At 52.8% G+C, this 57,671-nt stretch carries 50 protein-coding genes, 1 tRNA gene and 2 pseudogenes (1 of these 53 running past the window's edge); 14 read left to right on the top strand and 39 right to left on the bottom strand.

Going from position 1 to position 57,671, the window contains the following annotated elements; all coding sequences use genetic code 11:
* The 4 genes from NFS35_RS11820 to NFS35_RS11805 all read right to left on the bottom strand — a co-directional run.
* On the bottom strand, positions 1-1,487 hold the 5' portion of the coding sequence (locus NFS35_RS11820; RefSeq protein WP_251207336.1) for an NAD-dependent DNA ligase LigA. 676 nt of this gene lie to the left of the window's left edge; only the first 1,487 of its 2,163 coding nucleotides appear in the window; it begins with the start codon at positions 1,485-1,487; its stop codon lies beyond the left edge, outside the window.
* A gap of 137 nt (positions 1,488-1,624) precedes the next feature.
* Positions 1,625-2,329, bottom strand: coding sequence for a pseudouridine synthase (locus NFS35_RS11815; protein WP_251207335.1), 705 nt, complete (start codon positions 2,327-2,329; stop codon positions 1,625-1,627).
* A gap of 182 nt (positions 2,330-2,511) precedes the next feature.
* Positions 2,512-3,270 carry a ribonuclease H1 domain-containing protein gene (locus NFS35_RS11810; RefSeq protein WP_251207334.1) on the bottom strand — a complete coding sequence of 253 codons (759 nt, stop codon included), beginning with the start codon at positions 3,268-3,270 and terminating at the stop codon, positions 2,512-2,514.
* Positions 3,243-4,646 carry a Na+/H+ antiporter NhaC family protein gene (locus NFS35_RS11805; protein ID WP_251207333.1) on the bottom strand — a complete coding sequence of 468 codons (1,404 nt, stop codon included), beginning with the start codon at positions 4,644-4,646 and terminating at the stop codon, positions 3,243-3,245. The genes NFS35_RS11810 and NFS35_RS11805 overlap by 28 nt, the downstream gene beginning before the upstream one ends.
* Positions 4,647-4,797: 151 nt before the next feature.
* Here NFS35_RS11805 and NFS35_RS11800 point away from each other — a divergent pair, with 151 nt between their 5' ends.
* Entirely contained in the window at positions 4,798-6,153 is a 1,356-nt protein-coding gene (locus tag NFS35_RS11800; protein ID WP_251207332.1) for a methyl-accepting chemotaxis protein, read from the top strand.
* Positions 6,154-6,245: 92 nt separating this feature from the next.
* Here the strand turns inward: NFS35_RS11800 and gdhA are convergent, their stop codons facing one another.
* The 10 genes and pseudogenes from gdhA to NFS35_RS11750 form a co-directional block, all read right to left on the bottom strand.
* Entirely contained in the window at positions 6,246-7,589 is a 1,344-nt protein-coding gene (gene gdhA, locus NFS35_RS11795; RefSeq protein ID WP_251207331.1) for an NADP-specific glutamate dehydrogenase, read from the bottom strand.
* A 194-nt stretch (positions 7,590-7,783) separates the two neighbouring features.
* Positions 7,784-8,215 (bottom strand): hypothetical protein, encoded by a 432-nt coding sequence (locus NFS35_RS11790; RefSeq protein WP_251207330.1) that lies wholly within the window; start codon positions 8,213-8,215, stop codon positions 7,784-7,786.
* 92 nt (positions 8,216-8,307) lie between these two features.
* Positions 8,308-9,549, bottom strand: coding sequence for an SH3 domain-containing protein (locus NFS35_RS11785; RefSeq protein ID WP_251207329.1), 1,242 nt, complete (start codon positions 9,547-9,549; stop codon positions 8,308-8,310).
* Between the two features lie 123 nt (positions 9,550-9,672).
* Positions 9,673-9,744, bottom strand: a tRNA-Arg gene (locus tag NFS35_RS11780).
* 81 nt (positions 9,745-9,825) lie between these two features.
* Positions 9,826-10,737: a DUF5688 family protein gene (locus NFS35_RS11775; RefSeq protein ID WP_251207328.1), complete on the bottom strand. Its 912-nt coding sequence runs from the start codon at positions 10,735-10,737 to the stop codon at positions 9,826-9,828.
* 99 nt (positions 10,738-10,836) lie between these two features.
* A complete protein-coding gene (gene efp / locus NFS35_RS11770; protein ID WP_251207327.1) occupies positions 10,837-11,394 on the bottom strand; it encodes an elongation factor P in 558 nt (185 codons plus the stop codon).
* A gap of 99 nt (positions 11,395-11,493) precedes the next feature.
* Positions 11,494-11,928: a type II 3-dehydroquinate dehydratase gene (gene aroQ / locus NFS35_RS29675; RefSeq protein WP_251207433.1), complete on the bottom strand. Its 435-nt coding sequence runs from the start codon at positions 11,926-11,928 to the stop codon at positions 11,494-11,496.
* 69 nt (positions 11,929-11,997) lie between these two features.
* Positions 11,998-12,408: pseudogene (locus tag NFS35_RS29670) on the bottom strand (shikimate kinase); the annotation flags it as partial.
* A gap of 94 nt (positions 12,409-12,502) precedes the next feature.
* Positions 12,503-13,372 (bottom strand): shikimate dehydrogenase, encoded by an 870-nt coding sequence (gene aroE / locus NFS35_RS11755; RefSeq protein WP_251207326.1) that lies wholly within the window; start codon positions 13,370-13,372, stop codon positions 12,503-12,505.
* Between the two features lie 58 nt (positions 13,373-13,430).
* Entirely contained in the window at positions 13,431-13,940 is a 510-nt protein-coding gene (locus NFS35_RS11750) for a YqeG family HAD IIIA-type phosphatase (RefSeq protein ID WP_251207325.1), read from the bottom strand.
* Positions 13,941-14,247: 307 nt separating this feature from the next.
* Here NFS35_RS11750 and NFS35_RS11745 point away from each other — a divergent pair, with 307 nt between their 5' ends.
* Together NFS35_RS11745 and NFS35_RS11740 are read left to right on the top strand one after the other, a co-directional pair.
* A complete protein-coding gene (locus NFS35_RS11745) occupies positions 14,248-15,144 on the top strand; it encodes an RNA polymerase sigma factor (RefSeq protein ID WP_251207324.1) in 897 nt (298 codons plus the stop codon).
* A 73-nt stretch (positions 15,145-15,217) separates the two neighbouring features.
* Positions 15,218-15,904 carry a DUF2461 domain-containing protein gene (locus NFS35_RS11740; protein ID WP_251207323.1) on the top strand — a complete coding sequence of 229 codons (687 nt, stop codon included), beginning with the start codon at positions 15,218-15,220 and terminating at the stop codon, positions 15,902-15,904.
* A gap of 93 nt (positions 15,905-15,997) precedes the next feature.
* Here NFS35_RS11740 and NFS35_RS11735 read toward each other — a convergent pair whose 3' ends face one another.
* The 3 genes from NFS35_RS11735 to NFS35_RS11725 form a co-directional block, all read right to left on the bottom strand.
* Positions 15,998-17,251, bottom strand: a complete 1,254-nt coding sequence (locus NFS35_RS11735; protein WP_251207322.1) for an MFS transporter — start codon at positions 17,249-17,251, stop codon at positions 15,998-16,000.
* Complete coding sequence (locus NFS35_RS11730; protein ID WP_251207321.1) at positions 17,248-17,481, bottom strand: hypothetical protein; 234 nt, start codon at positions 17,479-17,481, stop codon at positions 17,248-17,250. Before NFS35_RS11730 ends, NFS35_RS11735 begins: the two co-directional genes overlap by 4 nt.
* A gap of 154 nt (positions 17,482-17,635) precedes the next feature.
* Entirely contained in the window at positions 17,636-18,316 is a 681-nt protein-coding gene (locus tag NFS35_RS11725; RefSeq protein WP_251207320.1) for a TetR/AcrR family transcriptional regulator, read from the bottom strand.
* Between the two features lie 206 nt (positions 18,317-18,522).
* On the opposite strand from NFS35_RS11725, the gene NFS35_RS11720 reads away from it, so the two are divergent.
* Both NFS35_RS11720 and NFS35_RS11715 read left to right on the top strand, forming a co-directional pair.
* Positions 18,523-18,933 carry a hypothetical protein gene (locus NFS35_RS11720; RefSeq protein ID WP_251207319.1) on the top strand — a complete coding sequence of 137 codons (411 nt, stop codon included), beginning with the start codon at positions 18,523-18,525 and terminating at the stop codon, positions 18,931-18,933.
* A 122-nt stretch (positions 18,934-19,055) separates the two neighbouring features.
* Positions 19,056-19,550 (top strand): hypothetical protein, encoded by a 495-nt coding sequence (locus tag NFS35_RS11715; RefSeq protein ID WP_251207318.1) that lies wholly within the window; start codon positions 19,056-19,058, stop codon positions 19,548-19,550.
* A gap of 178 nt (positions 19,551-19,728) precedes the next feature.
* Here the strand turns inward: NFS35_RS11715 and NFS35_RS11710 are convergent, their stop codons facing one another.
* From NFS35_RS11710 to NFS35_RS11685, 6 genes are all read right to left on the bottom strand, one after another.
* Positions 19,729-23,499 (bottom strand): response regulator, encoded by a 3,771-nt coding sequence (locus tag NFS35_RS11710; RefSeq protein ID WP_251207317.1) that lies wholly within the window; start codon positions 23,497-23,499, stop codon positions 19,729-19,731.
* A gap of 312 nt (positions 23,500-23,811) precedes the next feature.
* The gene (locus tag NFS35_RS11705; RefSeq protein WP_251207316.1) at positions 23,812-25,479 is read right to left on the bottom strand and encodes a methyl-accepting chemotaxis protein; all 1,668 of its coding nucleotides are present in this window, start codon (positions 25,477-25,479) and stop codon (positions 23,812-23,814) included.
* A gap of 499 nt (positions 25,480-25,978) precedes the next feature.
* Positions 25,979-26,803, bottom strand: coding sequence for a DNA-formamidopyrimidine glycosylase family protein (locus tag NFS35_RS11700; RefSeq protein ID WP_251207315.1), 825 nt, complete (start codon positions 26,801-26,803; stop codon positions 25,979-25,981).
* A 293-nt stretch (positions 26,804-27,096) separates the two neighbouring features.
* On the bottom strand, positions 27,097-27,372 hold the full coding sequence (locus tag NFS35_RS11695) for a zinc ribbon domain-containing protein (RefSeq protein ID WP_251207314.1): 276 nt from the start codon (positions 27,370-27,372) through the stop codon (positions 27,097-27,099).
* 331 nt (positions 27,373-27,703) lie between these two features.
* Positions 27,704-28,060, bottom strand: coding sequence for a cupin domain-containing protein (locus NFS35_RS11690; RefSeq protein WP_251207313.1), 357 nt, complete (start codon positions 28,058-28,060; stop codon positions 27,704-27,706).
* A gap of 148 nt (positions 28,061-28,208) precedes the next feature.
* Positions 28,209-29,672, bottom strand: coding sequence for a helix-turn-helix domain-containing protein (locus tag NFS35_RS11685; RefSeq protein ID WP_251207312.1), 1,464 nt, complete (start codon positions 29,670-29,672; stop codon positions 28,209-28,211).
* A gap of 776 nt (positions 29,673-30,448) precedes the next feature.
* Between NFS35_RS11685 and NFS35_RS11680 the strand changes: the two genes are divergently transcribed.
* Entirely contained in the window at positions 30,449-30,907 is a 459-nt protein-coding gene (locus tag NFS35_RS11680; protein WP_251207311.1) for a hypothetical protein, read from the top strand.
* A 45-nt stretch (positions 30,908-30,952) separates the two neighbouring features.
* Here NFS35_RS11680 and NFS35_RS11675 read toward each other — a convergent pair whose 3' ends face one another.
* Entirely contained in the window at positions 30,953-32,947 is a 1,995-nt protein-coding gene (locus NFS35_RS11675; protein WP_251207310.1) for a M56 family metallopeptidase, read from the bottom strand.
* Positions 32,948-32,949: 2 nt separating this feature from the next.
* On the bottom strand, positions 32,950-33,312 hold the full coding sequence (locus NFS35_RS11670) for a BlaI/MecI/CopY family transcriptional regulator (RefSeq protein WP_251207309.1): 363 nt from the start codon (positions 33,310-33,312) through the stop codon (positions 32,950-32,952).
* A gap of 246 nt (positions 33,313-33,558) precedes the next feature.
* Between NFS35_RS11670 and NFS35_RS11665 the strand changes: the two genes are divergently transcribed.
* Positions 33,559-33,990, top strand: coding sequence for a helix-turn-helix transcriptional regulator (locus NFS35_RS11665; protein ID WP_251207308.1), 432 nt, complete (start codon positions 33,559-33,561; stop codon positions 33,988-33,990).
* A gap of 27 nt (positions 33,991-34,017) precedes the next feature.
* Here NFS35_RS11665 and NFS35_RS11660 read toward each other — a convergent pair whose 3' ends face one another.
* Positions 34,018-34,473, bottom strand: coding sequence for a hypothetical protein (locus NFS35_RS11660; RefSeq protein WP_251207307.1), 456 nt, complete (start codon positions 34,471-34,473; stop codon positions 34,018-34,020).
* 448 nt (positions 34,474-34,921) lie between these two features.
* Between NFS35_RS11660 and NFS35_RS11655 the strand changes: the two genes are divergently transcribed.
* Positions 34,922-36,157, top strand: a complete 1,236-nt coding sequence (locus NFS35_RS11655; protein WP_251207306.1) for an IS110 family RNA-guided transposase — start codon at positions 34,922-34,924, stop codon at positions 36,155-36,157.
* A 277-nt stretch (positions 36,158-36,434) separates the two neighbouring features.
* On the opposite strand, the gene NFS35_RS11650 is transcribed toward NFS35_RS11655, so the two are convergent.
* The 4 genes from NFS35_RS11650 to NFS35_RS11635 form a co-directional block, all read right to left on the bottom strand.
* Positions 36,435-36,959 (bottom strand): GNAT family N-acetyltransferase, encoded by a 525-nt coding sequence (locus tag NFS35_RS11650; RefSeq protein ID WP_251207305.1) that lies wholly within the window; start codon positions 36,957-36,959, stop codon positions 36,435-36,437.
* Positions 36,960-37,067: 108 nt separating this feature from the next.
* The gene (locus NFS35_RS11645; protein WP_251207304.1) at positions 37,068-37,628 is read right to left on the bottom strand and encodes a histidine phosphatase family protein; all 561 of its coding nucleotides are present in this window, start codon (positions 37,626-37,628) and stop codon (positions 37,068-37,070) included.
* Position 37,629: 1 nt separating this feature from the next.
* Positions 37,630-38,322, bottom strand: a complete 693-nt coding sequence (locus NFS35_RS11640; protein WP_251207303.1) for a class I SAM-dependent methyltransferase — start codon at positions 38,320-38,322, stop codon at positions 37,630-37,632.
* Between the two features lie 302 nt (positions 38,323-38,624).
* Positions 38,625-38,768: a hypothetical protein gene (locus NFS35_RS11635; RefSeq protein WP_251207302.1), complete on the bottom strand. Its 144-nt coding sequence runs from the start codon at positions 38,766-38,768 to the stop codon at positions 38,625-38,627.
* 184 nt (positions 38,769-38,952) lie between these two features.
* On the opposite strand from NFS35_RS11635, the gene NFS35_RS11630 reads away from it, so the two are divergent.
* The 4 genes from NFS35_RS11630 (at position 38,953) to NFS35_RS11615 (ending at position 42,706) form a co-directional block, all read left to right on the top strand.
* Positions 38,953-39,456 (top strand): RNA polymerase sigma factor, encoded by a 504-nt coding sequence (locus NFS35_RS11630; RefSeq protein ID WP_251207301.1) that lies wholly within the window; start codon positions 38,953-38,955, stop codon positions 39,454-39,456.
* A complete protein-coding gene (locus NFS35_RS11625) occupies positions 39,446-40,363 on the top strand; it encodes a zf-HC2 domain-containing protein (protein ID WP_251207300.1) in 918 nt (305 codons plus the stop codon). Before NFS35_RS11630 ends, NFS35_RS11625 begins: the two co-directional genes overlap by 11 nt.
* A 454-nt stretch (positions 40,364-40,817) precedes the next feature.
* Positions 40,818-42,035 carry an ABC transporter permease family protein gene (locus NFS35_RS11620; protein WP_251207299.1) on the top strand — a complete coding sequence of 406 codons (1,218 nt, stop codon included), beginning with the start codon at positions 40,818-40,820 and terminating at the stop codon, positions 42,033-42,035.
* A complete protein-coding gene (locus NFS35_RS11615) occupies positions 42,032-42,706 on the top strand; it encodes an ABC transporter ATP-binding protein (RefSeq protein ID WP_251207298.1) in 675 nt (224 codons plus the stop codon). Before NFS35_RS11620 ends, NFS35_RS11615 begins: the two co-directional genes overlap by 4 nt.
* Before the next feature lie 647 nt (positions 42,707-43,353).
* On the opposite strand, the gene NFS35_RS11610 is transcribed toward NFS35_RS11615, so the two are convergent.
* The 6 genes from NFS35_RS11610 to NFS35_RS11585 all read right to left on the bottom strand — a co-directional run bounded on the left by NFS35_RS11610 (position 43,354) and on the right by NFS35_RS11585 (position 52,981).
* On the bottom strand, positions 43,354-44,937 hold the full coding sequence (locus tag NFS35_RS11610; RefSeq protein WP_251207297.1) for a mannitol dehydrogenase family protein: 1,584 nt from the start codon (positions 44,935-44,937) through the stop codon (positions 43,354-43,356).
* Between the two features lie 198 nt (positions 44,938-45,135).
* Positions 45,136-46,212, bottom strand: coding sequence for a mannonate dehydratase (gene uxuA / locus NFS35_RS11605; protein ID WP_334303554.1), 1,077 nt, complete (start codon positions 46,210-46,212; stop codon positions 45,136-45,138).
* 268 nt (positions 46,213-46,480) lie between these two features.
* Entirely contained in the window at positions 46,481-48,256 is a 1,776-nt protein-coding gene (locus NFS35_RS11600; RefSeq protein WP_251207295.1) for a glycoside hydrolase family 3 protein, read from the bottom strand.
* 339 nt (positions 48,257-48,595) lie between these two features.
* Positions 48,596-48,988, bottom strand: coding sequence for a TM2 domain-containing protein (locus NFS35_RS11595; RefSeq protein ID WP_251207294.1), 393 nt, complete (start codon positions 48,986-48,988; stop codon positions 48,596-48,598).
* Between the two features lie 93 nt (positions 48,989-49,081).
* Positions 49,082-50,584: an MFS transporter gene (locus NFS35_RS11590; RefSeq protein ID WP_251207293.1), complete on the bottom strand. Its 1,503-nt coding sequence runs from the start codon at positions 50,582-50,584 to the stop codon at positions 49,082-49,084.
* A gap of 129 nt (positions 50,585-50,713) precedes the next feature.
* Positions 50,714-52,981, bottom strand: coding sequence for a glycoside hydrolase family 2 protein (locus NFS35_RS11585; RefSeq protein WP_251207292.1), 2,268 nt, complete (start codon positions 52,979-52,981; stop codon positions 50,714-50,716).
* Between the two features lie 208 nt (positions 52,982-53,189).
* Between NFS35_RS11585 and NFS35_RS11580 the strand changes: the two genes are divergently transcribed.
* The gene (locus NFS35_RS11580) at positions 53,190-54,431 is read left to right on the top strand and encodes an AraC family transcriptional regulator (protein ID WP_251207291.1); all 1,242 of its coding nucleotides are present in this window, start codon (positions 53,190-53,192) and stop codon (positions 54,429-54,431) included.
* 142 nt (positions 54,432-54,573) lie between these two features.
* Positions 54,574-55,422 (top strand): HAD family hydrolase, encoded by an 849-nt coding sequence (locus tag NFS35_RS11575; protein WP_251207290.1) that lies wholly within the window; start codon positions 54,574-54,576, stop codon positions 55,420-55,422.
* Positions 55,423-55,446: 24 nt separating this feature from the next.
* On the opposite strand, the gene NFS35_RS11570 is transcribed toward NFS35_RS11575, so the two are convergent.
* The 3 genes and pseudogenes from NFS35_RS11570 to NFS35_RS11560 form a co-directional block, all read right to left on the bottom strand.
* Positions 55,447-56,964, bottom strand: coding sequence for a flotillin family protein (locus NFS35_RS11570; protein WP_251207289.1), 1,518 nt, complete (start codon positions 56,962-56,964; stop codon positions 55,447-55,449).
* Between the two features lie 206 nt (positions 56,965-57,170).
* Positions 57,171-57,392 (bottom strand): annotated as a pseudogene (locus NFS35_RS29665) (Uma2 family endonuclease); the annotation flags it as partial.
* Entirely contained in the window at positions 57,343-57,630 is a 288-nt protein-coding gene (locus NFS35_RS11560) for a hypothetical protein (RefSeq protein ID WP_251207288.1), read from the bottom strand. The pseudogene NFS35_RS29665 and the gene NFS35_RS11560, both read right to left, overlap by 50 nt.
* Positions 57,631-57,671: the final 41 nt, after the last annotated feature.

The raw sequence follows: 57,671 nt of genomic DNA, 5'->3' as shown, positions 1-57,671 counted from the left end.
ATGTTCATGGCATCGCGGCTGACGAAGAGGGTGAATGCCTTGATCTGCTTGGCGGCACATTTCTCGTTGGTGCAGTAGAGTGACTGGACGTCATTTACCTGACGGATTTCCGTCTCTCCGCCGCATACCGGACATTTTTTCGGGATTTCTACCAGTTTCCATTCCGGCCGGGACAGCGCCGCTTCTCCGGAATCGCTTTCTTCCGGGCGTTCGTCCGCAGCGGCCTCTCCGTCCTCTTCCAAAGGCTCCTCCATACCAATCGCCTCCCCGGAGACACCGGCTTCCATGCGCAGCCTTTCCAGTTCCTCCCCGGCCGTCAGGTTCTCCGCAATCTGCGGAATGATCATGTTCGCCTTATATACCGTAATGCGGTCCCCGATTCCCAGCTGGAGCCCCCGCAGGATGCTGATGTTGTGGACAGAGGCCCGGCTCACTGTGGTGCCCTCCAGCTCCACCGGCTCGAAAATCGCCACCGGATTGATCAGCCCTGTCCGGCTGGCGCTCCATTCAATTTCCCGCAGCGTGGTCTCCCGCAGCTCATCCGCCCATTTGAAAGCGATGGAATGCCTGGGGAACTTTGCCGTCCGGCCCAGCGACTGCCCGTATGCGATATTGTCGTATGTCAGCACCAACCCGTCTGAAGGGATGTCGTAGTCTTCTATCTTTTTCTCGAAAAGGTCCACGGTGTCCAGGATATTTTCCTCCGTCACCAGATAATGCTCCACCACCTCAAAGCCCTGCTCTTTCAGGAAACGGAACTGCTCCGCCACGGAATTGCGGAAATCCGCCGTTTCCATGCCAGCCCCTGGCCCATCGGATTTTATGGTTTCCCCCGCTGCGTCCACCAGCGTGAACGCAAAGAATCTGACGTTCCTCTGCGCCGTAATCTCACTGTTCAGCTGGCGCACGGAACCGCTGCAGAGGTTCCTGGGATTCTTGTACTTCGCCTCTGCATCTTCTATCCCCGCATTGATTTTCTCGAAATCCGAATAACTGATTACCGCCTCCCCCCGCAGAATCAGCTCTCCTTCGAAAGGAATCTTAAGGGGCAGATTCACAAAAGTCCGCGCGTTGTTGGTGATGACCTCGCCTGTCTCCCCGTTCCCTCTGGTGACTGCCTTTTCCAGCTTCCCGCCGCGGTATGTCAGCACTATCGTCAGACCGTCCAGCTTCCAACTCAAAACCGACTCATGTCCCTCCAGCCAGTCCCGGAGCGCCTCTCTGCTCTTGGTCTTATCCAGAGAAAGCATCGGGCTTTCGTGCCTCTCTTTCGGCAGCTCTTCCACGGCCTCATAGCCCACGTTCACCGTAGGGCTGTTCGCCAGCACCATGCCTGTCTCCCGCTCCAGAGACGCAAGCTCATCATAAAGGGCATCGTAGTCCCGGTTGCTCATGATTTCTCTGTCTTCCGCATAGTAAGCTCTGGAGGCCTCGTTCAGAGTCGCCACCAGATATTTGATCCGTTCCACTTTTTCAGACTGCGCCATTTGCTCCCAACCATCCTTATTTCATCATCTTTACTCTTCTAATTCTATTATCCCGCTCACATCAGACCGTTTACGGCGCTTCCCGCCAGCAGAAAAGCGCCAATCCTCCGTCGGCGGCCATGCCCGCTTATCGCCCGTCACCGCAAACCGCAGTCCCGGTACAGCCTCTCTATATCCCCGGAGCCAAGCTCCCTGTACTCTCCCGGCCTCAAATCCCCCAGCGTCACATGCATGACCCGTACCCGCTTCAGGCTCCTCACCCGATAGCCGCAGGCAGCGCACATGCGCTTGATCTGCCGGTTCACTCCCTGCGTCAGCACCATGCGGAACACGAACTTATTCTCCTGCTCCACCCGGCACTCCCTGGTGGTGATATCCAGCTCCTCCAGATAGACCCCTTTCGACATTTTCCCCAAAAATTCCGGCGTAATCTCATGATTGACCCTAACCAGGTATTCTTTCTCATGACGGTTCGCGCCTTTCATCATGGCCTGAATCAAATCTCCGTCATTGGACAGCAGCAGGAGCCCCTCCGAGTCCTTATCCAATCGCCCCGCGTAAGTGACCCGGATCGGATAATCCACCACATCGGACACAATTCGCTCCGCGTGTGAATCCCTTTCCGTACAGGTCACCCCGAAAGGCTTGTAGAAAGCCAGCACCACCGTCTCCCGCACGCCCTGCACCCGCCTGCCGGACACGAGAATCTCGTCCTCTCCGCTCACAAGCTGTCCCGCCTGCCCGGACTGGCCGTTCACCAGCACGCCTCCTCGCTCTATGAGTTTGTCCGCGTCCCGTCTGGAACAGACGCCGCAGCGGGCCAGATATTTGTTCAACCTCATTTGTTCCATATTCTTACCTTATTCTCAACTTTCCAAAACGACGTCCTGAGCGGATACCCGCTGACAGACTTACACGGCAAACCCGAACGCCGCCGTAAACCAAAATCCTTTCCCACACGCAGACCGCCCGGTGAAACCCGGAAAAGTCCGCCGATACGGAACACTGCGCAATAGCCGCTGTATCAAACCAGACTGCGCACCTTAGGGATTCCCCCTCCTTCCCGCAGCCCTGTCTTCGCCATCTTATCCGCCAGTTCATTATAATACACATTCGTGTGGGCCGCCACCTTTCGGAATGAAATCGTGATATTTTTCTTCCATTCCCGCATGGCCGCGGCGTATTTCGCCGTCAGCTCCGTCTTGGAGCGCCATGCGCCGGTGACCCACTTCTCAATGCCCTCGTAGTCATAGCACAGCTCCACTTTGGAAAAACCGCTCATCATGGCAGTCTTCACTGCATACATGGCCCCCAGCATCTCGCCTGTCACATTCCTGTGCCGCAGGGACTGGGCATTGTCCCCATTACCATATTCCGTATATATTCTGCCGTCAGGCAGTATAAAGGCGCAGCCAAAGGCATATTTTTTCAGAGAATTGTCATAGCTGCCGTCCACGTAGGCCAGAAGCGTCCCGGCGGCGGGGATTTCGTCTCCGTCCCTGACGAATCCCTGCTCCCCTCTGCCGGCGTCCGCCGTTCCCGGCCCGGAAGCCCGCTCCGCTGCATTCCCTGTATCCTCCCTGTCTTCCGTTTCTCCGGCCTCTATTTTTTCAGGCGCCGTACGCTGCCCGCCGCCCAGATACGCCTCAGCCTCCTCCAGCCCCGCAAACCCCTTGTACTCCGCGCCGGAGCATCCCTCCACGGAAGCCCTGCACTCTTCCCATGTTTGAAAGATACCTGTGGTCTTTCCCTTTTTTACCGCATAGTATTTCTTTGCCGCCATCTGTCCGCCCCCGTCTGTCGCTTTCTGCCGTATCCTGTGATAATCGCCGCTGCCAGAATCACCAGCATGCAGATAGAATAATAGTTCACAAAAGGCACGGATGCCGGAGCCACGGAGAAGCCCTCTCCGAAAGCGGCCGTCTGCTGGGCCGGAATCACGCAGTGCACCGTCCACGGCGCCAGGAAGCAGAACACACAGCCTGTACAATCCAGCAGGTTCGCCCGGCGGTACCTGTCCACCCCGGCCTTTTCCCCGATATCATTCACCAAATCGCCCAGCGCCACGATGGCCACGGAAATCACCCCTGTCACCATGCTCAGGATTCCTGTGGACAGGACAATCGTGGCTTCCGCGCTGCGCTCACTTTTCGCGAAGCGGGACAGCAGCGCCCCCACATCCTCGAACAGACCGCTGCGCTCCAGCACCCCCAACAGGGAAAACACCGCAATCAGCATGGCCACCGTCCCCGCCGTTCCCGTGACGGAAGAGATAATCAGCCCGTCTACGGAAAAACCCCCGGGGAATGACACAATATCGCTCACCTTATAGATGCCAGAAATCAGCCCTGCCGCAATCCCCGCAAGGATTCCGTAAGACAGTGCCGTAATCAGATGTCTCCTCATCAGACATGCCGCGATAATGACCACCGGCACGATGAGCATCACAAGGCTCACAGGCTTCGCCACTGCTTCGGCCCCACCCAGCGCCTCCCCTGCCTCCGTATCCCTGGCGAATATCAGAAACAGAATCAGCGCGCCCGCTGCCGCCGGCAGACTGTAGCGCATCCTGGTCCTGACTACCGTCCCCAAATCCGCCCGCTGGGTGGTAGAAGACGCAATCGTCGTATCCGAAATCGGTCCCAGATTATCGCCGAACGCCGCTCCGGACACAATGGCTCCGATCATGAATTCCGGCGCCGCCCCGGCCATCACGCCCACCGGGAACAGAATGGGAATCACCACAAAATAAGTCCCCACCGAGGTGCCCGTGGCAAAGGCCAGCAGGCAGGTGATAAGGAAAGTGGCCGCCACGAAAAATCTGCCCGTAAGACCGGCCGCCACCACATAGGCCGCAATGGTCTGTACCGCGCCGCTGGAGGAAATCAGCTTGCCGGAGATTGCCGCCAGCATCACCGACAGCACGATGACCGCGAACATGGGCTTGCCCAGCCCGTACACCAGCGCCTCCCCATAGGCTTTCTCGTCTTTAGCAAACAGGACGCCTGCCACCAGCGCCGCGAAGAAAGCCAGCACATATCCGTTCACATTGGACTGGCTGAAAGCCGCCCAGGCGATCATAGCCGCCGCTGTCAGAAGCGGAACCGCCTTTCCGAAGCCGCCCAGATGAAATTCCAATCGTTTTGGTCTGTTCTCCATAATCCTGCCCCCCTTATGTTCTATGTTTACCATTTTAACCACCCTGCCCGCAGCTGTCAAATAATTCTTTTCACGAAAAATAGTTTGCAAAAAGCATAAACTACTGTATAATAAAAGGAGGTGATTGATTCTAAAGAAAGAAGGTAACGCCATGGCAATTGGAAATAAGAAAAAAGTCCTCATGCAGGCTGTCTCACAACTGAAAGCCGCCGATTATTCCGCCGAACCGGAATTGAGCGGAATCTACCAGAGACTGTCCACCGGACGCAAGCAGTTCGCGGAGCTGTTCGAAAAGAATATCAATGCAGTGATGCAGATTAGCTCCCTTGACCTTACGATGCAGCACCAGACAGAGAAGATAATCGACATCTCCCAGAAAGTGACAAGCGCCACAGAGACAATTTTTGGCACATCAATGGGCCAGGCCAGCAACCAGCATGAGGAACTGGCCAATACGATTGTCAGCGTATCCGGCGAGACGGACGATGTATATCAGAAAATCGAGACCGGCCAGCAGGAGCTGACTGCGATCAAGAATCTCTCCGAGCAGACCATCGAAGCATCCCGGGAGATGCAGAAGAATATGGATGAGCTATTCAATATCACCAACCATATCAGCAGCATCATCTCCGGCATCGGCAACATCTCCATGCAGACCAACCTGCTGGCGCTCAACGCCTCCGTGGAAGCCGCCAGAGCAGGTGAAGCGGGGAAAGGCTTCGCCGTAGTGGCCAACGAGATCAGAGAGCTTTCAGAGGAGACTCAGAAGCTTACATCCGGCATGGAGGATTTTGTAAAAAGCATGAAAGATGCTTCTAAGAGAAGTGTCGAAAGCGCTAACAGCACCATTGACTCTCTGGCATCCGTGTCCGACAGAATCAGAAATGTCTGGGCCCTGAATGATGAAAACCAGGCTGCCGTCTCCAGAATCAACGATTCCGTCAGCTCTCTCGCCGCTCTCAGCCAGGAGATCAGCAGCTCCATGACAGAGATGCAGAGCCAGCTGAGGGAGAGTTCGGATTTCATGCGCACAGTGGGGGAGGATCTGCATAAAGCCACGGAGCCGGTAGTGGAAATCGAAAAGACGTTAGACGAGACTGTCCGGCAGATGGGCGGCATGACAAAGGACGCTTTCTACCACCTGAAGAACCAGGAATTCGCCCAGTATATGCGCTCGGCCATCTCCTCGCACAATACCTGGCTGGGCAACCTGAAGAAGATGGTCTTTGCCCAGAAAATCATGCCTCTGCAGCTGGATTCCTCCAAATGCGGCTTCGGCCATTTCTATTATGCCATAACCCCGGATATCCCCGATATCCTGCCCATCTGGGAAGGTTTAGGCCCGAAGCACCAGAAGTTCCACAAATACGGCGCCTCTGTCATCAATGCGCTGAACAACGGCAGATTCTCTGAAGCGGAACAGATTTACCGGGAGGCGGAAACCTATTCGAGAGACCTGATTGCCGATATGAACCGGATTCTGAGCGCCGTCGGTTCTGCCGAATAATGGATTTACACATATGTGAATGTACGAAAAAATACCGGCATCAGGCCATCTCTGGCCCTGCCGGTATTTCCATTCATTCCTTATCGCCGCGCCTACACGATACCCTGCGCCGTCATGGCATCTGCCACTTTCAGGAAGCCCGCGATATTGGCTCCTGCCACATAGTTCCCGTCCATCCCGTACTTCTTCGCCGCATCATCCAGGTTATGGAAGATATTCACCATGATGCCCTTCAGCTTGGAATCCACTTCCTCGAAAGTCCAGCTGAGGCGCTCGCTGTTCTGGCTCATTTCCAGAGCGGAGGTGGCCACGCCGCCTGCGTTCGCTGCCTTTCCGGGGCAGAACAGGACCTTGTTCTCCTGGAAATACTCTGTGGCTTCCATGGTGGCAGGCATGTTCGCGCCCTCTGCCACCGCAAAGCAGCCGTTTGCCACCAGGGTCTTCGCATCCTCCAGGTTCAGTTCATTCTGTGTAGCGCAGGGAAGAGCGATGTCGCACTTCACGGTCCACACATTGCTGCCCGGAGCGCACTCATGGTACTGGGCGCCGGGTCTTGAAGCCGCATATTCGGTGAGCCTTGCGCGCTTCACCTCCTTCACTTCTTTCAGAAGCGCCACGTCAATCCCTTCAGGATCGTAAATCCATCCGGTGGAGTCAGAGCAGGTCACAGGCTTAGCGCCCAGCTGCTGTGCTTTCTGGATAGCGTAAATCGCCACGTTTCCAGCTCCGGATACTGCCACGGTCTTGCCTGCGATGTCCTTACCGTTGCACTTGAGCATCTCCTCCGTCAGATACAGCAGGCCATAGCCGGTAGCCTCAGTCCTGGCCAGAGAGCCGCCGTAGCTTAAGCCCTTGCCCGTGAGCACGCCCTCGTAGAGGCCTGTCAGCCTCTTGTACTGGCCGTACATATAGCCGATTTCCCTTGCACCTGTGCCGATGTCGCCTGCGGGCACATCCGTGTCAGCGCCGATGTACTTGTGGAGCTCTGTCATGAAGCTCTGGCAGAAAGCCATCACTTCTCTGTCCGATTTGCCCTTGGGGTCGAAATCGCAGCCGCCCTTGCCGCCGCCGATGGGAAGGCCGGTGAGGGAATTCTTGAAGATCTGCTCAAAGCCAAGAAACTTGATGATGCCAAGGTTCACACTGGGATGCAGCCTCAGTCCGCCCTTGTAGGGCCCGATGGCCGAGTTGAACTGTACGCGGAAAGCGTTGTTCACATGCACCTGTCCCTTGTCGTCCACCCAGGGCACACGGAAGAGCAGCTGGCGCTCAGGCGTCACGATTCTCTCCAGCAGCGCATCCTTGCGGTACTTTTCCTCATTTGCCTCGATCACCACGCGAAGGGACTCCAGAACTTCCTTCACAGCCTGATGGAACTCCGGCTGGGCAGGATTCTTGGCCACTACATAGTCAAAAACCTCATCAACATATGACATTTTAATATCCTCCTCTTACTTTTATATGAAAAAAGCATAGGACTCCTCCTATGCTTTCTTATCACTATAGCCCTGTCCTTATTATAACCTGTGAATGTAAAATGCACAACACTTTAATTCACTAAATCGAAAAAGTTTTCGGGATTTTTTTAATCAATTTGCACAACTTTTCCAATTCCGCCCCTGCGCCTGCACTACAGATAATCTTTCAGGCGTTTGATATTGCTCTGCTCGAAGTCGATCAGCTGCTTCGCCAGAGCCGTAGGGCGCTCCCCCGCGTTCTCATTGTGCTTCAGCACCTTCTCCATCTCCAGTATGCCTTCGTTGCTCCCCTTGATCATCATCTCCGCGATATGCCCCGTGCTGGTGTTCAGCATGGTATTGTAGTGGATGCCCGTCTTGAGCATGGCATCGGTAAGGGCATTGCTCTGGTAGCACTCCGCCTTTCCCTCCATCAGCTGTTTTGATGCCTCATTGTAAAGTTCCGCATATTTTAAGGATTGTCTGGAAATCTGCAGCGCAAGGTCATCATCGTACACCTTTCCCGAAATCGTGTCGATTGCCTTCATCGCCATCTCTGTATTTCTCTGTATCTCCCTGTATACCGTCGCCTCCTGTGATTTCATCGCAAATGTATCTCCTTCCTGTCTGAAAAAGCCTCTTATAAAGAACTGTCCGTTCTCCATAAAAGGCTTTCCTTATTTCAGGATTTTATACATTACTGAGTGACAAATTCAGCTTTCACATAACCTGCCTTGCCGTCAAACTTTATCTTGCACCAGTCGCCTTCCGTTCCCAGAAGCTCCGCTGTGTCCCCGCCTACCAGGATTCCCAGCTGCTCGGCAGTCTCGCTCGCGGCGGCGCGCACATTGACATTGGTGTTCGCGGTCACAGTGCCGACCACTTCCTGGCCCTCGGCACTCTCCTCCATCTGCAGGAACTCTGTTTTGATATAGCCGTCTGCACCATCGTAGACAATCTTCGTCCAGCCGTTGGCGCGAACCTCCTGCACCTGGACCCTGGTGCCGCCCTCTACCTGTCCCAGCCTGTCAGCCTGTTCGCTGTCGGAACTTCTGACATTGACAGTGGTAGTCGCCAGGGCGCTCTGAGGCGTACTCTCCGCCGGAGCTGCAGCATCCGGAGTCTCTGTGCCGGCCGGTGCCTCCGTGCCCTCGGCTTGTCCATCGCCCTCTGCCGGTACCGCATTCTGTTCAGCCAGACGCACGCCCACGGCCGCATTCACCTGCGTGCCCAGCTCTCCAAGATAGGTCAGCATCTGAGGATTGGCTTCCATCAGCGCATTGTATTCCACAGTCACGCGGTTATGGAACTCTATCACATCATCCTGCCCTGACATGTCACTGATATACTGCTTCTCTTCCTCTGTGAAGTTCTTCTCGTTTTTGATATGGTAAGCGCCCTGCCCATCGTCGCGGACATAGAACATCTGCCAGCCGGGAACCTCCTCCTCATGGTTCAGGAAACTGATCCGGTAATAAGCGTAAACCAATATCGCTCCCGTCTCAGGACCGTCTTTCGTATAAACCTCCACATTCGAGATATGGTCCACGTACTTGGCCATTTCCTCGCAGCGCAGCTGTTCATTCTCCGTCAGCTCATCATACAGGGCCGTCATGGCAGCGCTGTCCCCGGAAGCCATAGTGTCATAATAAGAGGCAATCAGCGCCTGGATACCGGCATCCTCGCTGAGTATCAGCGGCGTCTCCTTGGGCGCGTCCTCCTCCGGCTGTTCATCGCTCCCCTCTCCTTCCAGGCTCACCGGCGCCACAGTCTCTTCCGCGGGCGGCGCAGACTCCTCTGGCTGCTCTGTCTTCCTGCTGTTGGCCCCCAGCGCATAGGAGACCGTACATGCCGCTACCAGAATCACGATGGCAGGGAACAGGAATTTGGAATATTTTACAATAGAATCACGAATTGACATCTTATTATCATTTGACATATCTTCACACCTTCCTTACAGACAATACAACGGCCCGCCATGCGCCGCATAACTGTGCCGTGACACAAGGAGCCGCTTGCGGCTCCTTTCTGATATGGTAAATAAAAGCCAAAGCGATGTAAATGCATCCGACAGGAATCGAACCTGCATTAAAGGCGTCGGAGGCCTTCGTTCTATCCATTAGACTACGGATGCAAATATTACAAAATTGTTACATCGCTTTGACTATAATATCACAAAATGTTTGATATGTCTACTATAAATTCAAGGAAATTCTTAGAAAATAATTTTGACCCTTTTATCGGTGGAATCGAAATAGTAAAGACTGTCAGAAAGGACTTCTTCCGGAGCGACCTGTGTACTGTTCACCTCTGCGACCATTTTCCTGAGTTCTCCCGCCGAGCCGGCACCTGTGTCCGCCAGCAGAATCACCTCATGGATGGAGCTGGGCAGGATGTAGAAATTCCGCCCCTCCTTTGCGGCAAGCGCCTCCAGCACGCCCGGATACAGCATGCAGATGGCTCCGTGGGTCCTCTTTACATTGCTCAGGACCTGCAGAGGCATCTCCTGCAGGAACTCCTCCTGCACCGTGGCCTCTTCCGGGCTGATTTCCTGTCCCGCCATCTCTCCCAGCACCTCTGTGAGAGAGCTGCACACCCAGGGGAACAGCTTCTGAGTATTGCGCTTCGCCAGACCGAACAGCTCTGCCGTACAAGTCTCCCAGAGATCCAGATGGGAGTTATGGATGAGAATCGTCCCGTCTCCCAGGGCATCTCCATGGTAGGCATAGTAAAAACAGATTGCCAAATCCAGAAATTCAATATATGGTATATCTTCCAACAGTTCTTCATTTCCTTTCCTGCCGATCAGGCGGTAACAGATTCTGTCCCGCACCTGCTCAAAGGACCGGAAAAATTCCATGTCAACGGTTCCTTTCGCCATATCTTCCCGGCAGATTTCCAACAGCCGTTGTAAGATAGACTTGAACGCAGCTCCCGCTTCATACGCCTCCAGAAAAGTATCCAGATAAATCGTCGGCGCCACATTCCTGTCCTCACCCAGAACCAGAAGTCCGTGGAGGATGACCCCGTTGTTCTTTCGTACCTCCTTGCATTCCACCCGGTAACCTGCACCGAGTTCTTTCTTCACCGCACTGCAGATTTTTTCTGCGAATTCGTTTATATTCATACTCTTCCTCTTTCTGCGCTGTCCTTACCATTTCTCATCAACATGCGCAACAGCGCCCGCGCTCTGGCAGACACTAGAAAGAGCAGCATAAACCTGAAATCAGACGCGGGACAGATACTCTCCTGTCCTGGTGTCAATCTTAATCTTGTCTCCCTGATTCACGAACAGAGGAACTGCCACCTGCGCACCTGTCTCCACGGTGGCGGGCTTAGATGCTCCTGTGGCGGTATCTCCCTTGAACCCGGGCTCGGTATCCGTAATCTCCAGCTCCACGAACAGAGGAGGCTCCACAGAGTATACGCTTCCGTTATGGGAGCAGATCTTGCACATCTCATTTTCTTTTACGAACTTCAGCGCATCGCCCACGGTCTCGCTGTTGAGGGCAATCTGCTCATAGCTCTCTGTATCCATAAAATAGTACAGGTCTCCGTCCGCATACAGATACTGCAGATCTTTCCTGTCAATACGGGCCTGGGGGAATTTCTCAGTAGGGCGGAAAGACTTCTCAATCACGCCGCTGCTCTTGATGTTCTTCAGCTTCGTCCTGACGAAAGCAGCTCCCTTTCCGGGCTTCACATGCTGGAATTCAATAATCTGATACACATTGTTATCATACTCAATGGTAATACCGTTTCGGAAATCACCTGCAGAAATCATATCATATTCCTCCTAATTTTACTCACAAATATAATCCTAGACTAGTTTAATATAAACAAGTACAAATTTCAACTGTTTTTGAAAAAAACTTGGAAAAAATTATGTTGCTTTCTGGAGGATATACTCGATGGCTTTCAGATACCCCTCCAGGCCCAGTCCGTAAATCTGTCTGTCACAGACAGGAGCGGTCACGGACACTTTCCTGAATTCCTCCCGCTTCGTGATGTCCGAGATATGGATTTCCACCTTGGGCACCGTGATGCTGGCAAGGGCGTCCCGGATGGCGTAGCTGTAATGAGTGTAGGCTCCGGGATTGATAACGATACCCTCCGTTCCGTCAAAGTAAGCCTCCTGAATCCTGTCGATGATGGCTCCCTCGTGGTTGCTCTGGTATACTTCAATGTCGTTCCCGGTGTCCTGCGCCTTTTTCTGAATCAGGTTCAGCAGGTATTGGTAATCCTGCGCGCCGTATATGCTCTTCTCCCGGATTCCCAGGAAATTGATATTGGGTCCGTTGATCACTAAAAGCTTCATTCGGTTCATCTCCTTTTCTATCTCTCCTATGATATCCTCCATCTCCATGTCGTCGACGTCCAGGATGACATCGGCGCAGGACTCGTAGGCTTCTTTCCGGCTCTCCATCAGCTCCCGTATCCGCTTCAGGGGATCCCCGCACTGCAAAAGCGGCCTTGTGGTATCTTCTTTCAGCCTTTCGTACACTGTCTCAGGCTTTATCCGCAGCAGTACCACTTTCCCCAGCTGCCTTAAAAGCTTCCTGTTCTCCGGCCGGACCGGGGTGCCGCCTCCCACGGAATAGATAGCGGTGTAGCTCCTTTCCGCCAGCTCCGCCAGCAGCGCGGTCTCCAGCTGCCGGAAATGAGCCTCTCCCTCTTTCGCGAATATCTCGCTGATGCTGCGCCCCTCTCTGCGCTCTATCAGCTTGTCCGTATCCTCCACGGGCCTGCGCAGCCTGTAGGAGAGCCTCAGACCTACAGAGGTCTTGCCGCTCCCCATGAAGCCGGTCAAAATCACATTTTTCTTCCCCATCTTCTGTCTCCCTGCTTCTGTTTTTCCGTCTTTTTCATCTGTCTGCGGACAGCAGGATGCATCATTCAATCTTCATGGCTTTCCGCATCTCCCCATAGGCTTTCCCTGCCAGTTCGGAGTCAATCTCCGCCCCTGTCCAGAGCTCATAAGCTATGATTCCCTGATACAGCAGCATCTTCAGGCCTCCGAAAGCCCTGCCCCCGCTTTCCCGCACCAGGGACATGAACCTGGTCCGGGCCGGATTGAAGACAAGGTCGTAGCCGGTGTGGATTTTTTCATAGAAAGCGGCATCTTCGATGACCGCTTTCTCCACCTTGGGGAACATCCCTACATTGGTAGCCTGTATGGCCAGATACTTTTCCGCCGGCAGCGAAGCGTATTCCTCCAGCGCTTTCGCCTCCGCCAGCCGTCTGCCAGCCAGGAGGTTCACTTCTTCTGCTATTTTCTGCGCTTTCTCCTGCGTGCGGTTCAGGATGACGATCCGGCCCGCTCCCTTTTCCGCCGCCAGGATGGCCACGGCCCTTGCCACGCCCCCGGCTCCCAGAATCAGCACCTTTTCTCCCGCTATCTCCACACCGTCCTCGCACATGGCCCGGTACAGGCCGGGCATGTCCGTATTGTATCCCTTGAAGCCGCCCTCTGTGCGAACCAGGGTGTTCACGGCGCCAATCGTCTCCGCCAGAGAATCTATTTCCTTTAAAAAGGGAATCACTTCACTTTTATAGGGCACGGTCACGTTCACCCCTAAAAGGTTCAATGCGAAAGCCCCTTTCACCGCATCCCCCGCGTGTCCGGCCGGGACGCGGAACGGCACATATACCAGGTTCTCGCCCAGGCTCTCCGCCAAAGTGTTATGTATGGCCGGCGACATGGTATGTTCCACCGGGCATCCCATCACGCCGCAGACGCGGGTGTATCCGTCTATCTTCATCGTGCTGTTTTCCTCCTGTTCCGATGCTGTTACCTTACTGCAGAATTCCAGATTTCCCTCAGCCTTTCCCAGCCTGTTTCTTCCTATGATAAAAGAACAGGACAATCCATTCCAGCCTGCGCTTGATGACTATCTGAATCTCCTCTTTGGGATTGATTGGCTTCACGAGATACGTGACGATTCCTGCTTTTTTTGCCCCCCACACGTCCGTAAAAAGCTGGTCGCCCACGAACAGGGTGGTTTTGGAATCGGTTCCCATCAGCTCCATGGCTTTCTCATATCCCGCCTGCCCGGGCTTTCCGGCTTTGAAAATATATTTTGACGGCATATCGTCTGCAAAGGGCTTTACCCGAGGCTCCTTGTTATTAGACAGGAGCACTGTATCGAATCCCATTTCCCGCAGCTTTCGGAAAAGCTCTTTCGATCTCCAGTCGGCAGGCGCGCCATGGGGCACCAGAGTATTGTCTATGTCGAAGATGATGCCCCGATATCCTCTCGCATACAGCCCTCCGTAATCGATGCCATAGGCGCTTTCCACTTCATTATCCGGATAAAATCGCTTTAACATGCCTGTTCTTCCTACCTCCGAAAAGCACAATCCACATATTGACCTGCCTTTCAATATAACATGCCTGACGCCTTTCTTTCAAGGTATTTGGCAAAAAAAGATTTTCCCATGCTGCATTTGGCTGATTACCCGGTTCCGGGCGCGGCTTCCGGGGGGGCGCGGCGGGCGGTCCCTACAGTGCGGACAAACAGGCTCTTGACACACGGCCTGAAAACAGGATAAAAAAGAGATAGATTCTCTGTCACAAAGACAGGAATGCCCTGTCTAATATAACAGGGATTAAAAAACAGCACAAGGAGACAAATCTATGAGCCAGAAAACTAAGGAAGAACTGCAGTCTTTAATCGAAAAAGCCACTGCCGGGGAGAAAGAAGCCCTGGAGACGCTGGTCACGGGCATACAGGATATGGTGTTCAACCTGTCTCTGCGGATGCTGGGCACCTTTCCGGACGCGGAGGACGCCGCCCAGGATATCCTGCTCAAAGTGATTACCCATCTCTCCTCTTTCAGAGGGGAGAGCGCCTTTGCCACATGGGTCTTCCGCATTGCCGTGAATCATCTGAAGGACTACAGGAAACATATGTTCGCACAGCATCCGCTGAGCTTCGAATACTATGGGGACGACATCGTGAACGCGAGGATACAGGATGTGCCGGACATGACCCAGGACGTGGAGAAATCGGTTCTGGCGGAAGAGCTGAAGCTGTCCTGTACCAATGTGATGCTGCAGTGCCTTGATCCGGACAGCAGATGCATCTTCATCCTGGGAACCATGTTCCGGCTGGACAGCCGCATGGCTGGGGAGATTCTGGACATGACCCCGGAGGCTTACCGCCAGAAGCTCTCCCGGATCCGCAAAAAGATGGCGGATTTCCTGGGAACCTACTGCGGCGAATACGGAAGCGGCAGATGCCGGTGCAGGGACAGGATCAATTACGCGATTTCCAGCCACAGGCTTGATCCCCTGCGGCTGGATTACACCAGCGCCGGGAAGATTCCCCTCGGCACTATGCTCGACGTGAAATGCGCCATGGAGGAGATTGACAATCTGTCCCAGGACTTTTCCTTCTGCAGGCCTTACCGGGCGCCCGAGCGCACCAGGAGCCTTATCCGGGAATTCCTGGATTCCACGCAGCTTTCGGTGGTGAAAAACACATCGGCTGTGCAGCGCATATTTGTTGTGCAGAGTACGTCTGTTAGGTAAAGTGCATCTGTTGTGCAGAGTGCATCTGTTATGTAAAATTTGTCGCGCAAATTGATTCAGGAAAGGAGCGTTTATGAATATTCAAATTATCATGGATTATTTAACGGAGTTAAGTTTAAACAACAATCGCGAATGGTACCATGCCAACAAGGAGTTCTTCCGGAGGGCCAATGCCGCCTTCGAGGAATTCCTGCAGGAGCTGATGCTGGAAATCGGCAGGTTCGACGGCGGCGTCCTGCAGCACCAGCCCAAAGACCTTACCTTCAAGCTGGTGCGGGACACCCGGTTCAGCCATGACAAATCGCCTTATAACCCGGCTTTCCGGGCCCATATCTCCTCCGGCGGGAAACTGCCGGTGCCTGTGGGGTATTATCTGATGCTGAAGCCCGGCGATCAGTCCTTTTTGGGCGGCGGGCTGTTCGCGGATATGTTCAAGGAAGCCACCAAAATGGTGCGGGATCATATCGCCCAAAACGGGGATGAATGGGAGGGGATTCTCCGGGAGCCCGCGTTCCGGGAACTTTTCACCGTAAAAGGGAATGCGCTGAAAAACGTCCCCGCCGGATACGAAAAGGAGCACCCCCAGGCGGAATATCTGAAGTACAAGAGCTGGTATCTGGAGTATCCGCTCCGGGACGCGGAGCTGCGGGACGGGGAGGCGCTCCTCGCAAAAGCGGCGGGGCTTTTCCGAACCATGAAGCCCTTCAACGACTACCTCAACAGGGCACTGGCGGGCTTCCGGATGCCGGAATCCCGGTAGGTTCCTCATACATCCCTCACACGAAGAAAGCGCTGCTTTCCGCCAAAGCACGCGCTTTCTCAAGACATCCTCGTCAATCTCTAATGCAGTCCATCATTCCGTTTCCGCCCCAAAGCCCCGGAAAATCCTGACCGCCCCCAGGGCAATCCCTAGGGACGTCACTCCGGAAAATAAGACGACTGCGTATTCAAGCCCCCTGCAGACCTCAAACAGAACCCCGTACAGCGCATTGCCCAGGGGCTGCGCGCACATGGAGACGGTGAGGACCACCGCTATCACCTTTCCGATCAACTGCTGAGGTGTCTCCGTCTGGATGAAAGACATCATCTGCACGCTGAACATAGTGGAGAACACCATGATGACAAAGCAGCACAGCGTCAGAATCACATAATTCACCATGCCGGAGGGGCACAGCAGCAGAGCCGCACCCATGGGAAACACGCAGACCGCCGCGGCTGCCACAAGACTGCCGGCCCGCCGGATTTTCAGCCTGTCCGCGAAGATACCGGCACCGATCCCCCCGGCCAGCCCGCCCGCCGCCAGCGCCCCTTCCGCGAAGCCGTAGAGCCTGTTGGCCAGAGAAGCCTCCAGGTCAAGCACCTCCGTCACCAGATAGGGCAGCGCCACCACAATCATCGCGGACAGGAACAGATTAATCCCGCAGACCATCACAACCCCTTTCCCGATTATGGGCTTCTCCTTCCGGATGAAACGGACGCTCTCCCCGAAATCGGCCCTGACCGTCCGGAAGACGCCGCCCCCGGAAGCCTGTCTCTGAAACGGAATCCGGATGAAAATCTCCATCACCGCCGACAGCACAAAGCACACCATGCAGACCAGCAAAACCGGCTCCAGCCCATAAGCGCTGTACAGAATGCCCCCGAGCACAGGACCGATCAAAGAGGCGAAAGAACTCACCGTATTGATGACGGAATTCGCCGCCATGAAATGCTCCTGGCGCACCAGGGCGGGGATGCTGGCCTGTACCGCTGGCTGATAGGCCCCCGCGATGCCGTACAGGAGCATCATGGTCACCGTCAGCAGAAGCACCATTTGGCCGCCCTCCCGCAGCAGGGAAAAGCCCAGGATCACAGCCGCCGTGAAGAAGTCCAGCGCCACCATGATATTCCTTTTATTCACCCTGTCCGCCACAATGCCGCCTATGGGAGACAGCAAAATGGCCGGGACAAAGGCGCAGGCCGTGACGGTTCCGTACAGGGCCGACGACCCCGTCAGATTCAGCAGGTACAGGGGCAGCGCGAACCGGATGGTGGCATTGCCGAACAGGGAGACAATCTGGCCGATCACCACCAGCGTAAAATCTTTGGAAAACAGTTTTTCATTCATTCTCTAAACCTCCATCGCATTAATTCCGCCTGCCAGAACCTGACAGGCCCCACCGGCAGCCCCGGCCAGGACAGCCCCAGCCCACACATGACCAGGTTCAGATTGCCGGGAGCCATCCTGGGCTCAATCCGGAACAGATGGGCTGTCGCATACATCATGGCCACCAGGCAGGAAACCATCCCGGCGATTGCCCACAGGTAAGCGGATGGCCGTAGTTTCATCCATTCCAATTTGTATCTTTCCGCAGTTATTGATACCGCCGGTTGGTATGTATCAAGTTTAAAAGATATCTGCCCCTTTCACAGGACAGATTTTCAGTACCCAATGGTATCAGCTCCCTATACAGCAGGTTCCCGCGGTACAAAATTTGCCATGTAACCCGGCTCACCCCTGCCCGGCAGAGCCGCTGTCCCCGTGGGAGTTCTGATAGATTGCCGTGAGCTCCCGCAGCTTCTCCAGCATCTCCCCATCCACGATATCCAGCCCGAACCCTTGCAGCATCTGGCCCAGTACCATGAATTTGCGGCAGGATTCCTCCACGGAGCTGTCAAATATCATGGGATTCATCCAGATATTGGCCGCCAGCAGAATCAGTTCCGCCAGCTGCTCCGGGTACGCCGTCCCAATGGAGCCGTCCGAAATCCCCTGCCGGAGGATGGGCAGGATATAGTGCGGCGCCACCTCTTCAATGGTGTCATGCAGCAGACTGAACAGAAGCTTCGGATTATTGTGGAAATTGGGAGCTACCGTAAAAATGTCGTCCTGGACAGGCCGGCAGATGGATGCCTTGAAAATCGCTTTCAGCTTCTCTCTGCCGTTCAGATCAAGACGGTCGCGGATGTCGGCAAGGGCCTGGTTGGATTCCGCGGTCATCCTGTCTATGACGGCCACCAGGATATCGTCCTTTGACTTAAAGTGATGATAGATGGCCCCCTTGCTGAGCCCCCCCAGCCCACTGATGATGTCCTGGATGGAAGTGTTCTCGTATCCCTTTTCCATAAACAGACGGAAAGCCACGTCCAGAATGAGCCGGACAGTCTCTTCCGGATGCTTGTTCCTCGCCACGTTTCCCCACCTCTCTTACATACCTTTGGTAGGTTTCATATTAACATACCATCGGTAGGTTTGTCAAGGCCTAATTCATTCCACGGCAGAGATTGAACAAAAGGCGAGGTTATGGCTATGCGGATGTTCCTGAATGCTATTTTTGATTTCAAGCGGAAAGATAATGCTTTTGTTGCGATACCGCCTGTTTTGAGGGAGGTGCTGAGTTGGCGGTGGCGGAGCGTTTTGCGCGGCGGATTGGAAAGCCGGTGAAACAGTGTGTCCGGGTGGTCTTTCCCTGGGAAATGCGAAAGGAAATCGCCCGCAGGCTGGACGATATGCGCCCGCGTTTTGATGCCTGGCGCAAATCAGGCGCAGGAACGCTGGCGGCAGTCTATCACAAGGCAGGGAAAACGCCGCCCGCCAGACCGGTGAGCGCCAGGACGCTGACGAAACGATTTGCGGAACACAACGGCTTTGCGCGCCATGATTTGTGCCGGTGGGATGACTATGGCTGGAGCAAGCGTCTTCCCCACGGATATTGGCTCCATCTTTTATGCATTAACCCTACCGCCCGATATGGGATGCCTGTGAGCATAGGCCTTGACTGCTATGGAATCCCAAAAATGAAAAAATGAGACAAGACAGCGTGCCATAGACGCGAATTCTGTCGAAATCTGGAAAATCCCGAAAAAATCCGATGACAATCCGGCTTCCGTGTGATATGATGGACATAGTCTTTGAAAGGAGGTATACCATTATGGCATTAACGAATGATGATCTGCTGGCAATTTCGCAATTGTTGGACGTAAAATTGAAAGCAGAAATACAGCCGATAAAAAATGAAATACAAACCTTGAAAAGCGAAATACAATACGTCAGAACCGAGCTGCAGGCCGAAATACAGTCTGTCAGAACCGAGCTGCAGGCTGAAATACAGTCTGTCAAAACCGAGCTGCAGGCCGAAATACAGTCTGTCAGGACTGAGCTGCAGGCTGAGATACAGTCTGTCAGGACTGAGCTGCAGGCTGAGATACAGTCTGTCAAAGCCAATCTCGAGACCGAAATACGCCAGATAAAATTGTTCCAGGAAAATCAAATCATGCCAAGACTGAACACTATCGAAGCCTGCTATCTCTCCACCTACGAAAGATACAAGGATTCCGTAGAAGGATACGAAGCGCTCCAGGCCGATAATGAAATCATGAAACAGGTCATCATGGAACATAGCGGAAAACTCCAGAAATTAGCCTAACCGCCAAAAGCCGCACCCTTGCCTTCTGCCAGGGTGCGGTTTTTGACACTCTGTCTGGCCGCTGCCGATTCCCCGGCAAATCGGGGCATACGGCAAATTTCCGCGGCCTCCGGCATAATCCTGCAAAAGCCAAACATCCCCTGAATACGAGGCGCCGGCCAGTCGCCAACGCCATCCCCTACCCTTTCAAAATCTCCCGCAGCGTCTCCATCAGCATGGCGATATCAATCGGTTTGGCGATATGCCCGTCCATGCCTGCTTCCAGCGCCAGCATGCGGTCTTCGTCAAAAGCATTGGCAGTCATGGCCACAATGGGAATGGCAGCCCTGGCCGAATCCTCCAGGGCACGGATGGCGCGGGTGGCCTGGTACCCGTTCATGATGGGCATCTGCACATCCATCAGAATCAAATCATAAGTGCCCGCCGGGTTCTCCTTCATCTTCTCCACAGCCACTGTGCCGTCCTCCGCCGTGTCCACCACGAAGCCAGCCTCTTCCAGTATAGTCCTGGCGATCTCCTGGTTGATCTCATTGTCCTCCACCAGAAGAATCTTCTTCCCCTCAAAGCACGGGGGAAGCGCCTCTTCCTGTTCCTTCTGCTCCCCTGTCCCGTAGGGCGCCGTCAGTACATTGCAAAGCTCCGACAGGAAGACAGGCTTGGAGCAGAACGTAGTGACCCCGGCCTCCCGGGCCTCCTCCTCGATGTCCCCCCAGTCGTAGGCTGTCAAAATAATGATGGGCGCCTCCTCCCCCACGATTCTGCGGATTCTGCGGACAGTCTCCACGCCGTTCATATCCGGCATCATCCAGTCCACCAGATACAGGTCAAAGGGCTCCTCCTGCTCCAGGGCAAACCGGCTGCGGACCACCGCCTCCTTCCCCAGGGTAGTCCAGTCGGGATGCAGACCCATGGCGGAAAGCATCCTGCTGACGCTGGTACAGGTATTGATATCGTCATCCACCACCAGCGCCCGCTTGCCCGCCAGTTGGGACAGATGTTCCGTCTTCAACGGTTTTCCGGCAACCCGGAAACAGAAAGACACAATAAATTCGCTGCCCTTTCCCGGCTCGCTTTCCACCACAATAGTGCCGTGCATCATGTCCACGATGTTCTTGGTAATGGAAAGCCCCAGGCCGGTGCCCTGAATCCCGCTGATGGCGGCAGTCTGTTCCCGCTCGAAGGGCTCAAAGAGATGCTCCATGAACTCCCTGCTCATGCCCACGCCGGTATCTTTGACCCGGAACTCAAAGGCCGCACAGCCCTCCGGCGCGTCCCCGGTCTGGATGATGCGCACGCTGACGGCGCCGCCGGGCTTAGTGTACTTCATCGCATTGCTCAGCAGGTTCAGCAGCACCTGGTTCAGTCTCAGCCTGTCGCAGATGATGAACTCGTCTGTCACATCCTGGGCATCGATGGAGAAGGACAGCTGCTTTGCCTTCACGTCCGACTGCACGATGGTCTTCAGGTCATGGATGATTTCCGGCAGACTGGCCTCCTTCTCCTCAATCTTCACCTTCCCGCTCTCAATGCGGCTCATGTCCAGCACGTCATTGATCAGGCTCAGCAGATGGTTACCGGAGGTAATGATCTTCTCCAGATAGTTCTTCACCAGCTCCCGGTTGTCGATGTGGGACAGCGCCAGGGAAGTGAACCCGATGATGGCGTTCATGGGGGTGCGAATGTCGTGGGACATGCTGTTGAGGAAAGTGGTCTTGGCATTGTTGGCATACTGGGCCTCCCCCAAAGCCTCCGCCAGCATCAGTTTCTGCACCTGTTCCTCCCGGATGGTCTCATCGATGTTCCGGAACCCGGCCAGGATGAACCCTTCCTTCCGGAAATCGCTCTTCTTCACATGGACATAGGAAAACTGGTAATTGTGCACCTCGTCCCCGTCCTTCACCCGGTAGTTTCCCTGATAATCCCTGCCCGTCTCCAGCTTCCGCAGCACATTTTCCAGGGCAAGGGCCTCCTTCAGACCGGCCTGATCCTCCTCATACACCCGCTCCCGGATATACCTGTCCATGATCACGTCATAAGTGAACTCCTCCTTCACATCCCCGTGGAGCCCCGTGGTCACATAGCCCATCATCTTGATAATCCTTGCCCGGTTCCGCCCGACATCTACCGCAAAGACGTTGACGAAATCACGGCTCAGCGCATCCACGATGGCAAGCTGCTCCAGCAACTCCCGGTTGGCCTCCTCCGTGGTCTCTAAAATCTTCTTGTTCCAGCGGGTTCTAATCACCAGGGCCAGGATGACCCCAAGAGCCAGCACCACCGTCAGCCCCACCCCCATCATCGCCTCCGGGTGAATCCGCAAAAAATCCGCAAACCTCAAATCCTGTGGCGTATAAACCGTGTATGTCGTCACCAGCTGGTTCATCACCTCATCCGGCATCTGGTCGATACATTTGTTCAGTATGGTCAGAAGCTCTCTGTCGCAGCCCTCCCGGACATACATCCGGAAAGAAAAACTCACGTCGTTCATAATGGCGTAATGCAGGGAATCCGTGAAATCATTATTCACGAAAAGCTGTGCCGTATACGTGTAGACAAAAGCCGCCTCCGCCTCTCCGTCCATGACCGCCTGCAGCGCCGCCTCCCTGGTGGGGTAATAGAGAAGCTCCGCGTCCCCTGTGAGCCCCTGCTCGATGGGGGCATTGTCCTGGGTCTCCGCAATGGCCACCGCAGTGATTTCGCCGTCAAAATCCTTCCTGGTCACCTTTGCCACCCCGGCCGTCAGGTAAGTATCCGTGCCGAACCCCCGGCTGGCCATCCCTTCCGTCACAGGTTCAAAGTCTTTCTTGTCGATAATCACATCCACGCTGCCGCTGTCCGCAAGCTCAAAATAACTTGCCCTGTCCGGGGTCACCACCAGCTCATAGGGCAGTCCCGCCATGTCCATCACTGCGGCGAAATAATCCGGCATGATGCCTTTCAGCTCCCCGTCCTCCACATAGGAGTAAGGCTCCCTGTCCCCGATGGCTATGGCAGTAATGGTCTTCCGGCCCGCTATCACATCCTGGATATAGGCCTTCTCCCGTTCGGTGAAGAGGGTGGAATCCGAATACACCGGCCCGTAGTATCTGTAAGCCAAAACGTTCATCCAGTCCCCTTCATTGATGTCCATCTGCCCTATGGCGTAATTGATCTCATGGAGCAGCTCCGTGTCCTCTTTCCGCACAATGGCATAAAAATAGTCGGTTTCAATGACGTCCAGCGTCCTCTCATTTTCTGTTTTCCGCAGACTTGTAGACAGGATTGCGTCTACCTCTCCCGCCTGCAGAGCCGCGGTCAGCTCGTCCGCGCCTCCGTATTCCACAATCCGGTAGGAAAAACCGTGCTCCTGGGCAAATTCCTCCAGGCTCTGCTTCTGGCTTCTGCCCTCCACTGCCCCGATCACCATGCCCTCATAGGTATCGTAGTCGCCGCTGTGGAGCCTGTCATTGTCCGCCTGGATGGACAGAATGGTGCTGTTGCGCCCGATGGGCAGTGAAAAAGCGTACTTTTCTTCCCATTCCTCCGTCTTCCGCCCCGATGTGACCACGTCGATATCGCCCGCCTCCAGCATGGTGAGCATATCGTTCCAGGATTTGTCATATTCCACATACTGGAAATTCAGGTGGGAATATTCCGCGGCCATGTTCAGGAATTCGATGCCGTAGCCGCTCAGGTTCCCGTCCTCGTCCTTCATGTGGTATCCGTCGAAGTGAAAAATGCCCGCCCTGACTGTCCGGCTGTTTGAGCCTATATCCGCCCCCGCCGACACGGCCACGGCCCCGGTCTCTCCCGCCGACACAGTCCCTCCTGCGACCGGGATCCCCCCCGCTGCCAGAATGACGCATGCCAAAAAAAGAGCCGCAAGCCTTCTCCGTCTGTTTTCCTTTCTATCGCTGCGGGAAGTCCTCCCGGAAGATTTCCTGTGATGAATCCTGTTCTCTGGTGCCATAGTTCCTCCTCATCCGCGCCTTTCCTGTCCTTCCTGTCCTCCTGTCCGAACCAAAAACAGGAAACGACGGTGTCATTTTACCATAGTTTCCTGTTTTTTCCTACCCCTCTGTGCAGAAATCTTTCCAATCTTTCCGATACAGCCATTTTCCGTCTTCCACCATGCCGCACGGCACTGCCGCCTTGGCATCAGGGCATTCTGAGGGCCTGTCATGTCCTGTCTATTCAGGCTCCATGCGACAGCTCCATTCTTCCAGGTGCAGCTTAGATTTTCTCCACATACATATGAACTCTACAGAATGTTCGAAGGCCGTCACTGTCCTCTGCGGAGCCGGAAGGTCTTCACCAGCTGCCTGAGCAGGCCGGCCTGGTCGCTGAGTTCTTCGCTGGTAGCGGAACTCTCCTGGGCCGTGGCGGAATTGTTCTGGGCCACGCTGGCGATCTGGCCGATCTGGCTCTGTATCTGCTCCATAGCCTCCGCCTGGGTCCTGGCATCGTCGGCGATATTGTTGATGGTCCCTACGATACCCTGGGCCTGCACGACCGCGCCTTCCAGCTGCAGCGCCGTGGCATCCGCAATCAAAGCCCCCTCTTCCACAGCCGCGATGGAGCGCTCGATCAGGGCCGCCGTGGTCTTGGAAGCCTCCGCCGTCTTGCCCGCAAGGCTGCGGACTTCCCCGGAGACCACCGCGAAGCCCTTGCCGGCCTCTCCTGCCCGGGCGGCCTCCACAGAGGCGTTCAGGGCCAGGATATTGGTCTGGAACGCGATATCCTCTATGGCCTTGATGATCTTTCCGATTTCGCCGGAGCTGCTGTTGATTTTCTCCATGGCGACTACCATTTCCTGCATCTTCTGGTTGCTCTCAATCAGCTGCCGGCCCATTTCCCCGGCCTGCTCCTGAACCTGGCCCGCATTGTCCGCGGTCTGCTTGATCCTGCCCGCAACTTCCTCCATGGTGCTCTCCAGCTCCTCCACGGCACCGGTCTGCTCCACGGAGCCCTGGCTCAGTCCCTGGGCCGCGGCGGACATCTGGGCCGCCCCGCCGGAAACGCTCTCGGAGCTGACAACAATCTGGCCTATGGTCTTGTCGAGCTTCTCAAGGATGTCGTTCAGGGAGCTGCGGATTCTGGCGAAGTCCCCCACATACTCCTGGTTAATCTGCACTGTCAGATCCCCCTCCGCGATGGATTCCAACATATGGGAAATCTCCCCGATGTAATTGCGCAGACGGCCGATGGTCTGGTCAAAGCTCTGGGCCAGGATGCCGATCTCATCGTTGGAATGAATAGAGACCTCCATGTTCTGGCCCATCTCCAGGCCCAGATTCCCCTGTTCCAGCGTCTCCGCCAGCACGGTCAGGCGAAAGAGCGGTTTGGAGACCGTCTGCTTGATGTAAGCGCCCACCACGAAGATTCCTGCGATGATAAGCGCAATTCCGATAATACATGACAAATATACTGTAAATGTGACCTGCCTGTTCACATCCGCCATGGAAATCCCGGCAAAAATCAGCCCGTCAACCTTGCCGTCCCCATCCTTTGTAGGGACATAGGAGCACAGATGGTCCTCCCCCAGAATGGACGCCTTGCCCACATAGGTCTGTCCCTGTTCCAGCACGATTCTGGACAGCTCGTCGGAAAGCCTGGTGCCCACGGCCCGCTGCCCGTCCTGCTGAATCGTGGTATAGGCCCTTTCGTTCCCATGGAATATGGTGAATTCACAGCCCATCTGTTCGCTGAGGGCGTCCAGAAGCGCCGTCCTGTCCTCCGGCCCGTCGTAATCTGCCAGTTCATAGGCCAGCACGTTGGTTCCGCTTACGCACACATCCTCCATCATGGACATGGTAAGCCGGTAGAACATCCATACACAGAGCACCACCACCACGGTTATGCTCACCGCCAGCATCAGGGCCACCAGGTTCCCAACCTTCCGGCCGATCCGTTTGTTTTTCCGTCCTTTTTTTACATCATTTCCTTCCATTTTCGCACACTCCATATCTTTTCCGTTTCTTCCTGTTTCGGAAACCTTTGCCGCTGATTCCGCAGCTTCCGGGCAGCTTTTTGGAGCGTCTTTTCCACGTAAATTCTACAGGCTTCCGGCCTGCCGACAATCCGCGTTGAACTGCAGCGCTTCCTGTCAGGTATGCCCCGGCAGAGCCGAAATTACCTGGAACATTGATTTTATAGTGTCTTTCAGGTCAGGCATACTGAGTCTCAGATCGTTACAGATAAAACTAAGACGCACAAAAAGCCACACAGACCTCTGGCGGCAGCCAGCGGATTGCCTTGTTTCCAAATGTGTGGCAATTGTTGTCATTATATCATACATGGGGATCCTGTTGCAATTCCTTTTAGCATTTTGGGAACAATTTTTGAAATCGATTTCAGATTGTTTTCAAAACAATAGAGCCGCAGAAAGCAACCTGGCTGCGATGAAAATGGCAGCCAGGGTCTATTATCCCGCTTTCCCGGAGAATACGCTACATTTCCTGGCAGTTTGGGCAAAAGTACACCGTGCCGCCCAGGTAGCTGGCTTTCCGGATTATAGCGCCGCAGTAGGGGCAGCCGCTGCCCACTGTATGGCGGCTGAGCATGACGGCGTAGCCCCCCGGCCTGCCGAACAAGTCCTTCTCCGTGTTCCGCCCGCCGGATGCGGTCATTTTCCGCAGGGTATCGGCGACTGCCTCGTAAACCTGCTTCCAGCGGCTCTCGGGAACCGTGCCCATCTTTTTCTTCGGATGGAGCCCCGCCCGGAGCAGGATGTCCTGGAGCACCCCGTTCCCCAGCCCGGGAATCCGCTGTTCCGTGGCCAGGAACGCCTTCATGGACAGCGTCCCCGAGGCCTGCTGCCGCAGTTCCCGGAAATAGGCATAGTCAAAAGCCCTTGTTCCGGGCATGGGCTTTTCCCTGGCAACCTGGTAGTAGAAATTGTCGTACTGCTCCGGATGCACCAGGAACATGGAGCCGTACATCTGCACCGTGCAGATCAGGCTGCTGCCGTCCTCCAGTTCAATCCTTATCTGATAGCGCTGGGGAAGCTTCTCCCCGGGTGCATAGAATCTTAAATTCGTTCCATCCCCAACGGCAAAGCGATAATCCCCCACCGTTATTTCCAGGTAGCTGCCCCAGCCCGTCGCCTCCCCCAGACGCTTTCCTTCCATATTTTCCGCATAGAACTCGGGTTCTCCCGAATACCAGGCAAAGGAGTGCTTCGTGTGGGCCGCCTCCACCCGGCGGATTTCCTTTCCCTTTACTGTCTCATTCAACTGCGCCGCTATGGTCAGGCTTTCCGGTATTTCCAACATGGCGGTTCCTCCCTCGCTCTTTTCTCCCTTTTATGACAGTTCCATTGTGCCCCACGTCCTTTCGACGCTTTTTTGCCTCTGTTCCACTGCGCAGGCGCCCCACTGCCTACATTTCCTCGTACTGTATGGGCACATAAGGCAGAAGGCGCTACCGTATGTATCATCGAGCGGCTGTCAGCGGCTGTTTTGTTCCTTTTTTATATGTTACCTGTATGCGCTATTTATGAGAAACAGACTCCCCGCCCGGCATCCTGTCATCCGGTATTATGCTGTCCGGCATTATGTCCCCGGTATTACGCCCTCCAGCGCTCCAATGTGGGGAAGTATTCCCTGAGCATGCCTTTGGCCTCCTCCACTGTGCCGGCACGGCCTCCCTCCACCTCGAAAGGCGCGCAGAAGTCAATCATCTCTTCCAGGGTGCAGTCCTGGGCAAAGCCCCCGTCCTTGTAACAATAGCAGCAATATTTCTCGTTCCTGCTGCCGTCCTGGTTGGTTCCGTACTGCTCCTCCTGCATGGGCATTCCGCAGCTCTGGCAGATTTTCAGTTCCTGTTTTGTGTTGTTTTCCATGGTGTTGTCCTCCGTCTTCTCTCCGCGATGGATTATTTTCCCTCCTGTTCAGGGCCGGATGGATGAGCCGTCCTCTCCGCCCTGCCAGGAAAGCTTTACACCCCTATCATACTCCCTATAATATGACATCAGTGTGTCATATTTCAAAAAAAATTCTAACAGGCGCTCTTCCGCTGCAATTATAAAATATATCGCCGAAACCGTCAATAAGACCCAGGCCGGATATGAGAAACGGATATGGGAAACCATTTCTTATTGCGGGAAAGGCACCGGCTATTCCTGCCTGGTGCCTTTCGCATATCTGTATGTCATTTTAAAAGCCGGAATCCCCTCAACTCTGCACCACCGCATCGTCCATGGTATAGCCTTCCAGGGAATCGGCCTTCACCTGGATACAGGCAAAGCTGATCGGGGAGTCCTCTGCCGCAAAAAACTGCCTGTTCCCGGCGGGAGAAATGCGGATCCAGTCGCCCGCCGCAAGTCCTACATCCTCTCCGTCGATGACAGCTTTTCCCCTTCCTGCAAGGACGACGTAGATTTCCTCATTGTTTTTATGGGAATGGATGAAGGGGACACTTGCCCCTGCCGGCAGGTTGTTGATGCTGACCTCCGCCCCGGTCAGGGAAAGCTTGTCATGAAGTTCTGTCCTTGCGTCCTGTGCCATGCTGACTTTGCTGAAATTTGCCATCTTTTTTACCTCCTGATATTTGTTGTAACTTTTGTTGATACATCACATTTTACCATGTCTTCGTTGTAATGTCAATAGTTACAATTACTTTTTCTGGTATATCCGATGGCTTCCTTTTTGCAGCATGCCCACAGGGCCGCGGAACCGGCTACTTCTCCGATACGCATAGATACTCCCCCATCCACTGCAAGATTTCATTCTCAAAGGGGAACACGTCTCCCTCCGGCGCGGGCAGCTCCCCGTAGATTTCTTTCGTCTCTGTGGCGGCGTATCCTGTGCTCCTGCAGACCTGTTCCCACTCTTCTATATCGTAGAGTTTTTCATGCAGGGAATAGCTTTCATCCAGTGTACCGTATAGATATTCCCATTTTTTTGTATTTTCCGAGGTATGGTCCCCCACGATGCTGATGTTGTACACCGCATGGCCGCCGGGCCTCAGCACCCGGTATCCCTCCCGGAAGCCGTCCATCATTTTGGACTGCATGCTCTCAAATCCGCCGTTTGAGACCACCATGTCGATGCAGCCGTCCCGAATCGGCAGATGGGCGCAGTCACAGGCCAGGCACACGATGTCCACGTAAGGGTTCACCATCTCCTCGCTGAAATATCGCTTGTTGTACTTGAGGATGCGGTGGGACAGGTCTGCCATAATCACGAGACAGGGCCAGTTGATGCGCTGCAAGTCATACTTCAGCCCGTTGCAGGTGCCGCAGGCCATGTCCAGGATTACCCGGGGGCGGAGTTTTTTCAACGTCTGCCAGCGCACCTCGCTACAGGGAACGGCACCCATCTGATAGCGCGGATTCCCCGGATGGCGCTGTTCCCGGAGATAATCCTGGTAATTCCTCATGTACAGAGACCACAGCTCTCCAGGAATCTCACGGGAGCCAAAATATACCACGCCGTCTGTCACATCGTAGGGATGGCTGTTTTTACAGACAAAACTTATCTTGTTTTCGTCTTTGTTCCCAAGGGAAAGCTTTTCTCCGCATTCCGGGCAGCGCATCAGCTCCTCGATCCGCCGCAGCCCCGGCTCCGTGTTGCCCATCATTTCTCCCAGGGCCTTTGCGAAATAGGGCGCTGTCTCCCGCAGCGTGTTCTCGCCGAGAAGGCTGGCGGGTATGGAGACCTTTCTCTCCCCCGTCCTGGGGCGTCCCTCCTGGCAAATGCCGCTTTCCTGGTGTGCTCTGCCCTCCTGACAGGCCGCGCTTTCCGTTCTCACGATGCCCGCCTGGACGGTCAGCTCCAGGCTTCCCTCGGCCAGCTCCCTGGCGATATTGTAGAGTTCCGTGTCGGAGCAGTAGGTGGACAGGCTGCCCAGGAGCCTTCGCCTTTCGGCATCCGGGAAGAGGGCTTCCACGCTGGCTGGGAGGGCTTTCTGGCTGCTTTTCTGGGCAAATGTAAGATCCCCTTCCACGATGCTGTCTATGGTCATATGGAACAGCCATGCCAGCTCCCGGAACATGTCGATGTCCGGCAAGTTCCTTCCTCCCTCCCATTTGCTGACGGCCTGGGCGCTGACCCCCAGCTTTTCGGCCAGGGCCTGCTGGGACAGGCCCGCTTTTTTCCGCAAGGCCGCTATTCTGATTCCTATCTGTTCTCGGTCGATCATTTCCGGTACCTCCTGGTTTTTGTCATGTCTTCATACATTCACAGGCTGCGGGCACACCGGGACAGCTCTGGCTTTCATGGGCTTTTGTCCGGCCGCTTCCTGCTTTGTATAGGAATATTATAGCTTTAAAAAGCTGCCGGCCGCAAGAAAGCAGAGGTTGATATTTCCGCTTCCCGGTTCAACCGGAGAGATACTGTCACTCCCATTCCTCTAAATCAAGTCTTTCCTGATTAAATTTAATATCATCATGGATTGCTCTCCTTTACATATGCAAGCATAATATAAGTTGGTTTTACCTCTCTGTGAAAGGCGACCGACTTCACCTTCCCTATAATTTATCTACAAATCATAAAAATGCAGTAGATTTTTTTGAAGAATTGTGTATAATAGAGAAAGAGGCAAATTCTGTCTCCGCAAAATTGTTCTTTCGCACTTGTAAAGTGTTTTTTGGCCGACGAGGCCGCATTTGAAAGGATAATTTGACCGACGAGGTCTCTCTGGGCAGCCAGAGCAGGGCATGGTTAGCGCCATGCCCTTTTTGTCTCAAAAGGAGGTACAGCACTTGCAAGAATATCTGAAAGCACAAAACAAACGAGACCGTCCTGAGAAATACATACAGTTCTGACGAACTTGGCCGCTTTTCAAAATCAGATTATCGGTGGGCAGACAACAGAACCAAACCTTTCCGACATAAAGCCGTAAAGAAAGGCGAAATATATCAGTTTGAGTTTGGGAAAAACTTTATCCCTGAAATGTCCTATGAACATAGAGGACTTGTGATTGGCGTGAAGCAAAAACTGCTCTATGTTCTCCCGATTTTTTCCTTTGATTCGCATAAGCATTCTGATGTTTATCATCCCATTGACCATCCTGATTCCAAAAGTGATATGTTTCTACTGAAAAACAGCGAATTTTCATTCATCATCCGTGATTCGGTATTAAAACTGAATGATATCAGGACTGTCAGTGTCAATAGGATACTTTACCAGCAAAGCGGACGAATTTTGCCTTCGTCAGGTACATATAAGCAAATAGAAAAGCTGGTACTGCAAAAGTATTTCTCCAATTTTTATCATGATTTTGAACAGAATCTCCAAGCTGTCAACATCTTAAGCGAACAGCTCAGAGACGCTGCTGAAGCCAACAATGCACTCAAAGCTGAAAACGAACAGCTCAAAGCAGAATTGGAGGCATTGCGAAATCAGACCTCAGAGCCAAAGAATGAATCTCGATAGTCTTTTCCCAAAACCTCCAATGCGTATTTCCTGACGATGCGGTCACTATTCCGCCCCGCCTCTCTCGTACTGGAAAAACCCTTTCCCAGCGGCTATATTGAACAGTCCGTAGCAAGGCAAGGTCTGGCGGCTTCCCTCATCCTCCTGATAGCTCCCCCGCCCCATCCACCATGACAGGAACTCCTCCGGAATCTCTTCCAGCGGAACGCCCGGCGTATAGAGCAGAAATTCCTCTCCGTCCTCCAGGCCATATGGTCTTGCGGCAATATATAACACGTCATCTTCTATCCATTCCTCCCCTTCCTCCTTTTCCGTGTCGAGCTCGGCCAGGGTCATCGAATAGATATATGGGGTTATCTGCCTGATATCTTCAAACCGCCCGCTGAAATCGCAGAGATAGCATGTGCCTTTGGGGAAGTCTGCGCCTGTGGCATTTTCATGGTCGAAATGCTGTCCGGCAAATGAGCCGTCCTGGTTCAGCACAAGCTCTGTCCCGGAGGAGCTTGCGCCGCTCGCAAACAGAAGCTCTATGGGAAAGGCAGAAGCCAGCGGCGTCGCTCCCTCCAGAGGTTCCGGCACAATGTCCTGACCATCTTCCCGGAGGGCCATATAGGCATCATTGGCAGAATCAGCTTCCGCCCTGGTTCCCATCCCTGCATCCGTTCCGGTTCCCATTCCCGCTCCCGCTTCCGCTTCCTCTCCCGCCGCAATCCTCACTTCCACATTTTCCACCGACAGATACACCACCTTATCTTCCCCGGACGGGTCCCGCATCTTATTTACCCCGATTTTATACCAGGCGCCTTTTTCCACATCCAGCTTCACAGGCATCCCCGGCGTGATGTAAGTCGGCTCTCCATATGCGTTCTCCTGACTGGCCTCCACCGGGAGCAGCACGATCATACCGTCTCCCATCCCCTCCCCGGCATACAGGGTAAGGGTATTGCTCTTGGGGCTGATTTCCTCATCCGAATAATAAAAGCTCTCGGTGCCCTCTGCCGGTATGGTCACCTTTATCTGCCAGGTCTTCGGCGAAGTGGTCAGAAAACATACCGCCACGATCAGGCAGACGAAAACGGAGACCAGCACCACCCAGAATCCGGGCTTTTTATAATCCAATACCGCATTTACCCGCTGCTTCACTCCCACCTCTCCAAAAGCAGGCGGACAGGCCAGAACCATTCTGCGCTGTGTACTACAGTTCAGTAGTGCAAATAAATAGGATTTCTTTTCCGCTTCGTCCAGCCCGCGGATCACCTTTTCATCACAGGCCAGTTCCATATCCCTGGACAGCAGGATATAGGCCACCCAGGACAGCGGGTTGAACCAGTAGACCGCAAGCAGCAGATAGCCCAGCAGCTTCCACCAGTGGTCTCCCCTCCTGATATGGGCCTGCTCATGAGTCAACATGTACCCCATCTGGCTTTCCTCCGCGCTGGAAGAAAGATAGATTCTGGGGCGAAACATCCCAAGGATGAAAGGCGACGGCACCCTATCCCCGATCCATATGTTGTCCCGCAGAAGGATGGCCTCCGAGACGCTCCCGCGCAGGCGGAGATAACCAATCAGCGCATAGCCCAACAGGCAGCCTAAGCCGATCATCCAGAGGATTCCCCCTGTCTCCATCCAAAGATACGGCAGATTCGCCCTGGATTCTGCCGCCAGGGAATGCCCGCCGGGGACTGTCCCGTCGGGACGGACGGCCACCGGCACTCCGCCGCCTATGCCATCAGGACGGGCATCCATAGACGCTCCGCCGCCTATCTCGATAGGGCTGACAATCGTCGGCCCTCCGTCCGCAGCCATGGATTCCCCGGAAAAGCGAACCATGGCAGAGGCGATGTCCTCCGCGTTGGGAACCAGGCTGAGGGTGCTCTCAAAGGAGACCGGGCAGATCAGCCGGATGGCCACAATCCCCCACAAAATACAGCGAATCCATTTCGGCGCTTTCCTCAAAAGCAGCCGCAAGGCGATTACCGCCAGTATCAGCCAGCTTGCCGCGATGCTCATATGCAACACTTTCGAGAATACTCCGCCCATCCTCACACCTCCCGTCTGCCGTCAATAATCCTGCGTATCTCTTCCGTCTCCTCCTCCGTAAGGGGCTTCCCTTTCGTGAACGCCGCAATGAACGCCGGAAGGGAGCCGTCAAAGCTGTCCTCCACATATTTCCGGCTCTGCAGCGAGTAGAACTCCTCTCTGGAGATCACCGAGGTCACGACTCCGTTGTCGTTCCGGAACAGCCCCTTGTCGCATAAGCGCCGGAGCACATTGTGGGCCGTGGTGCGCTTCCAGTTGAACTCCACTGCCGTAAGCTTTACCAGCTCTGAGGAGGTGACAGGCTCCCGTTCCCAAATCATGTCCGCGTAGCGGGCTTCTATCACGCCTAATTGTATCTCCTGCATTTTTCTCCCTCCTTGCAGACCATTCTTTGTGGTCTCACATACAGACTACACTATATGGTCTGTGTTGTCAAGGGGTTTTATGGCTCTGTATACGTTTCCTGCTCATCTGCTTTCTGCTATAGTATCCGAAACAGAGCGAAATCATGAATCTCCATCCGCAACCGCAGGTTGCCGAAAAGAACTTCCATGTTGGTGGCATACAGCGTCATTATTGTGTATAATACAAACCAATGAGGAGGCACTGCAATGAAGTTATCAGAGAAAATCATAGCGCTAAGAAAAGCAAACGGAATGACGCAGGAAGAACTGGCATCCATCTGTAATGTCAGCAGACAGTCCATCTCCAAATGGGAGGCCGATATCGCATTACCGGAGACGGAAAAACTGCTGATACTGGGAGAAACCTTTCAGGTATCGATGGATATTTTGCTAAAAGATGAACTGGTATTGCACGAGGTGAAAGAGGTTCCTGTCTGCGGCAATAATGCAATCTGTCCTGATCTGCGACCGGCAGGGCGTGGGAACCGGAACGGCGTCCGGCGATCTGAGCTTTTTCTTCAGCAGACTGCGGTGGGACGGCATACGGATAAAAGAAGCACCTCCGCTTCCAACGGAAATACTTCTTCCTTTATCACTCTCATATTGAATTACGGTCATAGATATAAGTGTCAAAACTGACATCATTCCGGCTTGTAAACAAATTTTTTAACTGCATTGCCGTCCGGTCACAATCATCCGCTTCAAAACAGACAGTCTGATATTGCGCAAAAAGACTGCAGACCAAAGCTTCTGCAAAGGGAACAAAGTCCCTCCCGTCTTCGCCGTACACATACGCAATTTCATTTTCTCCACAAAAGCAAAATCAATAATCCTTCCCTCTCTCATCTGATAACATACACAATCCGGCAAGTCAGATGCGAACACCGGGAACTCTGCAGTCAAAGGATTGATTGCCCTGTGTGTCTCCGCATATCGGTCATACAGCAATCTGCAGCAGTGACCGTATTCTTTTTCCCCTTTTCCTGCCCGCGAAATGCTCCCTGTCACGGCTTCCCCGATATAATCCTCTCGAGCCGCCTCCACTTCATAACATTTTCGCTTACACACAAACCCGCCGGAGACAATAAACTCTATCAACGGCTCATCCTCAGACTCTGTCATGATCTGTAAAGGTCTGCCTATCCTGTCGTGTAATTTCCGAAACAATTCCTCGCTTATTCTGGTGTCATAAGGAATTGTCTACAAATAACTGCTACGAGTTGAAAGCAGTTTTCCTTGTGTTTCAGGGCTTTTTCCTACAGAAGTTGTAGCAGTTATTTTCCGACAGTTCCTAAGTAAACCCTCATGCCCGCGATGCTTGGCACCACCATAAATGAAACATCGTGAGTGATAGACTATTGGTAGTTACAAGCCATAAGTTCTGGTGTATACTGGACTTATCGGCAAAGGTCGGTTTCTATTTGGAGCATTTAGCCCGTCAAGTAAACTGATCTGTGGCTTCCTCATTTGCACCACCATCTGTCCCGCCGTATACGGCATATAAGGACGTAAAGTAAAATAACAAGAGATAGGAAGCCGTGCCGTAAATTTATCCATCGGAGGTGTCAAAATGGAGAAAGTTTACGACAAATGTTGTGGTATTGATGTGCACAAGAAGCTCATCGTGGCCTGCTTCAAAAAAGGCAGCAAACAGGAAATACGGGACTTCGGTGCAACAACCAGGGAGCTTCTCGAAATGGCTGACTGGCTCAAAGAGGGCGGTTGTGAGATGGTTGCCATGGAGAGCACGGCATCCTATTGGAAACCCCTGTACAACATCCTTGAGACCTGTGAACTGAAAGCCATGGTAGTCAATGCCCGCCATATGAAGGCCGTTCCGGGCCGCAAAACGGATGTGAAGGATGCAGAGTGGATCGCGGATCTTCTGCAGCATGGCCTGCTTACGGCGAGCTACATCCCTGATAAGGACCAGCGGGAACTCCGTGAACTTGTCCGCTACCGCAAGAGCCTCGTTGGGGAGCGTAACCGTGAACTGAACAGGCTCCAGAAAATGCTAGAGGGCGCCAACATCAAAATTTCCGGCACAATTACGGATATCAACGGCAAGAGCGCGAGGAACATCCTGGAACACATCCTGACGGGCAGGCAGATCGATTCCGCCGAGTATGACATCCTGTACGAAAAGAAGATCATAGCGCACAATCTGAAAGCAACGAAGGAACAGATCATAGATGACCTGAACGGAGTCATGTCAGAACTTCAGCGAAAGATGATGAGGATACTTCTCGACCATCTGGATGAGCTGAATGCCCACATCAAAGAACTGGACGATGACATAGACAGCTTCATGAAGCCGGAGGAGAAGAAAGCGGCGAGTGTGATACAGGACATCCCCGGTATCGGAAATACGAGTGCCCAAGCGATTATTTCCGTAATCGGGACAGACATGGAACGTTTTCCGACAGATGCCCATATCTCTTCATGGGCAGGGCTTTGCCCTGGAAATAATGAGAGTGCGCATAAGCGTAAATCCGGTAAGACCACAAAGGGAAATGCCCTGCTGAGGGATACACTGGTAGTATGCGCCCATTCAGCGGTCAAAAACAAAAACTCGTATTTCTCTGCACAGTTTGCACGAATCAGTGCACATCGTGGGAAGAAAAGAGCTTACGTTGCGGTGGCACATTCCATGCTAGTAGCCATATACCACATCCTCAAGGACGGTGTGATTTTCAAAGAGTTAGGGGCTGATTATTACAATCAGTTTAACAAGGAACGCAAGATAAATGCGTACCTTAAAAAGCTAAAAGCACTTGGCTGGGAAGCCCCTGTAGTTGCCGCATAAGTTTTTCAGTCGAGCTTAAAAACGTACGAAAAAGCTTGATAGGGGTAGTCTGCGCTTTTTTGGCTACCCGGAAGGTATTGTTTCAAAGTAAAATCATCCATTTTCAAATACTGGTTTTGCCTGTGATAAAGATTATCATACAGTTCAATCGACCCAATAACCGTGCTATCCTCATAAACCCTCACACAGTTCCGATCCATATCAAGCCGAACCATTCTGCGTCCTCCCTGTCTTTCATTTTTGGAATTGGGAAGAATCAATCATCCTCCAGGCACCGTCACCTCAATTTCTTCGAAAAGTGCAGGACCAGATCGTCATCATTCACACATTCTCCATACGGCGCACATACCTTATCGCGAAACCAAACACCGGAGCCGTCCGGTATATAACCGCGCTTCACATACATTCGCTGGGCGCTTCCGTAACCGCTGTGGAGTCCGACGCCAATGGTGACCACGTCCGCATACCTTGCAGCGATTTCTTCCGCCACGTCCATCAGGACGGTGCCGATTCCAAGCTTCCTGTATTTTTCCAATACCCCGAAATCCACCAGCTCCGGATAGCCCTTCCCGACAAAGGGGCCGCTTGTAGGATTAGGATACACATTTAAATATCCCACGGGCCTGCCCTCATATTCCGCCACCAGGGAAACTGCCTTTCCCGCCCTCTGGTCTTCCAGCCTTTTCAGGTATTTTTCAACGGACGCATCCCAGCCCTGCTCAATCTCGGCCTCTGTAATCGCCTGTGCGTCCTCCTGTTCCATGTTGCGGATTGTCAATCGTCCTTTCGATAAATAAACCATGAACCATATCCCTCCTCTGTTTCCATCCTCTTCCTCATCCTGCCGGGGCACCCACCGTTCCGCCGCAAAGCCCCCGGAGAGCGCCGCAGCCTGGGACAGCCTATATCCTTATGTAAAGGAATACTCACACTCCGCCTGTCCCTTCTGATAGGTACACTCAATGATTTCAGCGGGATTCATTTTTTCAATATAGGTCAGACATCTGAAAACCATCCCATGACCAACAAAGATGACCTTATCATTATCCGAATATTTATCTGCTACGCGAATCATTCGTTTTCGCATATGGCTGAGCGATTCCCATCTGCGTTTTTCCCCCGGCGGGTACTCACCTCTGAATTCAGTAAACTCCCTGGCAAGCGCAAAGCTTTCTTCAGATGTTTTATACTGATTGGTCTCATCAGGCATCCATTCATGCAAGTCAATATCGACTTCGACTCGTATTCCTGTCTCTCGTGAAATAATCTGGGCTGTCTGCAGGGCTCTTGTATAGGGAGAAGATACAATAAGCTCTGCATTTTTAAGACGAGCATCTTTTGCCGCTATTTCTGCCTGTTGTTTTCCTTTTTCGGATAAAGGGGCAAAACTCCTTCCAAATCCCCAAAATCCATTTTCAAACATATGTTCATAGTTTGCTTCTCCATGCCTGACAAGATAAAACAATGCCATCTTATGAATCCTCCTTCTGAAAACGAGCATCCTTCCTTACTACGGCAAACATAAGCGCGTCAAAATCCGGCAGCGCGGATGTGATGCCTTTTTCAATGATCTCCAAATGATTCGAATCCATCTCTTTCTCAAACGTCCCGAACGACACCTTCCGGCAGGACGTCCCGGCCACCATTACCTTCCCTGACCCGCAGTTTCTTTCCTGAAGCTGGAAGGCCATGCTGATGTCGCTTTGCATTTCTTCGCTGCCATCGCCCATGGTACAGATCAGCGCGATGCCATCCTCTGCCAAATGCTCATATAGGAACCGGTAAAAGGCCTTCCTGTCCTCATCTAATACGAGCATATGAAGGACTGCCACAGCGTAGATGAAATCGTACCTTCCCTCATGGCTGCCATTGATGCAGTCCAGAACCTGGAAACTGCTTTCGTGGGCGGGCATCCTTTTTCTGCAAAAGGACACCGCTTCCTCGGATATGTCTGTAGCGAGGAGCCCATATCCGCCATCCAATACCGCTCTCGCATCTCTCCCCTCCCCGCAGCCGATCTCCAGGATTGCGTCCGTCCGGCTCACCCCGTATTTCTTTATGGTATCCAGCACGACAGGCGTGCTCCGGTCGCTCAGCCAGCTTGCGCCTTTCGCGTGGACGGCTCTGTATCTGTCATCGTAGGCCTCATAATATTTTTTCTCCATAGGACACCCTCCCTAAAATCCCCATTTCCGACAGTGTCATTATAATCCATTTCCACCATATGCACAATCCTCAAATGTCCGAAACCAGGATGCCATTCTTTACCTCGGATCATCCAATTCGCCGTTCTGATTGCATTTCTTATCTTACCATATTTTGCTGCATCTTTCAAAATATCATTTTTGTTTCGTTATTGTGCATTCGCCGAAAATAGATTATGATTATAATGACAGTAGGACAGGGGAAGCCGGAAGCATCCTGTCCGCCTTAGGAGGGAGATATCGGTTATGCCCCCGCGAATACATCATCTTCCACAATCAAAATATCCCACATCCGACCACGCCTTATCCATTCCTCGCTTATCCGGCGGCTCTTCCGCGCCCTTTGGCGCCGGCAGAGACATTCCGCCCCGCCATCCTCCCTCTCCCCCCTCTATCAGTATCATCATATGCGCTCCGCCGGATAAATTCAAGGGGCTTTTCATGCACTTTGGGAATTCTTTCTCCGAAAAAATACTCGATACTCTTTGCCTGCGGTTCCTTCAAAGGCTATAATGAAAAAAGAAAAAAATATTTCAAAAAACTTGTAAGGTTTTTGGAACTGGGAAGTCTTATAAGCGAGGAGGTGAGAAGGTGGCAGGTTTCGAAGAAGAATTTGAAAAAATTTATATCAGATACTTTAATGATGTATTTCTTTTTCTCAAAAAGCTGTCAAAAGACGAAAGCATTGCAGAAGAGATCACAAGCGAAGCTTTTTTTAAGGCAATGGGTTCCATAAATCATTTTCGCGGCGAAACAGACGTCCGTGTCTGGCTTTGCCAAATTGCAAAAAACTGTTATTTCTCCCACTTGAAGAAGCAACAGCGTATTGAAGCTATGGATGATATGGATTTCCCGGACACCCAAGACACCATTGAGGAACGAATAGCAAAGCAATGCGATGCCATGCAGATCCATCGCCTGCTGCATCATTTAGAGGAACCCTATAAAGAAGTTTTTATGCTGCGGGTCTTTGGAGAGTTAAGTTTTAAACAAATTGCAGATATTTTTCAAAAAACAGATAACTGGGCCTGCGTCACTTATCACCGGGCAAGAAATAAAATATTATCGCAAATGGAGGACAAAGATGAGCCATAAATGTAATATAATCAAAGACATCCTTCCGCTTTATGCAGAAGACATGGTAAGTACGGATACACGGGAGTTTGTCAGTGAACATCTGGAACATTGTGAAGCCTGCCGTGCAGAGCTTGCACATATGCGGAAACCTGCGGACTTTATCCCCGACGCTGCTGTTGTTCCGCTAAAAAGAATCAAAAAAGGATTATTTATCAAACGACTTCAGACTGTTTTTTTTACTGCAATTTTGGCATGCGCCATAGCGGCGGTTGCTTTCGGGATTCTAACATCCCCTAAATTTTTCCCCTATTCCGACGGCTTGTTCCAAGTTATCGATGGCCCTGACGGGAGCATTGCCATCACATTTGACAATAAAGTGACAGGTTATAGCTGTATGAAAGAATTCGACAATGAAACAGAAACTGAGATTTATCGCATAAATGCCTGGACTACAACCTGGGACTTACATTCCTCTCATCGCGGAAGACAAAACATGGTCATACCTTCCGATAGAGAACCTAAAATCCGGATTTTCTATGCCCAAAACGACGGTTCTGAAGATGTGCTGATTTATGGGTCAAATGAAAATGCAGAAGAAAATGGCGTGACACTGCCAAGACTGATTCTCATGCCGTACTTTTTATTCGCCCTTTTCGCCCTTGTTGCCCTGGCAATTATGCGGTTCCTATTGAGAAATAAGTCGGCTGTCACGATTTGGCTTGACAGAGTGCTGTTATTCCCCATTTCCTACCTTGCAGCGCATCTTTGCACAAAGGGAATCCGCTTTACCACGTATTCGTCACAACGGGATTTCTGCATTATCCTTCTGGTCGCTATCCTGTTCTATTTTGCCCTGTTGACAGGAAAATCTCTCTATCAAGCAAAAATAGCGGCATCTCAGAAGAAAGCCGAACAGGAACGCTGAGCGCGCTTTGAGGGGGCACACATGAAAAAATCTCTATTTAGGCCAACGGATATATTAGAGCTAAGTATTGCATATATTTTCTGCTTTTTTCTGAATCTGCTTTTTGATTATGGAAAGACTTTAGACCTGGATTCTTATCTTCTGGAAGCTTTTTTGAAGAATTACATGGATTACCGGACCTTAATTGTCCTGGTATTTACATCTATTGCAATTGTTTTTCACTATCAAATGCTGCGCAGAAAAAAGGAGGAAATATTTTGCAGAATACTTGTAGGAGCTACTGTATTTCATATCACGATTCGGTATATACAGGATTGTCTAAGGATATTAATTCCCGTTTATTTCCTATCGGTTTTGGCAAATTTTTATATGAATTTCAACTTGGCCAGCAATTTTTACTTAGTTCTTATTCTTATCACTTATATACTAATCAGCGCAAGGCAGGTGCGGAAATATGAAAATTTTTAAGTTCTTTGTTACACAAATATTTTTAAGAAAAGCGATACTTGGCATAGGTATGATTCTGTTGCTTTGCATGGCAAATTACATTACTTTTACTGCTGCCCGTTCCATTTTATCCACTTTTCAAGGGTATCAGGAAACAAACTATATCAATCAGGAAGGGGTTTACATCGCTAATTTAGACCCGGACAGCCCTATGGATATGGGTTTCATAAGCGAAAGCGGAACACAGGCAGTATATGACTATTTAAATAGTAATTTTGATTATGCTTTTTATACAGATGGATTTATTGTATCTATCCCTAACCCTGACGGTATGGAAATCTCATTGGGCTATATGAATGAGGGGTATTATAACTTAAAACAATTTGAACTTTCACAAGGGACAGATTTAGATTTCAATTACCAATTTGACAGGGAAATACCTGTTCTCATAGGAAAAGGGTTAAGCAAAACATACCCGGTCGGGTCAACCATAAAAATGGAAGAATCTGTCCTTGGGCGACCCATAACGCTAAAAGTTCAAGGGGTTTTGAAGCAGAATGCTTACCGTTCTAATTATTATGCTCTCAATTCCAAGACCTACTACAATTTTTCGATTCTGGTTCCTGTAAATGAGGAATTTCTGAATCACGCAGCGATAGACCTTACATTAAATGGCCTCATGGATGTTGCCATTCTGGGAACCACAAAGGAAGAAACAGCGGATTTAGGGAAGGTCATCAATGATAATTTGGGCTTAGAATTTAATTTCCTCAGCCAACAGGATAACTATGATTATTTCAAGGAATATTATCTTCATGCCTTAAAAATGATATGCATCATCACCTTTGTCTTACTTATCGTCATAACCTGTCTTTCTATTTGGAATGCATTCGTCAGTGTCCGTTCCATGTTGAAAGACTTTACAATCAATCTATTGGTGGGATTAAGTGATTCCAAGCTGAAACAAATTTTTTACGGTTATTTCGGGATACTTTCCTTTCTGAACCTAACAGCTGTTTTTATCATCACTGCTTTCAACAGATATGGGTGTTGGTTAAGAAAAGATGCTACTTTCGCCACTTACGGATTGTTTGGTTTGATAGGAATGGACTGGCTGGCTTTCTTGTTGGTAGCCGCTTCTGACATTCTTATGGGAGTAATTGTCGTGGAAAGCATGTTATGGAAAATCAAAAAAATTCCGATTTCCCTGGGGGTATTACAATGACGAGAATAATTGATTTAAGGGTGAAAGAAAAAATCTATAAGAGCAAAAAGACGCGGCTTTCCATATTAAATGACTTCAGCCTTCAAGTGGCCGCCGGTGAAAAAATTGCCATTGTAGGCGAATCCGGAGCAGGAAAAAGCTCCTTGCTGAATATCATCGGATTGATAGACAGAAATTACCATGGCGAATATGCTCTTTTGGGTTCGCTGACGAATGATTTACATGCAAGCAAGTTAGCGCAATGGCGAAACCAAAAGATTGGTTTCGTTCTTCAAGAGTCAGCGCTTATCAATTCTTTGACGATTGAAGATAACATCAAACTGCCTTTCCTTTACGCAGAGAAAAAAACGTTTCAGCCAGAGGATTTCGAAAGTGTAATCAGTGCAATCGGCTTGAAACCTATTCTAAAAAAGAAGCCGCTTGAGTGTTCTGGCGGTGAAAAAGCCAGAGCTGTATTTGCCAGAGGAATCATTATGAAACCTCAAATCATTCTAGCTGATGAGCCTACGGCGTCTCTGGATATGGAGAACAGAGAAAGAATTGTATCCTTGCTTTTTAAAATGAACAGAGAATTTAACACTACTGTTATCACTGTCACTCATGATCTGGAAATAGCCAATCGTCATGATAGAGTGATTCATCTTGAAAGTCCAGCCAGGAAATGTCAATAGCAAATTTGAAACAGCATCTGCCCCGTCCAGTGCCCCAGAGGATTTACGGACGCATTCCCTTCGCGGCCGGAAATTCTCTGCCCATGTTCGGGTACTGGCGGGGCAGATGCCAAACTTAATAGGAGTAAATAAAATGGGATTTTTCGCAATGATTGCGTCAATGCTGCTGGGGATATTTTTTATTGTCATCGGATTATCCCGCAGAAAGCATAAGGGGTGGTCTATAATTCTGATTACATTTGGAGTCGTATTTGTTCTGATTGCGGTTTATTTGGGATTTCCTAAATAAAAAATCCTCATAATGCATCCCCTCAATGAATGCGTCAAATCGGCATGAAACAAGGGGGGTTATCGGGAAATAACGTCTGCCCACAATATATGGCTGTGATTCCAATACGCCACAGTATATATCGTAGGCATACCGCCGTTTCCCAACATCCCCACTTTCCGTTCAAGGGCATCTTTCCGCACCTGCCCCGCAAACCCCCGGGAGCGGGCAAGCCAGAGCAACTCCCAGGCCCCGCAGCTCTCCCGCAACCCTACGGGAGCCCACAGGCGGCCTGGGACTTTTTTCGCCCGAATTGCCTGACGCTCTGCTCCGAAAGCAGAACACGAATCCGGAGAACCCTGGGGCCGGCAATCAGCCGTCAGCGTGCGGACACATACTTATGCAGCGTCCTGCGCACCGCCCCGGGGCCTGCGAACAGTTCCGCGGCCATCCCTTCGATGCGCCGGCCCAGTCCCGCCGCGTACAGATCCACGCCGAACACGTCCTTCCGGCCAAACAGCTCCTTCAGGCAGGAGAAGTCCTGCTCCCCTTCCTTCACTTCCAGCGGCGCCACGATTGCCCGCAGCTCCTCCAGCAGCGGATCCGGGGAGGGCTCGAATTCTTTGCCCTGGTCGTCGATGCCCCGGATATACCGGGCATATCCCGCCAGCACCAGCGGCAGCAGCACCAGGTCGTCCATGTTCAGCCCTTTTGCCTGATAGGCCTTGATGGTCTCGCCGAACCGGATAGGGAGCTTTTGGCTGGTGTCCGTGGCGATGCGCTGGGGCGCGTCAGGCATGAAAGGATTGGGCAGACGGCGGTTCAGCACCGCGTCAATGAAGTCCCCGGGCTTCAGGACGCCGGGATCCACCACCACGGGCATGGCCTCGATGTGGCCCAGCTTCGTAATCAGCCCTCTGATGTCCTCGTCCGCCATTTCGGCCGAAATCAAGTCATACCCCAGCAGGCATCCGTAAATGGACATGGCCGTGTGAAGGGGGTTCAGGCAGGTGCAGACCTTCATCCGCTCCACCTTGTCCACGGTCTCCCTGTCCACGTACATCACGCCGCCCAGCTCCAGGGGCGGACGGCCGTTGGTGTAGTTGTCTTCGATGACCAGATACTCCGTCTCCTCCGCGTTGACGAAAGGCGCGGTATAGGTGCGCTTATCTGTGATGATGGTGTAATTGTCTTCAAATCCGTCCTCCGCCAGCATTTTCTGCACTTTCTCGTCCGGGCGGGGGGTAATCTTGTCAATCATGCTCCAGGGGTAGGTGACCTTGGCGGGATCCTGCACATACTCCAGGAATTCCTTCGGCACCAGTCCCTCCTGGGCCCATCTGGCAGCGTAGGCGACGACGGCGGCTTTCACCTTGTCCCCGTTGTGGGAGCAGTTGTCCATGCTCTGGAGGGTCAGGGGCAGCTTCCCCGCCAGGAAACGCTCGTACAGGAGCAATGTCACCTTTCCCATGATCAGCGCGGGGGACAGCCCCTTCTCCAGGTCTGCGGGCGCTACCCCATAGCCCTTCTCCGTGATGGTGAAGGAGATCATCTGGAGGCTGGGATTTTGGAAAATCTCCGCCAGGCGCGCCCAGTCGCTTTCAAATTGCGCGTCAGCCTTCAGGCTCTCCGTCACGGAAGCGATGACCTTCTTCTGGATATTCCCATCTGACTGCAGGCACACCAGGAGGCTTAAATTGTCATAGGGCGCGTAGGCTTTGTCGATGATTTCAAAGTCAAACCCCTCCGCTACAATGACACCCTTGTCATATTTTCCGGAGTCCAGCGCCTGCTGTAATATAGCCGCCGGAAACGCCCGGAACAGATTCCCGGCTCCGAAATGCACCCAGGCAGGCTCCGCATGGGTCTTGGCCCGCACCGCTTCGATGTCGAACTGCGGCATCTGATATCCTTTTTCCGCCCACTGGGGGCCGACTTCTTTTTTGATATCGATCAGTTTCATGAATTATAACTCCTTTTCTTCAGAGAACCGACTGCGGCAGCCGCCCTCCGTTCCGGAAGACAATTGCCTGTCCGTTCCGGAAGATGCAGCTTCAAAATAAAGCCGATTCCTTATACGATAAAATCCAGGCAAACCAGGTTTCAAGCATGCCTTGCCCAATCCGCTATTGGACAGCCTGCTTTTCCGCTGGAATGCCATTTATTCCATATCCAGCTTATCCAGCATATCCCAGATGCCCCACATATACATGATTCCCAGGGCACGGTCATACAATCCGTAGCCGGGACGCACATTGCCGGGGCCTTCATTCCACAGATGGCGTCCGTGATCGGGGCGGATATACCCCTCAAAGCCGCAGTCATGATATGCCTTGATGATATCCAGGATGCCTGTGTCCCCGTCGCAGTCCCTGTGGCTGGCCTCGGAGAAGTCGCCGTTAGGGAAATGCTTCACATTGCGGATATGGGCAAAGGCAATCCTGTCGCAATGCTTGCGGACGATGCTTGCCACATTATTCTCCGGATTCGCGTTCAGGCTTCCCGAGCAAAGCGTCAGACAGTTGTAAGGATCGTCCACCAGCTCCAGGAACTTGTCTACAGACGCCGCATCCACCAAAAGCCTGGGCAGGCCGAAGATATCCCATGGGGGATCGTCCATATGGATAGCCATCTTGATATCGCACTCATGGCACACCGGCATCAGCTGCTCCAGGAAATATTTCAGGTTCTCCCACAGCTTCTCCTTGGTGACGGGCTTGTAAGCCTCGAACAGCTCATCCAGCTTTGCCATACGCTCCGGCTCCCAGCCGGGGAACGTAAGTCCGTGCAGATTATTCAGGATATAATCTGCCATCTCTTTCGGGTCGTCATGAATCTTACCGGCCTCATAATACAGAGCCGTGGAACCGTCTCCCACGGGATGGAACAGATCCGTGCGCGTCCAGTCGAACACCGGCATGAAATTGTAGCAGATCACCTTCACCCCGAACTTGGACAGATTGCGGATGGTCTGGATATAATTGGCGATATACCCGTCCCGGCTGGGCAGGCCGATTTTGATGTCGTCATGGACATTCACGGACTCCACCACATCCATGTTGAAGCCGTAAGGCTCCAATGCTTTCTGTACCTTCGCGATTTCTTCCACTTCCCAGACCTCACCGGGCATCTTGTCATGCAAAGCCCATACGATACTGGTCACGCCCGGAATCTGCTTGATGTCCGACAGCTTGATGTCGTCATTGCCCTCGCCGTACCAGCGAAAGCCCATTTGCATTCCCATATAATGATATCCCTCCTGTCTTTTTTATTTTGCGCCACATATTGTAAGCGCTTACATTTCCTTATTTTAATACCTTGTTCCAATTTATGCAACCATTATATTCCAAATTTCCAATATACTAATTTCAAACTCACTTGTACCCCAAGCCTGGAAGAATGCCCCATCACTTTGGGCATTCTTCCGGGCAAATGAACTTCTCATGCTTTTACAGCCTGGCTAGTCTCTTACAGCCTGGCTAGTCTCTTACAGCCTGGCTAGTCTCTTACAGCCTGGTATCCCAAACTCCGCAGTATGAATCCACCGGATCTTGCCCCTCGAAAGCCTCTGCGCCGGCCATCAGCTTCTCCACCAGCGAGTCAAAAGTGCTGTCCAGCACATCATAGGTATTGATATAAGTGCGGGCCTGAGGGATGTCCGCCAGCACGAAAGGCTGCTTAGTACCGATGACGATGACCGGGAGTTCATGCACATACCAGGGAATCTCCCCGCCGCCCTTGGTCATGCCGAAAGACGGCCTCGCCACCGGCTGGAACCCGCCCGCGATGTCCACCATAGTGATAATCAAATCCTGCTTGGCCACGAAATCTTTGATGGTATCCTTGCCGGCAAAATAGAGATTGATATTCGGTTTTCCGCCCTCCTGGGCCTCCTTCAGCATCTTCTGGACAGGGCTTTCATAGATAAATACTTGGAACCCTTTTGCCTCCAGCCTGGTCTTCAGCTTTTCGGCGGGAGATACCTTGTTCTTGTTCATCAGCGCGCCCAGTCCCGGCGCCTCCAGCCCTTTCACATAGACAATCATAATCTTCTTATATTTCTCAGGCGTCAGGGGCAGCACGTCCTCATCCTTATATTTCACCAAAGTGACAGACTTGTCGGAAATCTCTTTCTGCATGGCCTTATGGGCTTCACAGCCAATGATCTCCTCCATCCGGGATTTCGGCGGCACAAGCTCTGTCTTCGCCTTTTTGTGCAGTCCCATATGAGCTTTCAGGGCCAGGATGCGGTGAAGCGCATCGTTCAGACGCTCTTCCGTAATCCTGCCGTCCAGATAGCCCTGCTTCATGGCCTCGAAGTCCTCGTCCATGTCGTTGAAGAACAGGAACATGTCGATACCGGCCGCGATGGCCGCGGGCATCAGGTCTTTGCGCTTCATACGGCAGGTCAGGCCTACCATGTGGGAAGCGTCCGTGAGCACCATGCCGTTGAAGCCCAGCTTCCCCCGCAGCAGGCCGTCTATCAGCTCAGGAGACAGCGTGGCGGGCATGATATCGTCGTCGGCAATCTCCGGGTTGAAATGCCTGGTGTAGGCAGGCTGCATGATATGCCCTGCCATGATTGCTTCCAGTCCGTTGTCAATCAGGTTCTGGTACACTTTGCCGAAAGTGGCGTCCCATTCCTCGCAGCTAAAATCATTCACACTGTTGGCCACATGCTGATCGCGGAAGTCCAGCCCGTCTCCGGGGAAGTGCTTGGCGGCACAGCAAAAGCCGGGATTGGCATGGGCCCCGTCCATGTAGGCTTTTGTCATCTCCGCCACTCTGTCCACTTCGTTCCCATATGTCCTCAGACCGATGACCGGATTCTCCCAATTGTACAGGATATCGCTGACCGGGGCAAAAGAGAGGTTGCAGCCGATTGCAGCCGCCTCTTTATTGGACATATGGCCCAGCTCGTACGCATACTGCACGTTGCGGGTGGCGCCAATCTTGGTCTGGCTGCCGATGGTGGTGCCGTCCACGCAGGCGCCGTCCCCGCCATTCTCCGTGTTGCAGGCGATGATCAGGGGAATCTTGCTGTTCTCCTGGAGGATGCGATTCTGTTCCTGCACCTCGGCAGCCGTGGCGGGATTGTAGCGGATGCCGCCTATGTGATATTTCTCCACCGTCATCTTCAGGTACTCCTCATCCCTGCTGGAGCCCATATTGAAGAACAGCTGGCCGATCTTCTCGTCCAGAGTCATGTTTGCAATGGTGTCTTCCACCCATTTACAGTCCTCGTCAGACAGATAAAAGGGATTCGCTTTCATATTGACCATATCTTTGTCTTCTCCTTTCCATATTTCAGGTATTTTCAGACATTTGCCTCTTTATGCAATTACGAAACTCCGCTTATCCCATAGGATGGATTTCTCGGCTGTCTGTTATACATTTATATTTCGGTATCATTTTAAAAATCGGGCGGAACCTATTGCCACCACCATCCGTCTCTCTGGTACAAATAGTTCCGCCAAACTCTTTGGCTATCCGCTTCGCGGAGGGCGCCAGACCCTTATGCTCGGCGGATTTTATGATTGTTTGGTACAATAGAATCCATAGGGATGGATTCTATAACCTTGTACAATAGAATCCGAAGAAATGGATTCTATTGTCTTGCATTATACGCATATATTCCCATCCTTATCCGCTTCCTTAGGAATAGCCGCCATCAAATCAATGATGGTCATGGCCAGGGGAAATCCTGTCCAGAAAAGCGCCAGATACAGGACGGCCACCACCCACTGTCTCGCATAGAAACGATGGCCGCCCATCCATCCGGTGAAAAGCGCCAGCAACAGATATTTCTTCCGGCTGACCGTCCGAAGCTCCTTTGCATCCCTTTTATTGAAAAAATTCGAGATAGCCCTGGATATCTTTCCCTCTTTGGGCCGGATGCCATATTCCTCTCTCACAGCATCCAGCTCGGCCTTTGCCGCAAGGTATTCCTCCATTGTCACTTCTTCTCTCTTTGCCTTACCCGATTTCGCCTTACCGGAATCCCTGTTCTTCATGCTGGCGTTCCCCTGTTTCCTTTTTGTATACAATCCTGTTCTGCTGTACTCACAAACACTGACCTGTTACAGGATGTTCATGCGTATGTACTTTTAAGCGGATTTTTTCATGGCCTTTGCCTTGATTGCCGCCACCTCGGCCTGGATGGATTCCATCTTCTCCTTGGTCAGCGGATAGAACTTCAGGGCCACCACATTGCACAGACATCCCAGAATGATCATGCCGTATGCCAGGAATACCGACACATAGAGCAGGGACGTGCTGTAGGGCGTGCTGGCATTGGGAAGCTGGTCCTTGAACCCGATGGCCGCGAACATCAGGCCTGCCACCATGGGCGCAAGAGAGGAGATAATCTTATCCACGAAGCTGAACAGCGTCCCCATCATACCGGGCACATATTTCCCGGTACGGTACACCTCATAATCCGCACAGTCCGCCGTCATGGGAATGACGATATTGCCGGCAACGCCCTGGAAGCCTCCCTGAGCTATGCTGAGTATGACATAGAGGATGGCAAAATATCCCCATCGCAGGCCGCCGTCCGCGCCGTTCATACTTGTGGGATCTCCGAAAATCCAGAGAACGCTCAGCAGACCGCACACGATAATCTCCCCCCAGGAGCCGATCAGCATCGCCTTTCTCTGTCCCAGAGTAGTGGCCAGTCCCGCCACGCCGCAGATCAGGAGAATCGTACTGGGTATGGATACAAAACCTGTCAGCGTTCCGTTGAGAGCAAAGTTTCCGGCTACCACGCCGAACAAAACGATGGTAACCGCGCTGGTCTTGGCGGAAGAGGCCAGCTTGTCAGTGGAAGCGGACACCACCAGCATCTGGATGGCGCGGTTCCCCTTCAGAGTCTCCCAGTAGTCCTTCAGGCCCACCTTGACCGCTTTTCCGGTTCCGAAGAATTCGGTCCTGTCCTTGGGCGCTATAGAAATCACAGCGATTGCGGTAAAAATGGCGCTGAGGATTGCCACAATCAGCCACATATCATGATAGAATCCCGTGGTGAGGATACCGTCCAGATCCGGAGTCGTATGCCTTTCCAACAGTCTGGCTGCCAGAATCGCGAATCCGGTCCACAGGAAAGTGTTGTAGATACCGTCAAAAACGGCAAACAGAGGTCTCTGCTTGGGATCGTTGGTCAGACAGCTCTGGGCCGACTTGGTGACCACGCACTGGAAAGTATAGCCCACATAATAGACAGCCGCAATCACAATGAAAAATCCGAAACGAAGCGCATTGTTCTCCGGCAGCAGATGAGTCACATGGTACATAATAAAGCTCATCACGAGCAGAATGACATTGCCGATTACCATGAAAGGCCGGTTCTTGCCGAACTTGCCGTTGGTCTTGTCAACCACATATCCGATGAACGGATCCGTCACGCCGTCCCAGATACGCATCATCATGGCGAAGCTGGAGGCAGTCACCGTGGCCACTCCAGCAAAGCCGCCCAGATAATACGCCACATAGTTCATCAGGAACAGGTACAGATTCGTGGCGGTATTGTTCAGCGCGAAACCGCCGATACGCCACAGCGGAACCCGATGGACACCGTTTGCACCGTAATACTTGGAAGTATTGCTGCTCATATTTTCTCTCCTATTCTTGTTTTCCCCTGCACGTTGGCGAAAGGCGGCCTTTCCGCCGCCCGCGCCGCAAAGGCCGCCTCCGCGCAGGGACTGTTTTCGCTTCCTTTTTGCCTTTCTTTTTCTTATTTTTTAGTTCTTGTCAATCTCTACCAGCTTGGCATTGATGCTTTCCAGGAAGCCCTTGGGCATCGCAGAGCCTGCCATGCCGCACATCTTCTCCGGCGTCATGCTCTTCATCATATCCCACATGCCCACTCCGGGCGCCACGTCGAAATTCGTTGCCAGCTTCACGGCATTGTGGACAATTTCAAAAGCCTCCGGACATTTTGAAAGTTCTTCCATGGTATCCCTGACGCTGTACTTGCCCTCCGGAAACTCCATGGGAGCCTCCAGATCCAGGTCTCCGGCCAGCTTGAACCAGTTCGCCACGCCCTCTGCCCTCTCGTTCACCTCGGGAAGCACATAGATGGACGGCTCTTTCTCCACTTTCTCCAGAGTCATGCTGTCTTTCAGGTTTCCGGCCACTGCAGTGACGATATTGAAGCCCTCTTCCAGCGCTACGGTATAGACGAATACCTTCTCCGCCGTCTTCTCTTCCACCAGTTTCCCGTTCAGGTACAGCGCCACTGCGGGCTGGTTGGAGTAGACTCTGATCTCCGTAGTCTCTCCTGCCCTCTGGGCATAGCGCCTGCCGCACAGATGCACCATGGGCGCTTTGCTCCAGTATGCCTGGTATACATAGTAGCTGTCTTTCTTCGTCCTGCGGTCCATGGTGACCAGACCCTTGTTGTTGCGTCCTGCCACACCGCCCTCATTCCTGGCCGCGCAGCCAAAATCGAACATGTTCCATACATGGCTGGACCACATCCAGGGCCTTTCGTCCAGCACCTTTGCCATATGCTCATGGTACAGCGCCTGGTACTCCTCGCTGTAGTCCTTGCAGGCGGGGTTGGGGCCGTGGTAGGTGACGATGCCCTCGCAGCCGTATTCGGATAAGCCTAAGCAGATTTCCGGATGTACCTTGTGGAACTCGTCCAGCCAGGGGCCGTTCTCCTCCATCTTGCCGCCGTACCAGCCAAAGTAGTGATTGTAGCTCTCCACATCCGTGATGCCGTGCATGGGGCTCTCCACCGGCGTCATGGACACATGGGCGATGGTGGTGAGCCTGGTGGGGTCAAGCTCCTTGCAGAGCGCGTTCAGCTCTTTGTGATTCTCCACCAGCTGCTCTGAAATGCCGCCGATCAGGATTTCATTGGACACGCCCCAGAAGCAGATGGACGGATGGTTGTAGTTCTGAATGATCAGCTCCTTCATCTGGCTGATACAGTTCTGGTGGGCAGCCGGATCCGCGTTCATGACGCTGATGAAAGGAATCTCCGCCCATATGATGAAGCCTAACTCGTCGCAGGCATCGTAGAAGTCCTGGGAGTGCTGATAATGGGCCAGGCGGATGGTATTGGCGCCCAGCTCCTTGATGATTTTGGCATCCAGGTAATGATCCTCCCTGGTCAGCGCGTTGCCCTTGTAGAGCTGATCCTGATGCCTGCTCACGCCCCGCAGGGGAGTCTCCACGCCGTTGATGACAAAGCCCTTGTCCGGATCGCAGGAAAAGCTCCTGACGCCCACTTTGGCGGACACTTCATCATATGCCTCGTTCCTGCGCTGGAGGGTAGCCGTCACGGTGTACAGATAAGGATTGTCGATGTCCCATCTGACTGCGTCCGGCACATAGACAGTGACTTTCGTCTGGTCTGCGGGACGCACGGCGGAAGCCACTTCCCTGCCCTGGGCGTCTTTTACGGAGTACATTACCGTAAAGTTCTCGTCCCCGTTCGTCACCCAGGAAAACATCTCAAAGGCAGCGCCGCCGCATTCGCAGGGCTTTGGCGTCACCTGCAGGCCCGGGCCGCCGTAGTAATCCAGGTCAAAATGGACAGCCGGTACGCTGATCAGGTTCACGCCCCGGTACAGTCCGCCGTAGAATGTGAAGTCCGCCGCCTGGGGGTAGACATTGCTCTTGTTCTCATTGCTGCAGGCCACCGCCAGCAGATTGTCCCCCTCCTCCACGCACAGGTCGGTAATATCCGCCCGGAAAGTGGAATAACCGCCCTCATGATAGACCGCCTCTTTGCCGTTCACGTACACATGCGCCTGCTGGCCTGCCGCCGGGAATTCCACATAGACCCTTCCCCCTGCCAGAGGCTGCTTCGGGGTCTTGAAGCTTTTCGCGTACCAGTAGCAGCCGCGGTCATAGCTTCCGTTCCCGTCATGGCCGTCCACCGCATTCCATGAATGGGGCAGATCGACCTTTTCCCAGTCCTCCGGCAAGGCTTCCGGAAGCCCCGCATCTTTCCGAATGAATCTCCAGTCCTGATTCAGATGAATCAAATTCCGCATAATCGTCCTCCTCTACTCAAAATTAAAGCGCAAAATCCGCCAGTGTACTACTGCATATGACAATCTTCGGGCTACAAAATGCACACTTTATTTTTACACTTTATTAAAATTATATTAAAAATCTCCAAAATTTCATAGAACAATTTTAATTGATTTTAGCACTATTTTATGATAATATGAATACCATAAATAAATTGGAGGCATTCTGATGAATTCTGAAATATTTGGGACGTTTGTTTCCCTGTGCCGCAGCCTTGGCATACAGGTTCTCCTGTTCGGGCCGGATTACAGCCAGATACGGAATATAGATTATGGATTCCGGGGAGAAATATTCCAGGATTTCGACTACGGCAGGCTGGCCCGCCAATTGGAGGAGCATCTGGAGGCAGGCGTCTTTTATCTGTATGAGGATGACATGAAGCTGCACTATACCATGTTCCGTCTTCCGGAGGGCGGACTGCCGGCGGATATATCGCCGGAGTCTGACCGCGCCGTCTGCTGCATAGGCCCTCTTCTCCATGAACCCATCAGCAGGCCCGGACTGTACGAGCTCATGGACAAGCTGGGAATCATGCCCCCCCTGCGGCAGAATTTCAGCGAATTCTATCACCGGATTCCCCTGTTCCCATCCTTTGACACCTGGAACCAGCTGGTCAGCTTCTTTCTGAACGAATGCGGAATCACCCTGAAGTACCTGGAAATCAACAATGATTCCCTGAAGTTTTCCCCTGCCCGTGTGCCGGACCGCTCCGTCCCCGATATGTCCGATGTGGCCTCAAAGGCCCTGGAGGAGCGCTATGAATGGGAAAACGCGCTGCTGGCCGCGGTGGCGGCAGGCAATCTGAAGCAGTCCATGGATGCCCTGTTCCAGCTGAGCCAGTACAAAATACCCGCGCGGATTGCAGATCCCATCCGCAGCCAGAAGAACCTCCTGCTGTCTTTCAACACCCTGCTGCGCAAGGCCGTAGAGCGGAGCCATGTCCATCCGCTCCATATAGACACCCTTTCAAGACAGCTGAGCATCCAGATTGAATCCGCGCTGATGCCGGATCAGCTGACCCCTCTGCCCGGCATCCTCATCCACAAATACTGCATGCTGGTGAACAACTATTCCAGGCGGGCCTATTCCCCTCTGGTGCAGACCTGTCTGGACTATGTGGATTTCCACTATAACGCGGATCTGTCGCTGTCGAGCCTGGCCGCCATGTGCTCCGTCTCTTCCGCCTATCTTTCGGCGCTTTTCAAGAAAGAGACGGGCATGACCATCACGGATCATATCAATTTTACCCGGATTCAGCAGTCCCTGTTCCTGCTGAATGCTTCCAGCCTTTCCATCGGCGAAATCGCTTCCCGCTGCGGCTTCTCCGACGCCAACTACTTCACGCGGACGTTCAAGAAGCTCCAGGGAAAGACGCCGAAAAGCTACCGGAGGGAAATGGGGATTAATTAATCAGGCAGACGCGGGACTATATCAGCGGCTGCCCGGCAAGTGCCCCAGAGGATTTACGGACGCATATCTTTTGCGGCCGGAAATTCTCTGCCGTGTCTGGGTACTGGGCGGGCAGACGCGGGACTATAATAAGGAGGAAAAAATGGCAGACACACTTTCGACCTATCAAAAGAAAAAAGACTTTCTGGTATGCGTGGACAGCGACGGCTGCGCCATGGATACCATGGATGTGAAGCACATCAAGGCTTTCGGCCCCTGTATGGTGACGGAGTGGGGACTGGAGCAGTGGCGGGAGGAAATCCTGGCGCGGTGGAATGAAATCAATCTCTACACCATGACCCGGGGCATCAACCGCTTCAAGGGGCTGTCTATGGCTCTTCGGGAAATTGATGAAAAATATACGAAAATCAAAGATCTGGACGCGCTGGCGCAGTGGGCCGCGAACAGCCCGGAACTGTCTAATGACGCTCTGCGGCGCTCTATAGAACAGAATCCCGAAAGCATCAGCCTGCCCAAGGCCCTGAGCTGGAGCCTGGCAGTGAACGCGTCCATCAATGCCCTTCCCGAGTCAGAGAAGCTTCCCTTTGAAGGCGTGAAAGAAGCCCTGGCCTACGCCCACCGGCATGCGGACGTGGCCATCGTGTCCAGCGCCAACCTGGGAGCCGTGCTGGACGAGTGGAAGCTGTACGGACTGCTGGAGCACACGGACATCGTCCTGGCCCAGGACGCGGGCAGCAAGGCTTTCTGCATCGGGGAGCTGCTGAAGAAGGGCTATGCGCCGGATCATGTGCTCATGTGCGGCGACGCACCGGGAGATCAGGACGCGGCGGAGAAGAACGGCGTGTTCTACTATCCTATCCTGGTAAAGCATGAGAAGGAAAGCTGGGCGGAGTTCACAGACAAAGGCCTGGCGCACCTGCTGGACGGCTCTTATGGCGGCGGGTACCAGGAGAAGAAATTGGCAGCATTCCTGAACAATCTGGGGGGATGAGGCTGCGTCCCTGCCAGCATGTAATCAGTCCCGGCTTGACTGCCCCTCTCCCTCCGGTTTCGTCCCCTTCGCCAGGGCCGCTTTCCCCGCCAGGAATCCGGACAGGACTGCCTGGAGATCCACACCTGTGGACTCCTTCAAGCCATCGGTCACCTGGACGACGGTTCCCATGACATCCTTCATGAGCTTCGTGGAATTGCCGTCGCCGTACATGGTAATCTTGTCCACGCTTGCAAGAGGCTCCGCGGCGTTTCTGACCACCTCGGGCAATGCCTTGAAGTACATTTCCAGCACAGCGGCTTCTCCCATCTTCGCCATGGCTTCCGCCTTTTTCTCGATGCCTTCCGCTTCCGCTACAGCCTTTGCCCGGATGGCTTCCGCCTCGGCCAGGCCTCTGGTTCGGATGCCGTTGGCTTCCTGCTCCATGGTATAGCGCTTCGCCTCCGCCTGGGCTTTCATTGCCTCGGCCTCTTTCTCGGTCTCGAACTTCTTGGCTTCCGCCTCTCGCTGGCGTTCGTACAGGATTGCGTCCGCCTGCTGTTGCTTGGCGAATTTTTCGGCCTCCGCCTTTTTCTTCACCTGGGCATCCAGGGACTGTTCCATGACCTCCGCTTCCCGCTGCTTTAACTGGATTTCTTTCTCCTGTTTCGCAATGTTGGCGTTGGCTGTGGTGATTTCCACGGTCTTACGCTGTTCCTCCTCCTGGATGCGGTAGGCGGCATCGGCCTCCGCCTGCTTGATGTCGGCTTCCCGTTTCAGCTCCGCTTTCCTTATGGCCAGGTCGTTCTGCTTCTTAGCAATCTCTGTGGCGGCGTTCACTTCCGCCTCATTGGATTCCCTCTTGGCGTTGGCCTGTGCCTTGGCGATTTCCTTCTCGCTCTCCGCTCGGGAGATGGCCGCGTTCTTCTGAATCTTGACGATATTGTCCACGCCCAGATTCTCGATGACCCCGTTGCCGTCCACGAAGTTCTGCACGTTGAAGCTGATGATGTCAAGCCCCATGGCCGCCAGGTCCGGCTCCGCGTTCTCCTTGACCAGCGTGGCGAATTTCTGTCTGTCGGAGACCATCTCCTCCAGGGCCATCTTGCCAACGATTTCACGCACATTGCCCTCCAACACTTCCCTGGCCACGCGTCCTATGTACTCCGCGTTCTTATTCAGGAAGTTCTGGGCCGCCAGCTTCAGGCGCTCTTCGTTGTCGCTGATCTTCACGTTCACGGTGGCGTCCACGTTGATGTTTATGTAGTCCGCCGTGGGAACGGCATTTGAAGTCTTCACGTCAATGGGAATCAGCTGCAGGTTCAGTTCATCTTTCCTCTCCAGAAAGGGAATCTTGATTCCCGCCTTTCCGATGAGCACCTTGGGGTTTTTCCGCAGCCCTGAAATAATCATCGCCGTGTCCGGGGGCGCTTTCACATACCCCGTCAGGAAGATCAGAAGCAATAGTGCAGCCACCGCCACCAGGACTACCACAATAGCGGGAAAGCCGCCGGAACCGGAAGCGATGCCAAGAACCGCAATGTCCAATACTGTTTTCGTCATGCCTTTATTCTCCTTTCCGAAAATCTGTTTTTCGGGTTTCTTCAGACTGCCTTACAGTCCTGTATTCATTATAGAACTTTGATAATAGAATCTGCCTTTTGATTCTATTATATAATTTTGATAATAGAATCTGCCTTTTGATTCTATTATATAATACAGGTTTTTCATCTGCAAGGCCCAATCAGATTTATTAAGCCTCTTTCCCGATCCGGCTCAAAATAGTTTATGGCATCATCGTACAGAAATACGCCGAATGGGGCAGCGTAAACTTCGCACTTTCCTTTCTGACTGTCAATATAGTTCGCGATTGTCTGATGCAATTTCCCACTGACTCTCTGATGCGTCCTGCCCGGAGGCGCCATATTGTAAATCCGTCCGTCAGTCAATTCCGCCCTCTCCCCATCGGGCAGTGCGGATATGTCGTCTATCGTACTTCACAGCTCGTTCCAGCTGGTAAGGGATAATCGCCTTGAACTTGTCTTCCGCGGTCACCATGTTGGTGCATTCCGGGCGGTCTCTTTCTTCACCTGCTCCCCGGTCAGGGTCAGGTGAACATCCCGGAAAGATTTCTCCGGAATAGAGGAATCTGCCCTTTCCATCTGCCGGAAGGAATTGTCGCAGCTCTCCACCTGAATATTTCGCGCTGAGAGAGCTATCGATATTCATTTGAGATCCACCAGTCAGGTGAGGGGATCCAGTTTATAACC

The sequence above is a fragment of the Acetatifactor aquisgranensis genome (assembly GCF_943193215.1).
Lineage (GTDB): Bacteria > Bacillota > Clostridia > Lachnospirales > Lachnospiraceae > Acetatifactor > Acetatifactor aquisgranensis.
Note: the sequence above shows the minus strand (reverse complement) of the source record. Positions and strands in the feature narration are given on the sequence as shown.

Excerpts from the sequence above, each read along its gene's own strand:
- aroE (WP_251207326.1), bottom strand. The coding sequence starts at position 13,372 with ATGAAGATAGACGGATACACCCGCGTCTGCGGCGTGATGGGATGCCCG.
- NFS35_RS11650 (WP_251207305.1), bottom strand. The coding sequence starts at position 36,959 with ATGGTTTATTTATCGAAAGGACGATTGACAATCCGCAACATGGAACAG.
- NFS35_RS11745 (WP_251207324.1), top strand. The coding sequence starts at position 14,248 with ATGAGCCAGAAAACTAAGGAAGAACTGCAGTCTTTAATCGAAAAAGCC.
- NFS35_RS11575 (WP_251207290.1), top strand. The coding sequence starts at position 54,574 with ATGGCAGACACACTTTCGACCTATCAAAAGAAAAAAGACTTTCTGGTA.
- NFS35_RS11715 (WP_251207318.1), top strand. The coding sequence starts at position 19,056 with ATGGCATTAACGAATGATGATCTGCTGGCAATTTCGCAATTGTTGGAC.
- NFS35_RS11700 (WP_251207315.1), bottom strand. The coding sequence starts at position 26,803 with ATGTTGGAAATACCGGAAAGCCTGACCATAGCGGCGCAGTTGAATGAG.
- efp (WP_251207327.1), bottom strand. The coding sequence starts at position 11,394 with ATGATTTCTGCAGGTGATTTCCGAAACGGTATTACCATTGAGTATGAT.
- NFS35_RS11810 (WP_251207334.1), bottom strand. The coding sequence starts at position 3,270 with ATGGCGGCAAAGAAATACTATGCGGTAAAAAAGGGAAAGACCACAGGT.
- NFS35_RS11635 (WP_251207302.1), bottom strand. The coding sequence starts at position 38,768 with ATGATGATACTGATAGAGGGGGGAGAGGGAGGATGGCGGGGCGGAATG.
- NFS35_RS11750 (WP_251207325.1), bottom strand. The coding sequence starts at position 13,940 with ATGTTAAAGCGATTTTATCCGGATAATGAAGTGGAAAGCGCCTATGGC.
- NFS35_RS11690 (WP_251207313.1), bottom strand. The coding sequence starts at position 28,060 with ATGGCAAATTTCAGCAAAGTCAGCATGGCACAGGACGCAAGGACAGAA.
- uxuA (WP_334303554.1), bottom strand. The coding sequence starts at position 46,212 with ATGCAAATGGGCTTTCGCTGGTACGGCGAGGGCAATGACGACATCAAG.
- NFS35_RS11800 (WP_251207332.1), top strand. The coding sequence starts at position 4,798 with ATGGCAATTGGAAATAAGAAAAAAGTCCTCATGCAGGCTGTCTCACAA.
- NFS35_RS11670 (WP_251207309.1), bottom strand. The coding sequence starts at position 33,312 with ATGCAGGAGATACAATTAGGCGTGATAGAAGCCCGCTACGCGGACATG.
- NFS35_RS11570 (WP_251207289.1), bottom strand. The coding sequence starts at position 56,964 with ATGACGAAAACAGTATTGGACATTGCGGTTCTTGGCATCGCTTCCGGT.
- NFS35_RS11645 (WP_251207304.1), bottom strand. The coding sequence starts at position 37,628 with ATGGCATTGTTTTATCTTGTCAGGCATGGAGAAGCAAACTATGAACAT.
- NFS35_RS11705 (WP_251207316.1), bottom strand. The coding sequence starts at position 25,479 with ATGGAAGGAAATGATGTAAAAAAAGGACGGAAAAACAAACGGATCGGC.
- NFS35_RS11785 (WP_251207329.1), bottom strand. The coding sequence starts at position 9,549 with ATGTCAAATGATAATAAGATGTCAATTCGTGATTCTATTGTAAAATAT.
- NFS35_RS11640 (WP_251207303.1), bottom strand. The coding sequence starts at position 38,322 with ATGGAGAAAAAATATTATGAGGCCTACGATGACAGATACAGAGCCGTC.
- NFS35_RS11815 (WP_251207335.1), bottom strand. The coding sequence starts at position 2,329 with ATGAGGTTGAACAAATATCTGGCCCGCTGCGGCGTCTGTTCCAGACGG.
- NFS35_RS11790 (WP_251207330.1), bottom strand. The coding sequence starts at position 8,215 with ATGAAATCACAGGAGGCGACGGTATACAGGGAGATACAGAGAAATACA.
- NFS35_RS11610 (WP_251207297.1), bottom strand. The coding sequence starts at position 44,937 with ATGAAACTGATCGATATCAAAAAAGAAGTCGGCCCCCAGTGGGCGGAA.
- NFS35_RS11580 (WP_251207291.1), top strand. The coding sequence starts at position 53,190 with ATGAATTCTGAAATATTTGGGACGTTTGTTTCCCTGTGCCGCAGCCTT.
- aroQ (WP_251207433.1), bottom strand. The coding sequence starts at position 11,928 with ATGAAGCTTTTAGTGATCAACGGACCCAATATCAATTTCCTGGGAATC.
- NFS35_RS11665 (WP_251207308.1), top strand. The coding sequence starts at position 33,559 with ATGAAGTTATCAGAGAAAATCATAGCGCTAAGAAAAGCAAACGGAATG.
- NFS35_RS11710 (WP_251207317.1), bottom strand. The coding sequence starts at position 23,499 with ATGGCACCAGAGAACAGGATTCATCACAGGAAATCTTCCGGGAGGACT.
- NFS35_RS11685 (WP_251207312.1), bottom strand. The coding sequence starts at position 29,672 with ATGATCGACCGAGAACAGATAGGAATCAGAATAGCGGCCTTGCGGAAA.
- NFS35_RS11600 (WP_251207295.1), bottom strand. The coding sequence starts at position 48,256 with ATGGTCAATATGAAAGCGAATCCCTTTTATCTGTCTGACGAGGACTGT.
- NFS35_RS11735 (WP_251207322.1), bottom strand. The coding sequence starts at position 17,251 with ATGAATGAAAAACTGTTTTCCAAAGATTTTACGCTGGTGGTGATCGGC.
- gdhA (WP_251207331.1), bottom strand. The coding sequence starts at position 7,589 with ATGTCATATGTTGATGAGGTTTTTGACTATGTAGTGGCCAAGAATCCT.
- NFS35_RS11560 (WP_251207288.1), bottom strand. The coding sequence starts at position 57,630 with ATGAATATCGATAGCTCTCTCAGCGCGAAATATTCAGGTGGAGAGCTG.
- NFS35_RS11655 (WP_251207306.1), top strand. The coding sequence starts at position 34,922 with ATGGAGAAAGTTTACGACAAATGTTGTGGTATTGATGTGCACAAGAAG.
- NFS35_RS11675 (WP_251207310.1), bottom strand. The coding sequence starts at position 32,947 with ATGGGCGGAGTATTCTCGAAAGTGTTGCATATGAGCATCGCGGCAAGC.
- NFS35_RS11805 (WP_251207333.1), bottom strand. The coding sequence starts at position 4,646 with ATGGAGAACAGACCAAAACGATTGGAATTTCATCTGGGCGGCTTCGGA.
- NFS35_RS11740 (WP_251207323.1), top strand. The coding sequence starts at position 15,218 with ATGAATATTCAAATTATCATGGATTATTTAACGGAGTTAAGTTTAAAC.
- NFS35_RS11585 (WP_251207292.1), bottom strand. The coding sequence starts at position 52,981 with ATGCGGAATTTGATTCATCTGAATCAGGACTGGAGATTCATTCGGAAA.
- NFS35_RS11590 (WP_251207293.1), bottom strand. The coding sequence starts at position 50,584 with ATGAGCAGCAATACTTCCAAGTATTACGGTGCAAACGGTGTCCATCGG.
- NFS35_RS11695 (WP_251207314.1), bottom strand. The coding sequence starts at position 27,372 with ATGGAAAACAACACAAAACAGGAACTGAAAATCTGCCAGAGCTGCGGA.
- NFS35_RS11615 (WP_251207298.1), top strand. The coding sequence starts at position 42,032 with ATGACGAGAATAATTGATTTAAGGGTGAAAGAAAAAATCTATAAGAGC.
- NFS35_RS11775 (WP_251207328.1), bottom strand. The coding sequence starts at position 10,737 with ATGAATATAAACGAATTCGCAGAAAAAATCTGCAGTGCGGTGAAGAAA.
- NFS35_RS11625 (WP_251207300.1), top strand. The coding sequence starts at position 39,446 with ATGAGCCATAAATGTAATATAATCAAAGACATCCTTCCGCTTTATGCA.
- NFS35_RS11660 (WP_251207307.1), bottom strand. The coding sequence starts at position 34,473 with ATGACAGAGTCTGAGGATGAGCCGTTGATAGAGTTTATTGTCTCCGGC.
- NFS35_RS11595 (WP_251207294.1), bottom strand. The coding sequence starts at position 48,988 with ATGAAGAACAGGGATTCCGGTAAGGCGAAATCGGGTAAGGCAAAGAGA.
- NFS35_RS11620 (WP_251207299.1), top strand. The coding sequence starts at position 40,818 with ATGAAAATTTTTAAGTTCTTTGTTACACAAATATTTTTAAGAAAAGCG.